The organism is Mesorhizobium sp. Root695 (assembly GCF_001428185.1).
Taxonomy (GTDB): domain Bacteria; phylum Pseudomonadota; class Alphaproteobacteria; order Rhizobiales; family Rhizobiaceae; genus Mesorhizobium.
Genome location: NZ_LMHO01000008.1, coordinates 111,911 through 165,736, shown reverse-complemented (window position 1 = coordinate 165,736; position 53,826 = coordinate 111,911). Strand labels below are relative to the sequence as shown.

The following is a 53,826-nucleotide window of genomic DNA, read 5'->3' as shown; positions in this document are numbered from 1 at the left end:
ATCGAGGTCAGGATGGTGTCGAAGGCACTGAGGCGGTCGGTTGCGATGATGATGCGCCTGCCATCCGCCAAATCATAGTTTTCGCGGACCTTGCCACTGTAGTGGCCCGGCAGTTCGGGAATGAAAGCATCCGACAGGACACGCATATGATTTTCCTGCCTTCCGCAGAGTGGCCAGAGCATGATTCCGAAAAGTTGCAGACTTTTCGGAAAAAATCATGCGCCAAATAATGCCATCGCATAAGCTGTCGAGCCGGTACATATCAAGCGCGATTGTTGGGAATCCCCGCAAACCCGACCAGTTCGACAGTCGCTTTTTTCACAACTGATGCCGGATGGCGCGGCGACGCGGTCAACCCGTGGCGTCTAGGCTGCGGCCAGATTTCCGCGCCGCCCAAACCAATCATGCAGACCATCCATCATGCAGACCTATGACTTCATCATCGTCGGCTCCGGCTCGGCCGGCTCGGTCCTGGCGGAAAAACTGTCGGCCTCGGGGCGCTTCTCGGTGTTGGTGCTGGAGGCCGGCGGCACCGACCGCCGCTTCTACGTGCAGATGCCGCTCGGCTACGGCAAGACCTTCTTCGATGCTGATGTCAACTGGAACTACAAGGCCGAGCCGGACCCTGGCCTCGCCGGCAATGCCGACCACTGGCCGCGCGGCAAGCTGCTCGGCGGTTCGAGTTCGATCAACGCCATGGTCTGGATCAGGGGCGCCCGCGAGGATTTCGATGCCTGGGCGGCCGCCGGCAATCCCGGCTGGGGCTATGACGACCTCTTGCCCGCCTTCAAGGCGCTCGAGGACAATCAGGCCGGTGCTGACACATGGCGCGGCACGGGCGGCCCGCTGCATGTCACCGACTGTTCGGACGCCGTCCATCCGCTGACCAGGCGCTATCTCGCCGCCGGCCAGCAGGCCGGCCTGCCGCTCAACCCGGATTTCAATGGTGCCGCCCAGGAAGGCGTCGGCATCTACCAGATCTCGACCCGCAATGGCCGCCGCATGTCGGCGGCGCGCGCCTTTCTGCGCCCGGCAATGAAGCGCGCCAATGTCCGCGTCGAGATGAAGGCGCTGGCGACCCGTGTCCTGTTCGAGGGCAAACGCGCCGTCGGCGTCGAATATCTGCAGAACGGCGAGACGAAGACGGTGCGCGCCGGCCGCGAAATCATCCTGTCGGGCGGTTCGGTCAACTCGCCGCAATTGCTGCAGCTGTCCGGCGTCGGGCCGACCGCTCTGCTCAAAGGCCTGGGCATTCCCGTCCTCCATGCCAACGAAAATGTCGGCGCGCATCTGCAGGACCATGTCGGCATCAACTACACCTTCAAGGGCCGGCTGCCGACACTCAACCAGACGCTGCGCCCCTGGTGGGGCAAGCTGCTGGTCGGCATGCAATACATCCTGACCCGCTCCGGCCCGCTGTCGCTGTCGATGAACAATGCCGGCGGCTTCTTCCGCACCGACCCGGCGGCGACGCGGCCCAACATGCAGCTTTATTTCCAGGCCTTCTCGACTGTCATTCCCAAGAGCGGCGAGCGCCCGATCCTGACGCCGGATCCATGGCCGGGCTTTTCCATCGGCCTGTCCAATTGCCGTCCGTCGAGCCGTGGCGAGATCATGATCCGCTCCAGCAACCCGCGCGACTACCCCAAAATTGTCGCCAACGCCTACTCCACCAATGCCGATGTCGAGGAGATGCTGGCGGCGGTGAAGTTCGTGCGCAAGATCGCCTCGATGCCCGCCATGGCCGAGATCATCGAGGAAGAGGTTTTGCCTGGTCCTTCAATCACTTCGGACGCCGATCTGATCCAGGATTTCCGGAAACGCTCCGGCACCGTCTATCACCCGGTCTCGACCTGCCGCATGGGCCCCGATCCTTCACACGCCGTCGTCGACCCACGTCTCAAGGTGCACGGCATCGACGGCTTGCGCGTCATCGACGCCTCGATCTTTCCCGACAACATCACCGGCAACACCAACGCCGCCTCGATCATGACCGGTTGGAAGGGCGCCGAACTGGTTCTGGAGGACCAAAAATGAAGATTACCGACGTCAAGACCTGGGTTGTCGGCAACCCGCCGCCCGGCATCGGCGGCAAGTATTTCATCTTCGTCAAACTGACCACCGATGGCGGCGTCGTCGGTTATGGCGAGGCCTACAACGCCACCTTCTCCGCCCATGTCACGGCGAAGATGGTCGAGGACATGGCCGAGCGCTATCTCGTCGGCCGCGATCCGCACGACATCGAGAACTTTTTCCGCCGCGCCTATTCGTCCGGCTTCACCCAGCGCCCGGATGTGTCCGGCATGGGCTGCTTCTCGGCGCTGGAAATGGCCTGCTGGGACATCATCGGCAAGGAGGCCAACAAGCCGGTCTACAAACTGCTCGGCGGCCAGGTGCACGAAACGCTGCGCTCCTACACCTATCTCTATCCGCACACCGGCAGCGTCCATTCCGAGGACGCGCCCGATGGCAAGAACGTCTACAACGACCCCGATCTCGCCGCCGCCTGTGCGCTCGAATATGTCGAACAGGGTTTCAATGCCGTCAAGCTCGACCCGGCCGGCCCCTATACCGCCTTCGACGGCCATCAGCCGCGCCTCGTCGACATCGATGTCTCCACCCGCATGATCAAGGCGATCCGCGAGGCGGTCGGCACCCGCGCCGACATCCTGTTTGGCACGCACGGCCAGTTCACCGCGTCCGGCGCGCTGCGCATGGCGCGCGCCATCGAGCCCTATGATCCCTTGTGGTTCGAGGAGCCGGTACCGCCTGACATGCCCGAAGTGATGGCGCAGGTCGCCCGCGGCACCTCGATCCCGATCGCCACCGGCGAGCGGCTGACGACCAAGTTCGAATTCGCCCGCGTCATCGAAAACCGCGCCGCGACCATCCTGCAGCCGGACCTCGGTCGCTCCGGCGGCATCCTCGAGACCAAGAAGATCGCCGCCATGGCCGAGGCCTACCACATCCAGATCGCCCCGCATTGCTATTGCGGGCCGATCGTCGGCGCCGCCAACATCCAGCTGGCGGTGACCCTGCCCAACTTCCTCATCCTGGAATCGCTGAAGCAGTGGGACGGTTTTCACGCCACGCTGCTGAAGAAGAAGATCGAGTGGCAGGACGGCAACGTCATCCCGTCGAAGGAGCCCGGCCTCGGCGTCGAACTCAACGAAGCGGTCTGCGACGCGCACCCCTATACCGGCAAGGACCTGCATCTGCAGATGATGCAGACGCCGTTGATGCCGTGAGCGAGAGCTACGCCTTCATCGGCCTTGGTCATCTCGGCGGCAACCTTGCCGCCAGCCTGATCCGCAACGGCTTTGCCGTCACCGTCTTCGACCGTGACCCCACGGCCGTCGAGCGCCTCGTGGCGCTCGGCGCCACCGCAGCAAGCAGCCCCGCCGACGCGGCGGCACGGGCCGGCAACGCCATCTCTTGCCTGCCGTCGCCGAAGGTCAGCGAAGCCGTGCTGGCCGGCCCCGGTGGCTTGCTCGAAGGCCTCCCCAAGGGCGGCACCTGGATCGAGATGTCGACCAATGGCCGCGACGAGATTCTTCGCCTCGCCGCGCTCGCCTCGGCCAAGGGCGTCGAGACATTGGAATGCCCGGTCACCGGTGGCGTGCATCTGGCGGCGGCCGGAAAGATCACCGCGCTGGTCGGCGGCGATCCAGCGCTCTACGCGCGCCATCGTCCGGCGATCGAAGCGATGTGCGCAAAGTCGTTCCTGATGGGACCGGTCGGCTCGGCGGCGGTGATCAAGGTGATCACCAACATGCTCGCCTTCATCCATCTCGTCGCCGCCGGCGAAGCGCTGATGCTGGCCAGGCGAGGCGGGCTTGACCTGGCCCAAGCCTATCACGCCATCGTTGCCTCCTCTGGCAACAGCTTCGTCCACGAGACCGAAAGCCAGCTCATTCTCAACGGCTCCTACGACATCGGCTTCACCATGGACCTGGCGCTGAAGGACCTCTGCTTCGCGCTTGCCATGGGCAAGGATTTCGGCGTGCCACTCAGCCTGGCATCTCATGTCAAAGCGATTTTCGAGGTGGGCAAGCAGGAATATGGCGGCAGCGCCTGGTCGACCCAGATCGTCAAATTGCTGGAAGATACCGTCGGTACCGACCTGCGCGCGCCCGGTTTTCCGGCCAAGCTCGAACTCTGATGCTGGCTGGATATCAAGCGATTTCAAGATGTTGGATGGATTGGCGGACCCATCTGAATCAATCTGTCAACGGCTTGAATCAATATCTGAGCGTCAGTGCGCCAGGCAGGATATCGAAGGTAGCCGGTATGCGCCCCGGCGACTCGCCATCTATGTCGACCTGCGCGCCGTTCTTCTCGATATCGCCGAGCGGTTCGACCACAACTTTCCTGCCGCGCAGGATAGTGATCGCCGGATGGTTGCGGTGCCGGCCGCCATAGAGCAGGCGGATGTCCCAGATCAGCTTCAGCTTGCCGGCCGCGCGCAGGATGACGATGTCGAACTGCCCGTCGGTGAGTTCGGCATCCGGCGCGATCATCATACCGCCGCCGAAGAATTTTCCATTGGCCACCGCCACCAGCGCCATGCGCGCTTCGACCGGAGTGCCGTCATCGACGGTGATCCTGACGTCCTGGAAGCGGTAGCGGATGAACTCGACCACGGTGCGCAACAGGAACAGCGCCTTGGCCGACATCCTGCCCTTGCGCTTGTCGGCATTGACGGCGCGGTCGGTGGCGCCGGAAAGCCCCAGGCTGGCGATGTTGATGAAGTGCCGGCTGGCCAGCGCGCCGTGATCGTCGATGTAGCAGATGCGCCCGGCATCGACCTTGCGCCCCTTGGCCTTAGCGATCCGCTTCAGCACCGCGTCCACCTCCTTCGGCAGGCCAAGCCCGCGCGCGAAATCGATGCCGGTGCCGCACGGCAACAGGCCGAGTTCGGTGGTCCGGCCGCTCTCCTGGAATGCTTGCAGCAGCCCATCGGCCACTTCGCTGGCGGTGCCGTCACCGCCGGCCGCGATCACCAAATCGAAGCCGCTCACCGCGAGATCGATTGCCAGCCTTTCGGCGTCGCCTTCGGCCTGCGTCTCGCGCAGTTCGAATTCGCCGAAATGCTTCTTCAGCGACGCGGCGACCTCAGGCCAATGCCGTTTGAGCCGGCCGCCACCGGCAATCGGATTGAGAACCACCCCGACTTTCAAGCACACCCTCCCGCAAGGACATCGAAACGCTCAGCACCTCGAATCCTTTGCCGGCATTGAAGCCCGCACCGGCCGACAGGGCAAGGGCCGAATGTCCGCCGATGCCGCCCCTCATGACGGATACGAAAATCCCGCTATTCCCAATTGATCCCCGATAATCCCGTTATCCACAGGCCCATGGCCATTCCCTGCGACCCTTACCCGGCGTACGTTAAACCCATCTCAGGCGGCTACCGATCGCCCAGCCGAAAGGCGAAGTGAAAGGCGGATTTCCTGAGGCCCGTACGGCCCGGATCGAGAGCAGGCTTGCCTGGTTGAGGGACGGATGCCGAGACCTACGGGGCCGCGGAAAGCGTGCCAACGCCGACGGCGGACCGATGCTGCCATGAAGGACGGCAAAAACCTTCGATGGTGCGCAGGGCAAAGCTCGCAAGGCTGGAGACCGGCGTGGTCCCGAACGGACGCTGCTTTCGGGTGGCGGACTGGCAGGACCGTCAAAATCAAGGCCGGCAAGGCGCGACGACTTTACGGAAGTTGCTGCCGCGACCGTGTCCTGATCTGACAGGGAGGCGCTGGGAGAAATCCCGGCGCCGACTGTCTTTTCCCCCTCGATGCCCTTTGCGGCGATCTTGCGAGCGCCGCTTCACCGCGCGCTAAAATCGGTTAGTATCGCCTGGTCAGAGCCCGTTTGAAAACGCGCTCTGCCGAGTCGGATGGCGTGGTTTTCGAGAACCGAAGCGCAGCGGACCTTTGGGTCCGTGAGCTCAGTTCTACTGCGACGCAGTAGAACGGGAAGCGCGGAAAACCGCGTCAGGCGCCCGGCGGAGTAGCGTTTGCAAATGGGCTCGTAGAAGGGGGATACTTCATGACGCTCATCCAGAAGCTTGCCGTTGCCTATGCCTTCCTGTTCTTCGGTGTCGTCGCCATCGGCTACATACCGGCGTTCAACGATGCCGACGGCAATCTGTTCGGCCTGTTCTCGCTGCAATGGTATGACGACCTGCTTCACGCCTTCTCCGGCGTCTGGGCGCTGGCCGCCGCCTTCATCTCGCACCGCCAGGCAGTGTTCTATTTCAAGCTGTTCGGTTCGGTCTACCTGTTCGACGGCGTGCTCGGGCTGATCACCGGGTCCGGCTGCCTCGATGCCGGCATCTTCATCAACGGCTTCCGCTCCCTCAACGATATCGAATTCCCGGCCCGCTTCTTCGCCAACCTGCCGCACATCGTCATTGGCGGCTTCGCCGTCTATGTCGGCTTCTGGCTGGCCAAGCGCGTACACGACCACTTCGCCACGGCCTGATCGGCCATGTTCCTGTTCCGCTGGCTGAAGCGCATCATCAAGACGATCCTGTGGCTGATCGTCATCGTCATCCTCATCCCGATCGTCGGGCTGAGTTACGGCTTCCTGACGACGTCGTCGCTCGACAAGACCCCGTTGCCCGGCATTGCCGACGGCGCCCCGCCCAAGGCGCTGGCCGACAAGGTCCGCGCCGAGATCCCCGGCTACCAGCGGCCGGAGGAATCGACCTTCCTCACCTATCCGGAATGGGCAATCGTCTACGCCGCGCGCGAATATGCCGGCTTCGTCGACAAGGACCAGCCGAGCGGGTTTCCCTACTGGTCCTATGTCGGCCGCTTCTGGCAGGACTACGCCATGGTGATCCGCGCCAGCTCTCCCTACAAGTTCAACTACGCCAACCACCAGATGCTGGTCATCATCGGCACCAGCCACTCGATCGAGCATATCCTGCAATGGGCCTATGAGAACACGGTCGGCCGCATCACCGAGGCGACATCGGCCAAGCGCACCGCCGCCGACAACTATCAGGCCAAGGTGGCGGCCGACTATGCCGCGTTCCTCAACCAGGTGCCCTGGTACCAGTTCCCCTATGCCGAAAAGCGCGCCGGCCTGTTTGCCGTGCAACCGGCGCCGGGTGACAGTTCCGTCCGCACCAGCGAACGCAAGCTCGCCTTCGGCCTCGCCGACACCATCAAGCAGGGCTATGCCGACCTGATCAAAAAGGCACTCGCCGCCACGGCGGACCCGGCCTTCCTCGACATCCATGTCTGGGCCAAGGGGCCGGTCGGCGAAGCCACGCGCAACGAGCCCGACACCTTGCTCGAACGCGACCTGGGAACCGACGGCACCATCTTCGTCACCAAGCGCTATCAGGTGTTCACCGAAATGATCCCGCGCCTGATCGACAAGGGCGTCTCCTTCGTCGAGATCGGCGGCAATGACGAGATCATGGTCACCGTGCTCTCGACCGACACGATCGCCGTCCCCGAAGGCATGCGCATCCTGTTCAGCTATCCGCTCCCGGCTGAGCCTGCCACGCGCCGCACCGGACTGACTGTTGCCGTGCGCAAGCTGCATCTCGTGCTGCCGGCGTTGATCAAGGCAGGCGCCAGGCTCGAACACGTTTATGACTATTGAGGCCTTTCGGCCACGTCTTGCAAAGATCGGCCGTCTCGAGCGCTCCGCCACGCTCATTCCACAATCGCGGCCAAATCCCGCCTTGTTCGCGCGCGATGGAGTGTTGCCGTCACCCAAAAGCGGCAACCGGTTTGGGGCACCGACATGCCCCTGAATGGGCTGCCGGGGGCATTTCGAAGGGACGAGACCGTGATCAAAACCGCCCTTGTCGCCATGACCATCGTCGGGTGCGACTGCGACGCCAAGCTTTGCGAATATATCGGCGAGACACCGGCCAAGTGGTCGACCGTCGCCGAATGCGAAGCGGCGATGAAAGGCCAGATGCTGCACGAGCGCAATTTCAGCTATCCGCTCGTCTCCGGCATCTGCCGCACGAAGGGCTCGTCGTCCTCCTCGCGGCTGGCCACGACCGCGTCGCGCCCGGAATTAAAGCCCGCCAGCCGCGTTGTCAGGGCCGAAAGCCCTTTGCCTCCTGAATTGAGCCACCGGCCGAGCGTCTCGGTGGGTTCGCCAACGACGGCCATGGAAGCCGACGCCGCCCGGCCCGTCGCCTATGAACAAGTGGTCGATGGCGGAACCGGCGTGCTCTATCGCACGAAAAACGGCTACGCCGTGGTCAAGACCGATCTTGGCCGCGCCGCCTCGGCAACCGCCGACGCCGCGAAACGCTCCGTGAACTGGCTGGCCGGACTGGTGCAGAAGGGGCTGTAGTCCCGCCGGTGTCTCGGGTCACGACCGCAACATGTCAGCGCGGCATCCTCTCGTCGCACCGGGTGTCCGTGATTAGGCCGGAACATAGGTCAACCTGATCACGTCATCGCCAATCAGATCGCTTGCCACGAAGCGAAGCCGCGGACGGGGGCCGGCGAAGAATGGCTTGCCATGACCAAGCACGACCGGATGGAGGTAGAGTTGGTACGCATCGATAAGACCAAGGTCGGTCAGGCTTCGTGCCAGGTTTGGTCCAGAAACTGAAATCTCCCCAACGAGTTCAGCCTTCAGCCGACGTATCACCGCCTCGACGTCATCCTCGACAAGTGTGGCGTTGGGGCCGACTGACTTCAGCGAGCGCGACACAACCCACTTCGGCTGGCTCCGCCACGCCGCCGCGAACTCGTGCCCCTCCGCGCTCCACTCAGGACTGTCTTCGTCCCAATAACGCATGACCTCATACATACCGCGACCATACACGCTGCCGGCCAAGTCGCGCACTTGCTCTATCCAGTGACGAAAGATTGTCGGGCCTGACGGCATTTTCTGGTGGTCGACATAGCCGTCGAGGGACTGGTTCATTCTGAAAATGAGCTTCGCCATACTGCAGGATCTCCAACCCAGGGTCGTCAGAATAACTTGGGCCGCCGTTACGCAAAAGTGTGGACCCCCAGCCGAAATCCAAACTGAGACACGGCCCTGGTCTCCTACAGCTTGACCTTCAGGCTCTGCCAGAACTTGTCGATCAGCGGCTCTTCGGCCGCCTTGTCCTCGCCGGCAATGCGGGTGATGAACAGCAGCCCCTGATCGGCAAGGCCGAAGCCGACGATCTCGAAATAGGCGGTGTCGGTGCGTGTCTTCACTTGGGCGCGGATGCCGGTCAATTCCTTGCCGTCGGCAAGTTTGCGCGTCGTCGGCTCTTGCGTCAGCGTGGCGCCGGCCTGCACCGATTCCTTGGTCATCTCCTGCAGCATCAGCTGGTTGAGCGACACCGGATTCATCTTGCCATATTCCTGCACGACGACGATCGTGCCCAGCGCCGACGCCATCAGATACTGCGTGATGTTCTCGCCAAGATCGGTCTTGGTCACCGAAATATTGCTCGGATGGACGAAGGAGAAAACGCTACCGGAAAAGGTGGCGAAGTCGTTACGCTCGAGCGTCACCTTGCTGTGCTTGCCGCCGGGCAGCGTCACGTTTGTGCTTTCGCCGGGATCGATATCGACCGTCACGCCGTCGATGGTCAGCTTGAAGGCCTTGAGATCCTCGGCCCCGGCCGGTCCAGCGCACAGCGCGATAAGGGTGAGTGCCGCCGCTGATACCATCCGCATGGGTTGTTCTCCTGCTTTTTATGCCACCCCGCTCAGCACCTTGATGGCACGGTAGAAGGTCGAGGAAAACAGTTCCGTAGGGTCATATTGCCGCTTTGCCGCCAGGAAGGCTGGCAACTCGGGATAGGAGGCCAGCAACTCCTTGGCCGTATAATGCAGCTGATAGGGCAGGAAGAACCGGCCGCCATGCTTGATCGCCACGTCGATCAGCGCCCGGGTCAGCGCCCGCATCCTGGCATTGCCGTCGGCATCGGTCGGCTGGTTGATGTAGAGCACCAGCGAATAGGCCGGCTCCGGCGCGTAGGTCAGCGCCACATCCTCCTTGTGGACGATGCGCACCGAAGCGTTGAGCACCGGCAGGTCTTGATTGCGAAGGATCTCACGGGCTTCCACAATGAATGGATTATAGGCGGAGCGTGGAATAAAATATTCGTGCAGGATGTCGGTCTCTTCCATCTGATCGTTGAAGAGATAGGGCACCGAATCGTGCATCGGGTTGTTGCGGGTGACGAGGCAGGCCTCGCCCTCGGCCATGGCTGAGGTGCGCGCCACCGTGCAGCTTTCGAATTTCGGCTCCAGCGTCTTTTCGGTGAACCATTTCAGCTCCTGGAACAGACTGCCCCATTTCGCCAGGTTGATGATCACACGCTTCAGCCCCACCGAACCCGGTTCGCCAATTGCCGGCTGGTCGGCCGGCGGCTGATCGGCCACCTTGTCATAGCGGTAGACGATCATGTCCTCGAGGAAATTGCCCGGCGCCGTCGACAGATGGCCGTAGAACAGGCCGATCTCCTTGTTCGGCTCCAGCACCTCGGCGAAGAATTTCGGAAAATCGTCCGATTTGATGATTTCGCGCGAGGTGCGGTAGACGGCGTTGTCGACGATATCGAGCGTCGCCTCCAGCACCACGCCGAACAGGCCGTAGCCGCCGACGACGTGGCGGAACAGCTCGGTGTTCTCGGTGGGCGAGCAGGTCGTCACCGACCCATCGGCCAGCATCACCCGCATCGAGCGGATCGAGCCGGCAACCGAGCCCGCCTGATGGTCCATGCCATGCGCATTGACCGACAGCGAGCCGCCGACCGAGAAGATGTCGGTCGACTGCATCGCCTTCACCGCGAAGCGCGGATGAAGCATGTTCTGGATGTCGTGCCAGCGCGCGCCTGGCTGCAGCGTCATGGTCTTCGCCGCAGCGTCGACCGTCACCTTGTTGAACTTCCTGAGGTCGAGCACCAGCGCGTTGTCGTCGAAAGCGTGCCCGCCCATCGAATGGCGGATGGCGGCCAGCGAAACTTTCAGGCCGTTGCCGCGCGCGAAGGCCAGCGCCTTGGCGATGTGCTCTTCCTCGCCGATCTCGACGACGCCATAGACCGGCGTCTTCGACACGCCGCTGGCATCGTTGATGTCGCCGCCTTTTGCCGACCAGGGCAGCGAAGGATCGAAGGTAGGCGCATTCTCCAGTGGCTTCAGTGGTAGCGCGATGCCGTCGATATCGGCAATCCGGCCGGCGTTCTTTGGTCCCGAAGGTCCTCGCGCCAGCCGCGCCACCGTGGTGCCGCCCCACAGCACCGCGCCGCCGACGACAGCCGCACCCAGCAGCAATCGCCGCGACAGGCGAAACCCTTTTTGCTCGTCAGCCATGAATATCCCCCGTTGGCCAAGGGATAGCGCGGCGGTTTGGCAAAAACCATAGCGATGCTGCCGGGACAGGGTTCCACCAACCGTCCCACGGATGTCCAGCCGGGAGACCTCATCCAACTCGACCGGCATGGAGGGGCGAAGCATGAAAATGGCCGGTCCCCAAGGGACCGGCCAGGAGTGGAACAGGGTCTGAAAGTTCGGTCAGCAGGTCCGCTGACGCACGACGCTGATGCCCTACGAGGCCTTCTTGATCGACGTCACGATGCCGGTCTTGTCATCGACAGTCACCGCCACCTTGGCGCCCACCTTCAGTTTCCCGATCGTCGCTTCCGGCGACAGCTGGTAGATCTTGCCGTCGTCGAGGGTGATCGACTTGGTTGTCGGGTCGACGGCCTGGATGGTGCCCTGAACGGTCGCGGCATAAGCGGTGCCGACGAAGGCGAGCAGAGCGGCTGTGGTTGCGAGGGTCTTCTTCATGGGTAGCACTCCGTGCTGTTTCACTTTTCCGGACCGCCTTGGGAAACGACAGCACCGGACGGCCTGAAACTGGAACGGAAAGCGCCCGCTGAGCAAATCACGTTGGGTGTATTTTCGCAAACAATATCATAGGCTTAATTCCGACACATTGCTTGCTGCCGACATCATTTCCGGCCGCTTCGGCTCCCCCGATGAGCGCACTTCTGTCCGCGAAAGAGTCGTTTAGCCGGATTGTGGCGGGCGGGTTCGATCACGGCACAGCCGTGGCAATCCGTCTCGGGCGGCATCACGAAACAGACTGCCGACCGGTCACCGATACACACTTTGTTTCATGGATCAGCTCAACTCGCCACTCCGAAGTGGGTTGAAACTCGCGCTCCGGTTGCAAATCGGGAACGGATGCAGGATGGTGCGCCATTACGATGAAGGGGGGCCTTCCATGAATCTTGCAGTCCGGACCATGATGCCCCTGATGCTGGCGCTTGCTCCGGGATCGGCCAGCCCACAAGGCGCGGGTCCGGGCGACGACAAAACGGTTATCTTTACTCCCGACGATCCAGAGATGGCGGCGACGGCGCAGGCGCTCGCCAGCCTGGACGACTTCCTGGCCTTGTCCGAGGCTCCTCCCTCCGACACAGACAGGTTCAAATTGAAGGTCAAGGTGCGGGACGGGAACGTCATCGAACACTTCTGGGTCATACCGTTCCGCCGCACCGAGACCGGATTTGTCGGCATATTGGCGAACCAGCCGGAGGGAGTGCACAACGTCGTCCTCGGCCAAAACGTAGAATTCACCAGGGACGATATTTCCGACTGGGGATACACACGCGCCGGGCGTCAGGTCGGCAGCTTCACCGTCTGCGTCATGTTCGACAAAATGTCGAAAGAGGAGGCGGACTGTATGCGCGACAAATACGGCTTCGACTGCTGACGGCTCGGTCCGATTAACCCTCCTCGTCCTTCGCGCCGATCTTTCGCACCAGCGCTGCCGTCGCCAGCATAGCGCCCATGTCTGATATCATCGGCGCGACATGCGTGGTGTAGTCGAGCGGCACCGAAATATCCGGCAGCTCGAAGAAGTTCTTCGTCTGCGGCAGCAGCAGGAATCCGTCGCTGCCGTTGAGCGCGACGCGGGCCGGGTCGTCCGGCCAGGTTTCGCCAAGCCATTTCAGCGCCTGCGCCAGGCGGCCTGTCACCAGCGGTCGCGCCACCTCGGCGTTGTCGGTGCGGAATTCATAGGCGGCGTCGAGTTCGGGCACACCGGACGACAAGTCCTGCATCTTGCTGGCGAACATGCCCCGGAAGAAGCCGACGACCGCATTGGTCCGGCGCGTTGCCACCAATACTCCCGGGAACGGCTCGATCGCTTCGAACGCGACGATGACACCCTTGAAGGTTGTCGATGAATCCTTGCCCGACCCTACTCGCATTTCTGCTTCGTAGATCTCGAACGGAAACTCTTCGTAGCGGCCCGAAACGACATCGTCGAACGACTGCCGGTTGAAGGCGCCGACCGCCTCGCGCGGCAGCCGGTCGAAAGAGTTCGGCCTCCCTCCATGCTGGTAACGCATATCCGCGATGAAGCCGAAGATGATCGGCAGCAGCGTCTCGCGGAACGATTGCTGCAGCCGCGTCGCCGGTTTCCTGGCCTGGAAGTAGAGCACGCTCGAAGCCACCAAGCCGATGCCATAGAGAGACAGATGTGGCGTCGAGACCCATTGCTCGTTGGGGTCGGCGACCTTGTTGAACAGCCAGGCGACCAGCACCACGGCCACCAGCACCAGGCCGACGAACAGCGGCACCCGCCAGCGCACCTGCCGGACCGCCGAGGCCCTTGCCGCCTCATAGGCCTCGATGTCTTTCCGGATGCCGGCGATGTCAGCCTCTCCAGGCATGAAATCCGCTGTTTCCATCGCCACCCCCGCAAGCCCGCCCCTGCCGTGGCATGATAGTCGGTTTTGCAGGAGCCGCCAGACGATTAAGCGGTGACGCCCTCTTCGCTTGAAGAGGAAGGAAAGACCGCCCTCAGCCGAGCTTCGACCTTGCCGCGCATTTGCCCAACCAGCGCCGCCACCGGCAGCAGCCGCTCGTGGTCGCCGGCGCGCAGCCGCATGAAGGGATGCAGCCGGTAAGACGAAATGGCGCCCCGCGAGCCGGCACCGGTACTGACATCGACAACGAGGATGCCGCCAACGCGGCCCGGCCATGGCTGGCGAGCAAAGGCGGTGCCGAGGAAATCGCCAAGCCCATAAGCGACGATCGTCCTGCCGATCTTTTCCATCGGCTGCACGACATGGGCGTGATGGCCGGCGATCAGCCCGACGCCCTGCCCGGCCAGCCGCCTGGCCAGCACCCGCGTCTCGGCGCGCGGAAAATGCCGGAACTCCCAGTCCCAATGCGGCACGGCGCAAAGAAGATCGACACCATCGCGCGGCCAGTGCGCCGGATCGCTGTCCATCGATACACGCCCGGCGAACAGGCTTTCATCGGCGTTGCGCCACAGCGTGAAGGCGGCAAAGCCGATATCAAGCGGTCCGACCCGGACAGGCACCACCGGACCGTTGGCGGCCAGGCCGACCGTGCGGATGCCAAGCCGCTGCAGCGCCGCGACCGTCTCGTCAAAACCGGCGACGCCCTGGTCGAGCACATGGTTGTTGGCCAGCGAGAGCACGAGCTTTTCGCGCGCAATGCCGACCGCCGTCAGCGCCCCGGCCAGGAACCGTTCGCTCATCGCATGATGCGTGCCGAGCGTCGTCCCCAGCATCGCGCTTGGTCTGCCCACAACAGGACTTTCGCAATTGCCGATCACCAGATCGGCGGCGCCGAGCAGCGCCTTGATCGCCGGATCGCAGTCCGGCGCGCTGCGGTTGGCCACCGCCGAGATGTCGCCGACGAAGGCAAGCCGCACCGCTCGCTTCGGCGGCGGATCCATCAGCGTTCCCGCCATCGGCGCGAAGTCTCGTGCGCCGCCGGCGAGCGACGGCTTCGCAAAACGCGGCAGCCAGGACAGCTTGTAGGAAAACGGATAGTTCGACACGCGGCGCCCAATTGTTTGCCCTGTGTAGACCGTCCGCGGGGCCGGTTGAAGCGCGACGCCGCAAATGGTGTATATTTGCTCTGCGCGACAAATATTGGGGGGAAGAGATGACACGACTGGCAGGCCTGCTGACATCCGCTTTCATGCTGATTGTGCCGCTGTCTTCTGCGTCGGCGGCAATGCCCGAAGCGGCAACCGCACTGTTCGAGGCCAAGACCGTGGCTGCGCGCGACACCGCTCTCTCGACGCTGGAGGCCGCCGCGCCCAAGGACCCGGTATCAGCCTATGCCGCCGGCGCCGGCGAGTTCTTCACCGCATTGGAGATCCTGGCCAGCGGCCTGCATCGCCATGGCTTCGAAAGCCCGCAATCCTTCATGCTGCCATTGATGCGGCTGCCGGTACCCGACAATCCCAATCCCGAGCCGCTGACCTATGAGCAGTTCCGCGCCATCCTGGTCGCCTTCCGCGACCGGCTGGAAAAATCCGCCGCCACGTTTGCGTCGGTGCCGGCAAACGCCGATATCGGCATGGTCATCGACCTCACCCGTACCGGCATCGACCTCAACGAGGACGGCACCATCACGCCTGATGAAAGCATGGCGGCGATCATCGCCTCGTTGTCGCGCGGCGGCATCTCGTCGGACGGCGTCACCCCCGCACTGACATTCCGCTTCGACCGCGCCGACGGTTTCTGGCTGCAGGGCTATGCCGAATTCCTTATGGCGCAGGCCGATTTCTGGCTGGCGCATGATTTCAGGAGCACCTTCGACGGCTCGTTCCACATGCTGTTCCCGCGCGCCAAGCTGCCGTTGCAGGATATTCTCGTGCCGCCGGCCGGCGACATGGGCAGCAGCATCTTCTCGTCGGAGTGGCGCATCGCTGATTTCATCTCGATGGTGCATCTCGTCAACTGGCCGGTGGTCGAGCCGGAGCGCCGGCAAGCAGCGCGCCGCCATCTGCTGGAAATGATCCGGCTGTCACGCGAAGACTGGAAGGCGATCCGCGCCGAGACTGATAATGACCGCGAATGGCTGCCGGCACCGCAGCAGAAGGGCGAGAACCCGCTCACCGGCCTCGAAGTCGGCGAAGAGCAGGTCCAAGCCTGGCTCGCCGCCCTGAGCATGGCCGAGGATCTCCTGGAGGGCCGCAAGCTGCTGCCGCATTTCCGCATCACCGGCCTAGGCATCAACATGAAGCGTTTCTTCGACGACCCAAAAAACTTCGACCTGGTGCTGTCGATCACCGGCCCGGCCATCGCGCCCTATCTCGAAAGCGGCACGATCCTGACCAGCGACGATTTCGACCAAATCCAGCGTGAGTTCGGCGGTGGCGGGTTTCTGACTTTTGCGCTTTGGTTCAACTGAGCGGCCGCCCGGGCTAAGAAATTGCGGCAGGCAGCCGACAGTTTTGCCGGTGACAGGCGCCTTTTTAGGCAATTCCTGCTGGCAATCGCTTCGCCGCATCTATCGCGGGAAGGCGCTGCGTAAAAAAATCGCAGGGGCCGTTCGCTTGACTTGGCCGACAAAAACGGGCAGCAAAACAGGCTTGGAAGGGCAGCAACACCACTTCCTTGGTCGTGGAGAAGCCATTTTTGGCAAGCATCCACATCTCGTCGTTGGTTTTGAGAGGGATTGATTAACCAACTTTGTCCATATTTTGAAGCAATCGGCAACCAACGACAGGCGCGGCAAACGCGTCGGGGACCACCTGGGATCACTCGCAGAATGGTCGTCGCGGCTCACAAGGCCACGTACGGGGAAAACCGATTGGAGCGAGATTGGTTGCATGGCGTTGTCGAGTAAGCAAAAAATAATCCGGGAACAGCGTGAAGGCGGCGAGTTCGTCGATGAACCGCGTTCCTCTTCCTTCAATGCTGGCCGGGTCGTTAGCTGGATCGCATTGCCTTGCGCCAGCACCGCCATCGGCCTTTGGCTGATCGGCACCATGGCTGGCCTCAGTTCCGTCGGCGCCTCGCTTTCGGCGACATCGGGTGGCCTGCCGCAGACGCTGTCGATGTCGGGATCGCTCACCCTTGCCGACCCGCTGAAACAGCATTTCTTGAAAGCGCCCTTCGTGCTGGCCAATGCCCATGGCGGCGTGCAGGCGCTGCATGACCATGCGGTGCAATGCGGCGCGAGCTGCTTCAAACTGGCTGAGGTGACCCCTCTGGCGGAGAAATCCGCGCGCCTTGTGGCGCAGGCAAAGCCCGTACCCACCGCTGCAAAGTCGAAATCGCAGGAACGCTTCGAACGCATGGAAGCGTCGCTGTCGCCGATGAAGCTCGCTGCTGTCTTCGCAAGTGCCGGCAAGCCTGCCCTGGCAGCCAACACACCCGCACTTCCGGTCATTTCCAGCGTCGCACCGCAAGTTACCAAGGCGTCGCTGGTGCCATCCGTCCAGGTCATGGCCAGCCTGTCGGATGACATGCCGGCTCCGGCGGCGGAACGCTTCGCTCGGCTGGATACCGGCTCAGTGGTCGTGCAGACCGCGCCGGCCCCGTCGGGCTTTGCCCAGTCGGACGCAAGGACGCCAGACAATTCGCAGCTGGCACTGGCTCTCGTCCAGTCACTGCCGGTCGACGACGAGGCGTTCGCCTCGCCGTTGCCGATCGAGGAATCGCCGGCTGACGTCGCGGTTTCGCCTGTCGAAACCCAGCAAGACCAACCCGGCGATGCCGCCTCGCTGCCGGACGCGTTGACCGACGATGTGCCGTTGCCGACCCGCCGCCCGCAGTTCGACGCGCCGCAGCAGCCCAAAATCGTGCAGCAGCAGTCCAAGCCCATCCAGCAGCCGAAGCCGGCGCGCGAGACCGTTCAGCAGGCCCAGTCGGCAAAACCGGGGCGTCAGGGCCGGCCGGCCGATGGCGGCGACGTGCTGGCCTATGCCAAGCCGGACACGCCTTCGGGCGGCCTTGGCAAGGCATTCAGGAACCTGTTCAATTCGCCAGGGTCCAGGAGCGGCGCGAGCAATGGCGTCGCCGTCTACGACATCAGCAGCGCGACCGTCTACATGCCTGACGGCTCGAGGCTCGAGGCGCATTCGGGCATCGGCGCCATGGCTGACCAGCCGCGCTATGCCGACCAGAAGAACCGCGGACCGACGCCGCCCAACACTTACAATCTGTCGATGCGCGAGTCGCGCTTTCACGGAGTGGAGGCCTTGCGCCTGACACCGGTCGATGGTCGCAACAAATACAATCGCGACGGCCTGCTGGCCCATACCTACCTGCTTAGGGGCCGCTATGCCCAGTCGAGCGGCTGCGTCGCCTTCAAGGACTATGCGCGCTTCCTCGCCGCCTTCAAGAAGGGCAAAATCAAGCGCCTCGTCGTGGTGCCGCGCCTGAACGGGTCGCCGACGCAGGTCGCTTCAGCAGCCAGGGGCGTGTAGTCACAAGAGGCTTTCGGCCGCACCTTCCCGCCTGCTCCTGACAGCCTTCTGTCAGGAGCAGCATCCGGCGAGGCGCCTCACCTCATCCCACTCTTTCCATTTTGGCCAGGAAATCCCATATTCGGGACATGGCCAAATCTCCCGATAAGAAAACGCCGCCGACGGCGAATGACGACCGCGCCGCGCCGAAGCGGCGCAGCCCGCTGACCGATTTCCTCGACGCCTCGGAGCCGCTGCACAGAGGCGGCTTCGCCGAGATGCCGCAGCCGGAGCTCTCGGGCACGCCGCTGACCGGTTCGATCGCGGATTGGGCCGAGCAGATCGAGCAGGAAGCCGAAAAGGAAGGACGTCTTGTCGGCAAGGGCGACGGCGGCAAATCGCCGAAGCCGTCGAAGAAGATACCCGAGCGCTCAAGCTCGCCGGGGCGCAGTTCGCGCGGCACCTCGATGGGTGGCGCGGCAACGGCCAGGGAACGTACGGCAGCGGGCCTCAATCCGGTCGCCGGTCTCGACATCTCGCTGGAAGACGCCGAGACCATGGCCTCGGGCAGCGTCACCGCGACGGTGGCCGCCCTGTCGGCGCTGATCGAATCCGGCAACCCGCTGCACAAGGACGGCGTGCTGTGGACGCCGCACCGCCCTGCCCGCCCGGAAAAATCCGAAGGCGGCATTACCATCAAGATGGTGTCGGATTTCGAACCGGCCGGCGACCAGCCAACCGCGATCAAGGATCTGGTCGAAGGCGTCGACAACAACGACCGCACCCAGGTGCTGCTCGGCGTCACCGGCTCCGGAAAAACCTTCACCATGGCCAAGGTGATCGAGGAGACGCAGCGCCCCGCTTTGATCCTGGCGCCGAACAAGACGCTGGCGGCACAGCTCTATTCCGAGTTCAAGAAATTCTTCCCGGAAAACGCCGTCGAGTATTTCGTCTCCTATTACGACTATTACCAGCCGGAAGCCTACGTTCCGCGCACCGACACCTTCATCGAGAAGGAATCCTCGATCAACGAACAGATCGACCGCATGCGCCATTCGGCGACGCGTTCGCTGCTCGAGCGCGACGACGTCATCATCGTCGCCTCGGTGTCCTGCATCTACGGTATCGGCTCGGTCGAGACCTATACGGCGATGACCTTCCAGATGCAGATCGGCGACCGGCTCGACCAGCGCGCCCTGCTCGCCGATCTCGTCGCCCAGCAATACAAACGCCAGGACATCAACTTCGTCCGCGGCTCGTTTCGCGTGCGCGGCGACACGATCGAGATCTTCCCGGCCCACTTGGAAGATCGCGCGTGGCGCATTTCGATGTTCGGCGACGAGATCGAGCAGATCACCGAGTTCGATCCGCTGACCGGCCAGAAGACCGGCGAGCTGAAAAGCGTCAAGATCTACGCCAACTCGCACTATGTGACGCCGCGCCCGACCCTCAACCAGGCGATCAAGTCGATCAAGGAAGAGCTCAAGCACCGGCTGGTGGAGCTGGAACGGGCCGGCCGCCTGCTCGAAGCACAACGGCTGGAGCAGCGCACCCGTTTCGACCTGGAGATGCTGGAAGCCACCGGATCCTGCGCCGGCATCGAGAACTATTCGCGCTATCTCACCGGCCGCCAGCCGGGCGATCCGCCGCCGACGCTGTTCGAGTACATTCCCGACAATGCGCTGGTCTTCATCGACGAAAGCCACGTCACCGTGCCGCAGATCGGCGGCATGTATCGCGGCGACTTTCGCCGCAAGGCGACGCTGGCCGAATACGGCTTCCGTCTGCCGTCCTGCATGGACAACCGGCCGCTGCGCTTCGAGGAATGGGACGCCATGCGTCCGCTTTCCGTTGCGGTCTCGGCGACACCAGGCGGCTGGGAAATGGAACAGGCCGGCGGCGTCTTCGCCGAGCAGGTCATCCGCCCGACCGGGCTGATCGATCCGCCGGTCGAGGTGCGCCCGGCCAAGAACCAGGTCGACGATGTCGTCGGCGAGATCCGCGACACCACCAAGGCCGGCTACCGCACGCTCGTCACCGTTCTGACCAAGCGCATGGCCGAGGACCTGACCGAATATCTGCACGAGCAAGGCATCCGCGTCCGCTACATGCACTCCGACATCGACACGCTGGAGCGCATCGAAATCCTGCGCGATTTGCGGCTTGGCGCCTTCGATGTACTGGTCGGCATCAACCTGCTGCGTGAAGGCCTCGACATTCCCGAATGCGGCTTCGTCGCCATTCTCGATGCCGACAAGGAAGGCTTTCTGCGCTCGGAAACCTCGCTGATCCAGACCATCGGCCGCGCCGCCCGCAACGTCGATGGCAAGGTCATCCTCTATGCCGACCAGGTCACCGGCTCGATGGAGCGGGCGATGGCCGAAACCAACCGACGCCGCGAAAAGCAGGTGGAGTGGAACGAGGCCAACGGCATCACCCCGGAATCGGTCAAGTCGCGCATCTCCGACATTCTGGATTCGGTCTACGAGAAGGACCATGTCCGCGCCGACATCTCGCAGTTCACCGACAGCGCCGGCGCCATGATGGGCAACAATCTGAAGGCCCATCTCGACGCCATGGACAAGCAGATGCGCGACGCCGCCGCCAATCTCGATTTCGAGAAGGCCGCCCGCATTCGCGACGAGATCAAGCGGCTGCGCGAGATGGAACTGTCCATCTCCGAAGACCCGCTGGCCAAATATGCCGACATGGAAAGCCCTGTCTCGGGCCGCGAAAAGGGCAAGCACAACAAGGGCGTGGCCAAACATCGCACATCAGAGGAACAGGAGCGTTTCCGCAAGCTCGACGAGGCACGTGCCGCCGAAGCGACAGCCCGGCCCAACCTCTTCCGCAAGCCTGATCTCGACCAGATGGGCGCCGATGGCGCCGTGCCGGTGAAGAAGCCGCTGTTTTCCAAGCCGTCGCTCGACGCCATGGGCCCGGGCACCGACATGCCGACGCCGGCCGGCGCGGTGTCACGCTCGCTGTTCAAGAAGCAGTCGGCCGAAGAGGCGCACGGCTCCGATTTCGGCATTCCGGGCGAGCCGGTCAAGCCACTGTTCAAGAAGAACTCGCTGGATGAAATGACCGTGAGGCGCACGGAAAAGCCGGTCGAGGGAAAAGTGCCAACAAAGCCCCAGCCGATCTCCCCCCCAGTGGGGGAGATGCCCGGCAGGGCAGAGGGCGGCGCGAAGGAACGCGACGATTCCGCCAAGCCGATCGTCCGCCAGCGCGCCGGCATCGGCTCCTACGAGGATCCAGGCGACGCCCGCCGCGAAAAGCGCCGGCCCGGCAAGACGGGACGGCCGGGGAAGTAGGTTCAAATTATTAGAAACGCTGGCGGGACAGCGCCCCCCTCTATCCCGCCGGGCATCTCCCCCACGACGAGGGGGGAGATCAACAGCTTCAGCGCTCCGCTCACTTTGGCGCCGTCCCCTTGCCATCAGCCCGGCCTTTGGTGTAACCAGACACCACACTCGAACGTCTCGAAAGGAGGGCTCACGTGTTTGCGTTTCATCGTCACCATCGTCAGCGTGGCCCGATTTCTGCCCTGCGAGCTTGCTTGCAGGGCTGATCAGGGACGGTCCGGGTTTTTCCCGCTTCGATTTTTTGGTCTGCCCTTCGTGGTGCGCAACGCCGAGCCTGATGGCCAGCATGCGCACCGTCAAAGTGCATTGAACCGGAGTTAGCTCCGGCAAGACCAGAGAAATCAAAATGGCCCTGATCAGCCTCAAATCCCTCGGCGTCACCATGAGTGCGCCGCTGTTCTCCAATCTCGACCTCACCATCGGCACCGGCGACCGGCTCGGCATCGTCGCCGCCAATGGCCGCGGCAAATCGACCTTGCTGAAATGCCTGACCGGCGAGATGGAGCCGACCTCCGGCGACATCACCCGCACGCGGGGCTTGCGCGTCGGTCATGTCGAACAATCCGTTGCCCCGCTCCTTCTTAACCGTACGTTCCACCAGGTGGTGGCGGATGCCTTGCCGACCGAGCAGGCCGACAGCGAGCTGTGGCGTGTCGACGTGGTTCTCGATACGCTCGATGTGCCCGAGCCGATGCGCGAGCGGCCAATGCAGGCGCTGAGCGGCGGCTGGCAGAGGCTGGCGCTGATCGCCCGCGTCTGGGTCACCGATCCGGACGTGCTGCTGCTCGACGAGCCGACCAACCATCTCGACCTTGCCCGCATCAGCCAGCTCGAAAGCTGGCTGAACGCGCTGCCGCGCGAGGTGCCGGTGGTCATCGCCAGCCACGACCGCGCTTTCCTCGACGCCACCACCAACCGGACGCTGTTCCTGCGCCCGGAGCAGTCGCAGGTGTTTGCCCTGCCCTACGCACGCGCCAGGCAGGCGCTCAACGACGCCGACGCCTCGACAGAGCGCCAGTTCCAGCGCGACATGAAGGTGGCGCAGCAATTGCGTCGGCAGGCGGCCAAGCTCAACAACATCGGCATCAATTCGGGCAGCGATCTGCTGACGGTCAAGACCAAGCAGCTCAACCAGCGCGCGGAAAGACTGGAAGAAGCGGCCGCACCGGCGCACCGCGAAAAGTCGGCGGGTGCCATAAAACTGGCCAATCGCGGCACCCACGCCAAGGTGCTGATCACGCTCGACGACGCGGCTGTCGACACACCCGACGGCATGCTGCTGTTCAGGACCGGCAAGCGCCACATCTGCCAGGGCGACCGCATAGTGCTGCTCGGCCGCAACGGCGTCGGCAAGTCCCGCTTCGTTACCATGATCCGCAATGCCATCGTCGAACCCGACACGGTGCAGAATGTGAAGGTGACGCCATCGACGGTGCTCGGCTACAGCGACCAGGCGCTGTCGGGCATCAGCGGCGACGACACGCCGCTGGCGATGGTCTCGCGCCGCTACGATGTCGGCGAACAGCGCGCCCGCTCGCTGCTCGCCGGCGCCGGCGTGGTCATCGAAATGCAGGAGAAAAAGATCGGCGTGTTGTCCGGCGGCCAGAAGGCACGGCTGATGATGCTGGCGCTCAGGCTCGCCAATCCCAATTTCTATCTGCTCGACGAACCGACCAACCATCTCGACATCGACGGCCAGGAAGCGCTGGAAGCGGAACTGCTGGCGCATCAGGCAAGTTGCGTGCTCGCCTCGCACGACCGCTCCTTCATCCGCGCCATCGGCAACCGCTTCTGGCTGATCGAGAAGCGGAAACTAACCGAGGTCGAGAACCCCGAAGACTTTTTCCGCGAGGTGGCCGAAGCGACAGGATGAGCCTAACGGATCATGAGGGTCGACTGGCGTGTAAATTATTTGCTTACAGAATCTTGTTTTTTGTAAGCAATCTGTTTACATGTATCCATGATCAAGTCCTTCAGGAACAAGGCGCTGCTGAACCTCTTTCAAACTGGAAAGACCGGCAAGATCGACGCCAAGATGCACAAGCGCATTCTTGTCCGGCTTGACCGCTTGGAAGCTTCGGAGAAGCCTGAGGAAATGAACCTGCCCGGCTTCGATTTCCACCCGCTGAAAGGCTTCGATCCCATCCGTTACACGGTCCATGTCAACGGCCCGTGGTGCATCACATTCGAGTTCGACGGCAAGGACGCCGCCCGCGTCGATTTCGAGCAATATCACTGAGGCGGTCAGATTGGAGAAGTTCGACTTATGACCGTGCACGAGCCGACGCGTCCTATTGAGCGTTGTCCCTCCCACCCGGGAGCGCTGCTTGAGGACATTATCCCGGCAACTGGAAAGACCAAGGTGGAAATTGCAAATCTGCTCGGGATCTCCCGGCAGCAGCTCTATGACATCATCCGCGAAAAGAAGCCGGTTTCGCCGGCTGTGGCCGCCCGCCTTGGGAAGCTGTTCGGCGACGGCGCCGCGATCTGGCTTCGAATGCAGGCGGCTTTCGATGCCTGGCACGCAGAGCGTGAAGTTGATGTTTCAGCTATCCCGACGCTCAAGGTTGCGTAGGCGCCGCTCGGCGGCGCCTGAATAGAATATCAAACGCTGCCCGCAAAAATTTTCGACGGTCTGTCGAATGGCCGCCACGTACCGCGTCCTTGGGATGCCGACACAATGATGCCGGCTCAACCGAGGACAAAGCATCATGTTCACCCTGTCATCCATAGGTCGCATCACCACCCGTTACATGCGAGCTCGCGCCCGCCGTCGCAGCGAGCGCGCCCTGCTTTCCCTGCCGATCGAATTGCGCAAGGACATCGGCTGGCCGGAAATCGTGACCGACGCGCAAAATGGCCCCCGGATCTGCAGGGCTCCCTGACCTATGCAGAAGGGAAGCTACGACTTCGATGCCGCCTGGCGACCGCCAGTCAGTCATGCGTATCGCCCGAAAGCGGCGTCGCCTGCATCGATACGCGCTTTTCGAAAACCTCGAACCAGCGCGTCAGCCGCGCCCGTGAGCGATAAGGCGGAAGGTGACGGAACGCCATCCAGGACAGCGTGGTGGCCAAGGCTATGTGGCCGACATGGAGTGGCGCCTCGTCGTCCAGCGTGCTTTCGATCCAGTCGTAGCTCGCCTCGATCTTTTCCCGGTATCCGTCGGCGAGAGCAGGATAGCGCAGCTGTTCGGGCCTCCTTTCCGTCTCCCAGCGCAACGCTATGCCAGTCTGCGCCAGGCCCTGGGCGACCGCCTGCAGCCGCAACGCCTGCCAGCGCGCCTCGCCGCCCTGCGGCAGCAGCTTGCGGCCGTCATGCAGCGTGTCGAGATAGGCGCAGATGACATCGGAATCGAAGATCGGCGACGCGTCGGGCCGCAACAGCACCGGCACTTTGCCGAGCGGATTTTCGGCGTAGACGCGAGCATTACGCAAGGTCGGACTGGTCTCGTGATGAATGACCTCGAGCCGATCGGCAATGCCGACCTCATGAGCGAAGACGAGCGCCTTGCGCGCGAAGGGTGAGTGGGTCTGATAATAGAGGATCACTATCATCTCGGGGTTGAGGAGGCGTGGCCTGATCCATCTGTTCTAGCCTGCGAGCTGCGAGAATTGCGCTCTGATTGGGGGCCGCCGACGCAAGTTCGTTTCACGTCTCTCGTTCAAACCCGCCGGCTGCCTGGCCTGTCCAAGGCCGGCCCGCCAAGAAAATTTCGCGGCCATGTAGGATCGCCGTCACCTCACGCGTCCTGTGATTGGCAAGGCCAAACGCAAAGAGGAGCAAGACATGACTGATCAGACCCCCGTTCAGCCCGCGGCCAAAGTGCTGGGCGGATTGACCCCTTATCTGCAACTGGATGGCGCCTTCAAGGCTGCTGAATTCTACAAGACGGCCTTCGGCGCCGAGCAGGTCTTTGCTTATCCGGCGGACGAAAAAGGCCGCACCATGCACATCCATCTCCACATCAACGGCTCGACGCTGATGCTCTCCGATTTCTATCCCGAAAACGGGATGCCCGCCGTCAAGCCGCAGGGCTACACAATGCAACTTCACCTCGGCAGCGACGACATCGATGCCTGGTGGAAGCGCGCCGTCGATGCCGGCTGCGAAGTCGCCGTGCCGCTCCAGGTCATGTTCTGGGGTGACCAGTGGGGCAATATGCGCGACCCGTTCGGCGTCGAGTGGGCGATGAACGCGCCGGCGAAGAAAGCCTGATCTATCGCCAATGGCCAAGTCCCTCACCGGCTGGCGTCGGTGAGGCGCTTTGAACTTCCCGGAGGAGACCCACAATGTCCTATGTCGATGGTTTTGTACTCGCCGTGCCCAAGGCGAAGCTCGATGACTACAAGAGGCTGGCCAACCTCACAGGCCCTATATGGATGGAACACGGCGCGCTCGCCTATGTCGAATGTATCGGCGACGACGTGCCTTATGGCGAGGTCACTTCGTTCCCGCGCGCCGTGCAGGCCAAGGACGACGAGATCGTCGTCTTTTCTTGGGCCGTCTATGAATCGCGCGAGAGCCGCGATGCCGTCATGGCCAAGGTGATGGCAGACCCGCGCTTGACACCCGATTGGGGGCCCATGCCCTTCGATATGAAGCGCATGATCTTCGGCGGCTTCCAGCCCTTCATGGAGCTTTGAGCAAGTTAGCGCAACGCTATCTGACTAATCGTAAGCCTTGGAGATTGACCTAAGCGCCCATCGCTTCGTCATCCTATGGCGGAGTAAGGAGCGAAGCGACGCGGCGCAGACCATAGGATCCATGCCGCGACGTCAAAGCGTTGAAAACGGTGAAGAATTCTGCCCCGTTGCATCCTTCGGTCGAGGTCACGGAGTGGACCCTCGGGTCTTCGTGACGGAGCTTCGCTCCTGCTTCGCCCGTGGATGACGATGTTGGAGGGCTTCGGCTAATCTGTAACCAGGACGCTAATCTAGCTTGTCCAGCAGCGGCTTGAGCCGGTCGCCATAGCGCTTCCACAGATCGACCGAGCCCTGATACATCGGCTGGCGCACCTGCGCGGCGGAAGCCGTGCGCACCGGCCGGTCGGTCTCGTGGAAGGACAGCGCCGCATCATCCCAGGGCAGACCGAGATGGGCGATCAGCGCCCGCGTCTGGCCTTCCTGGTCGGCGACGAAATCCTCATAGCGCACATCATGTACGACGCCTGGCAGCACCGTGTGCCAATGCGCCATCATGTCGGTGTAGAGATTGTGGAAGTCGGCGAGTTCGCCGAGATCGTAGCCATAGCGGTGGCTGTCGCCGCGGAAATGCACCTTGTAGATCGACAGGCAGGTCGCCGCCGCATCGCGTGCGCAATGGACGATCTTGGCCTTGGGCAGCATCTGATGCAGGAAGCCGATCAGCAGGAAGTTGCCCGGCATCTTGTCGGTGACATGCTTGAAGCCGGGGTAACGGCCATGCAGCATGTCGAGATAGGCTTCGCCGGCCTCGGCAAAAGTCTTGTCGGGCATGTCGGCGATCCCTGCGGGAAAACCGCCCTTCATGGTCAAGGGAAACTGCTTGCCGACCGCCGTCTTCAGGATGCTGAGCTCGCCGGCGCCGTAGACTTGGGGATGGCTGGCGATGATCTGCTCGACCAGCGTCGTGCCCGAGCGCGGCATGCCGACGACGAAGATCGGCGTGTCGTCGCTGATTGAGCTGGGCCGATGCTTCTCGAAGAAGCCGGCATCGAAGGTTGCCTTCATCGCCTCGAACTCGGCCCGCGTCTTGGCCTGGTCGTAATCGATGCCCTTGCGACGGATCGCATTGCCTTCGGCGAAATAATCGAAGGCCCGGCCATAATCCCTGAGATCGTCATTGGCCTTGCCGAGACCGAAAGACAACTGCATGCGCGACAGGCTGTCCTGCGGCGCCTTGGCATGCTGAGCCTCCATGCTGCTCAGTTCGCTGTCGCGCTCCTTCTGGCGCTTGACCTGCGTCAGCATCAGCCAGGCTCTCGCCATGCCGGGGTCGACGGCCAGCGCCTGCCGGAACAGATCGGCTGCTTCATCGAGCTTGCCCTTTTCCATCAGCCCGACACCGAGCCCGTGCAGCAGGTCGGCATCCCTGGGCCGGATCGTCAGCGCCTCGCGGAAGACGGCGAGCGCCTCATCCAGCCGCCCGGCTTCCTGCAACGTTTCAGCAAGTCCTATGCGGGCGCGGACATGGAAGGGATTGCGCCCGACCGTGCCGCGATAGATCTCTTCCGCACCCTCGAACTGGCCGAGCTGCTTCAGCGATGAACCAAGATTGTCGCGCGCCGCCAGTTGGTCGGGCCGCAGCGTCACCGCCTTGCGGAAGCAGTCGACGGCGGCAGCGACCCGACCGAGGTCGCGCAGCACCGTGCCGAGATTGTTCTGAAAATCCGGGTTGCCGCTCTGCAGGCGCACCGACTGTTCGATCAGGTCCAGTCCCTCGGCGCTGCGACCGGTCTGGTGCAGCAGCAGCCCCAGGAAATGCGCCGCGGCAGCGTGATTGGCCTTTTGCGCCAGCACCTGCCGGTAGATCGCCTCGGCTTCTTGCCGACGTCCGGCCTGGTGCAACTGCAGCGCCTGCTGCACGCGCTGGTCGAGCCCCAGCGGTGGCTGTCCCCCAGCGCCAGATCTGGCTCCCGCACCCGCTGCTCGTCTCTGATCTCTGTTGATGGGAAACCTGCCGTGTTTTGTCCGCCTGTGGCGATCTAGGCCATCGGCGCGGCAGGTTCAAGGCTTCGCTTGGTATCTCGCCCTTCCCATCGGGTTGCGAAGGATCAGATCAGGCGGTTGGTCTCGGCGACCTGTCTGGCCCGCCTCATGGTGCCATCGGTGTCGGCGATCGTTCGCCTTGCCGCCTCATCGCTTCTGATGGTCAGCCGTGCCGACTTGACGATCATCGGCTTGCCGGCCGCGCCGGCGGCAATGGTGTGCATGGTGGTTGGCTTGATGATCGGGTTGATCGCTACGGTCATGCCTCTCGGGGTTCTGACGGAAACCATGGCTTTTGTCCTTCTGTGAATAATAAAATGCAAGTGCCGGGAAAATCGTCCCAGCGTAAATCTAAGCAATTTTTGAAAGCCACCGACCCATATCAGAGTTTTCCAGATAATTACAGGGATCTATTTTTCTGCCTTCGTCAGAGGTTTTCAGAAATCTTCTTGAACAATGAGCCTCATCGGCCTATATAAGCAAGATCGCTTTGGGCCAGAATTGGCATCTGGCGGCGTCAGAGGTTCTCGACCCGCCAATCTCATTCCAAATCATCGATACCGGGCGCGCGGCATATTCGCTCCGCGGCCATGTCTCATTCTTCGAAAGATCCACATGAACACCGGAACCGTGAAGTTCTACAATGGCCAGAAGGGCTTCGGCTTCATTCAGCCGACCGATGGCGGCAAGGACGTTTTCGTCCATGTCAGCGCGCTGGAGCGCGCCGGCTTCCCCGGCCTCGCCGAAGGCCAGAAGCTGCAGTTCGAGTTGGAGCGTGACACCAAGGGCCGCGAGTCGGCCGCCAATTTGCAATTGATCTGATCCGGCCGAATTCGATGAACGCTGACCACGGATGTACTGGCAGCTCTCGAAAGCGGCTTATTTCCAGCGACTGCCGGAAATAGGAAAGCGGGGCTCGTCCCCGCTTTTTTGCTTTCAGGACCGCTGCTTTGCACAGGTAGGACAATGCCGGACCGCACCACCCACTCCATCGCGCATTTCGCTGCACCTTTCGTGCTCGGCGGACTGGAAGGGCAGCTGCCGGCCGGCGACTACGACATCGATCACGACGAAGAGCTGATCGAGGGCATGTCGCGGGCTGCCTGGCGCCGCGTCGCCACCTTCATCCATCTGCCGGCAAGGGCAGTGAAAAACCCGCCCACCAGCCAGCTTGTCGCCATCGATTACGCCGAACTCGAAACAGCGCTGAAGCGCGACAGGGAGAACGCAGCATGATCCGTTTCCAGCAGAATGCGCGCCCGCGCACCGACACGCCCGCGCACCAGTTTGCGATTGGTCAGACCGTGCGCATGAAGAGCCGCACCGGCCTCGTCCAGAAGACCGCCGAACTGTTCCAGATCAAGAGCAGGCTGCCGGTCAAGGACGGCTCGCCGCAATACCGCATCCGCAGCGAGCAGGAGACCCATGAGCGGGTCACCACCGAAGACAATCTCGAACCGGCCGACACCCCGGTTGTTGCCAACGACCCGGTTGTTGCTGACAGCCCGGTCGTCTGAGACCCCACCGCAAAGCCAAGCCAACACGCAGCAGGAGCACGACATGTCCAAGGGTCAACAGCGAAGCAACCGCGAAACGCGCAAGCCGAAGAAGGACAAGGTCGTGGCCAAGCCCGCCTCCCCGTTCGGCTCGTCGGTCAAACAGGCGGAGAGCAGCCTGAAGCCGAAATCGAAGGGCTGACAAACTGGAGGGCGCGCCTCAAGCGCCCTCTCCGTCGTCCTCCGTGAGGCGGCGAACTGACTGAACAGACCCGCGCAATGCTCTGCCACGGAGGCGCGCTTGAACTTCGTCATCGAGTTCTACCGGTCGCGCGACGCCGACGAAGCCACACTCGACAAGGTGTCGCTGGAAGCGCCGAACCTGCGCGCCGCGCTGCAGGGCGCCACCGCGCTGTTCCACACGCTGGCCATGCCGCAAATCCCCGATCGCCTGCGCATTTGCGACGACAATGGCAGCGAGCTTTACGCCGGCCCGGCCGACGGAGCGTATCCGGCACCGTGACCAGCAGCGCGAGCTTCAATCTTCACGCGCTGCCTTTACCGATCTGATCATGTCCTGCGGACATCGCCCTGCCCCTCAGCACGGCCCGTCGCCAACGACACGATAGTCAGCGGCGCGGGCTTCGCAGGAATTGGGGAAGGTACGCATCTCGCCGTGCCGACGAGCGCACACCGGCGCATATTCGCGGGTGCAGAACGTCTGCTCTTCGCCGTTACCACCGCCGTCGCGGCACGGACCGTCGCGCACGATGCGATAGCCGGCCCGGTCGGCAAGGCAGGCATTGGCGAAGGTCTGGCGGTCGCCGCCGCGCCGGGCACAGACCGGCTCGTACTGCTTGCTGCAATATTGCGGTTCGGGCCGTGGCGGACGCGGGCGCGGCCCTGGTCCCTCATCGACCACGACCGTGCAGGCGGCAAGAACTGCCGACAGCAACAGGATGGCAAAACCCTGTCGCGAAAAGATTGCCGCCAGAAATTTCATGATAATCTCCCACGATCGCGTCCCCGGTTGCCGATCGTCGCCATTCCCTTGCTAATTGCAACCCCCGTTTGCAGCCCTTTCAGCCGGAAACGGTGCCTGCGGCCGTGGTCGGCGTCTGCTTCCTGGGCCACCTCGACATCTGGCCTATTCGTGGCCCGGCTCTGGCCGATGACCCGGCCGGCAAGCAAGCCTATGCCGTGCCGATCGATGCTCAGGTTAGTCGATCCATGCGTCGGGATGCGCCAGTGCGGCGGCCCGCGGCGCTATCTTGCAACCATCACGTTTCCGTGCGATAAATTCCGTGTTCGGGCATTTGCGACCCGGAGAGCGGAACGTTTTGGACGACCTTTCCCCGATACTGTGAATCTCTGACGGCCCCGTTTTCGGCGGGGGGTTTGACCATGCGCCAATGCATGACTGCCGAAGCAACCACCGGGAACTGCCCTTTGCGCCAGGCGGCGGGCAGGACCACCAAAGACTGAACGGGTGAAGGAGTTTCCCCAATGGCCCAGACCGGCACCGTTAAATTCTTCAACGCGACCAAAGGCTTCGGTTTCATCACGCCCGATGGGGGCGCCAAGGACGTGTTCGTCCATATTTCCGCGATCGAGGCTTCGGGCCTGCGCACGCTCGTCGACGGTCAGAAGGTCACCTTCGACGTCGAGCCGGACCGCATGGGCAAGGGCCCCAAGGCCGTCAACCTCCGCGCTGCCTGAGCCATCGGCACGCCGCACGTCTTTCGGACGCGCGACGGAGGCTCCAATGCCTGAACCTGGCTTGGAGAGGGATTTGAATTTTGGAAAGGCGCGGCGATCTTCGTCGCGCCTTTTTCGTACCGAAAAAGCAGACCAATGCATATCGCCCGAAAGTGGTCCCGGGTTTGGGGGAACGTTACGCATGAAAACAAAGAACTAAAGCGAGTCGCGAGGCGCTTCAGGTGCCCGCAAAACTTTCTCTTGCCGATGACGCTAAAATAAAGGACAAATTTCCGCTCGGGCATTTGCCGGCCCGAGACTGGAGTTTATGGGACAAAGGAGCTTCCCATGCCGCAGACCGGCACCGTCAAATTCTTCAACCATGCCAAGGGCTTCGGCTTCATCACGCCCGATGATGGCGCGAAGGATGTTTTCGTCCATATTTCAGCCGTGCAGGCGTCCGGTCTTCCCGGTCTCGAGGATGGCCAGAAAGTGTCATTCGACACCGAGCCGGACAAGCGCGGCAAGGGTCCGAAAGCCGTCAACCTGTCGGTCGGCTGAGCCAGCTTCAGACCGGCTGCGGCGGGCAGTTTCGCCTCTCGAGAGCGTGTGATCTTTGACGTCTGTTTTGAATAAACACGTCGAAATCCGTTCAGCCCCCGTTCAGCCACGGTCGCATATTAGCCTTTGGTAAAGCCGGACCGGATCCCCCGAAACTGCACGGTCCGGCACGAAGGAGACCGACATGAACCGAATTTTCAAGACCGCCGTCCTGGCCGCTGCCGTGGCCGCCACCACGCTCGCAACCTTGCCCGCCGCAAACGCGCGTGACTGGCGCCATCACGGCCATCACGGCAATGGCGATGCGATCGCCGCCGGCGTCCTCGGCCTCGCGGCCGGCGCGCTGATCGGTGGCGCGTTGGCCAATGACCGGCCGCCGCCCTACGCTGACCGCTACTATGATGACGGTTACTCCGATCGTGACGTAGTGGTGCGCCCGGCCCCGGTCCGCCGCTACTATGCGGAGCCAAGGGTTGTCTACGCCGATCGTTATGCCGAGCCGTGGACGCGTGACTGGTACGAATACTGCTCGGACCGTTACCGCAGCTTCAATTCCCGTACCGGCACGTTCACCGGTAATGACGGTGAACAGCATTTCTGCACGACGAACTAAGACCAAGGGCTTCCCTGCCCCAAACAAAAAGCGCTGACCGCGAGGCCGGCGCTTTTTGTTATTGAGCCCCCGATTTCGATCGGTCGTTAAGAGCGCCAAGACGTGTTGAGATTCAGGCCAGGCCGAGCCGAAAATGGTGGTTTCCGAGAACCGGAGCGGAGCGTACTTAAAGTACGTGAGCACCGGAAGCGCAGGAAGCCGCCGTTTGCAGGCCGGCCTCACCTGAATATCAGCACCGTCTACACCAGGAACGGATTGGTTCGCCGCTCCTCGCCGAAGCGGCCGCCGGGGCCGTGGCCGCAGATGAAGCCGATGTCGTCGCCGAGCGGCAGGAGCTTGTCCTTGATCGAAGCGATCAGCGCCGCATGGTCGCCGCCCGGCAGGTCGGTGCGGCCGACCGAGCCGCGAAACAGCACGTCCCCGACATGGGCGAACTTCGCCGCGCGGTTGTAATAGACGACGTGGCCGGGCGCGTGGCCAGGGCAGTGCAACACCTCGAACAGATGGCCGCCGAACGACACGGTCTCGCCTTCGGTCAGGAACCGGTCGGGCACGCAGTTGCGCGCACCGGCGATGCCGTAGCGCCTGCCCTGGGCTTCCAGATTGTCGAGCAGCGACTTGTCGGCCTCATGCGGACCGATGATCTCGACGCCGAGCGCCTCCTTCAGTTCCATGGCGCCGCCGGCATGGTCGATATGGCCATGCGTTATCCAGATCGCCCCGGCTGATATCGCATTGTCCTTCAGCGCCGCCAGCACCTTGTCGATGTCGCCGCCCGGATCGACGACGACACCGTGCTTGTCGTCCATGTCGAACAGGATGGTGCAATTCTGCTGAAACGGTGTGACCGGCACGATGCCGGCATTAAGCTGACCCATGATCGTCCTTTCGCTACGCCAGCGGTGATGTAGAGGCGCGGGCGAAGGGCGTCCACCCCCGAAAGACGAACAGTCAGTAGCCCAAAACGGAAATGGGCGGCCGAAGCCGCCCATTTGAAAAGACCGAATGGCCGCTTACTTCTTCATGGCGCCCATGACCGCGCCGAGAATGCCGGTCAGGATCGCGCCGCCACCGGCGCCGCCGACGATGTTGTTGAGGTTCAGCGCGCTGCCGAGACCGCTCGTTGCTGCTGCCGCAGCCGCCGGATCGACCGCGCCGCCGCCCAGCAGGCTTCCGAGGATCGCCGCGCCGCCCACGCCGCCAATAGCTCCGCCCAGGATTTTGGGGAGCTGACCCATCGCCGCCGTCTTGAGCGCCGCACCGATCGCCTGACCACCGATGACGCCAGCAATCACCTGTATGATGATCGGAAGAAGCGTGTTCATGTCCATATGATTAGTCCCTCCATAGCTGCCAGCCTCCCGGGCCGACAGGATCATGAGACGCCGAATTGGACGAAAGTCAAATGCAGAAACGCTGAAATAAAAGGGGCGGCCCGAAAACCGCCCCTGCTTGCTCGAAAAGCTGTGACTATCGTTATTCTGCGGCGATCGCGTGCTTGGGCTGAACGGCGGCAGAATAGTCATTCATTAGGTTTTTGGCGATTTCACCGACCTCGAATCGGTAAGGTCCGATCTCCGAAACCGGCGTTACTTCCGCTGCAGTTCCGGTCAGGAAGCATTGCTCGAAGCCCTCGAGTTCTTCCGGCAGGATGGCGCGCTCGATCACCTCCAGACCGCGATCCTTGGCCAAGCCAATGACCGTGCGGCGGGTGATACCGTCGAGGAAGCAGTCGGGCTTGGGCGTGTGGATCTTGCCCTCCTTGACGAAGAAGATGTTGGCGCCGGTCGCTTCCGCGACCTGGCCACGCCAGTCGAGCATCATGGCGTCGGCATAGCCCTTGGCCTCGGCGGCATGCTTGGACATGGTGCAGATCATGTAGAGGCCGGCGGCCTTCGACTTGGAAGGCGCGGTGCGCGGGTCGGGCCGGCGCCATTCCGCCACATCGAGGCGGATGCCTTTCAGCTTCTGCGCGGGATCGAAATAGCTCGGCCATTGCCAGATGGCGATGGCGCAGTTGATGCGGTTGTTCTGCGCCGAAACGCCCATCTGTTCGCTGCCGCGCCAGGCGATCGGCCGGACATAGGCGTCCTGGAAACCCTGCCTCTTCAGAAGCGTGGAGGAGGCGTCGTTGAGCTCCGCCACCGAATAGGGAATCTTGAAGCCGAGCAGGCGCGCCGAGTCATGCAGGCGCTCGGTGTGTTCGTTGAGCTTGAAGATCTCGCCGCCATAGGCGCGCTCGCCCTCGAAGACGGCGCTGGCGTAATGCAGGCCATGGGTCAGCACATGGATCTTGGCGTCACCCCATTGGACGAATTCGCCGTTCATCCAGATGAAACCATCCAGTTGGTCGAAGGGAACGGATGCCATGGTAACCTCCCGCGGGCGGCAGCCCGCATAGTGTTGTATCGTTGGTGTTTCGTGTCGGCCGCCCAAAGCGACTTTTATGCTGGAGCGTAGGCGGATAATTGCGCTCTGGCAAACTCAGGAAGTTCCGGAAAAACCGCCTTCCCTTGCCTTTTCGTTCGCAATCCGCCCAAAAGCTTGCCAAAAATTACCATTGCAGGGAAATTACGTCAATAGTACTGACATAATCTCTCTTTCCCACGGAGAAATGATGACGGATCGAAGCCACGCAGCCGGGAAACCGATCAGGACCGCGATGTCAGACGAGGACGGCATCGACTTCGCCATCATCGAGCTACTCTTCTTCGCCTATCGTGACTTCACCTCCGATCCGGATCAGATCCTGGCTGATTACGGTTTCGGCCGTGCCCACCACCGGGTGCTGCATTTCGTCAACCGCAGGCCGGGCCTGACGGTCGCCGAACTGCTCGACGTGCTGAAGATCACCAAGCAGAGCCTGGCCCGCGTGCTCAAGCAATTGATCGACACCGACCATGTCGTGCAGTTGCAAGGTCCGCGCGACCGCCGCCAGCGCGAGCTCTATCCGACGGCCAAGGGCCGCGCGCTGGCGCTGGCGCTGGCGCGGCCACAGTCGCGCCGCATCCATGCTGCATTGGGGGATTCCGGAATAACCGAACGGACCTTGGTGGAACGGTTCCTCGAAGCGATGGTCAATCCGGAACTGAGGGCGCAGATCGACGTTGGATCCGCAGAAATGTCAGGGAAAAGCCATGGAGAGCACTGAACGGGTCGATCACACGGCCGCGCCGGACGACGACGCGCCGCATCTGCTCGTCGTCGACGACGACACACGCATTCGCAATCTTCTCAAGCAGTATCTGACCGAAAACGGCTTTCGCGTCACCGTCGCCGGCAATGCCGGCGAAGCCAGGCGCAAGCTTGCTGGCCTCGACTTCGACCTTCTGGTGCTCGACGTCATGATGCCCGGCGAGACGGGCGTAGACTTGACCAAGTCGCTGCGCGCCGAAAAGAACGTACCGATCCTGATGCTGACGGCGCTGTCGGAGACTGACAGCCGCATCAGCGGGCTGGAGGCTGGCGCCGACGACTATCTGCCAAAACCCTTCGATCCGCGCGAGCTGATCCTGCGCATCAACAACATCCTGCGCCGTGGTGGCCCGGCGACCACGCCCAAGGTCGAGCAGTTGGTCTTCGGCCCCTACACCTTCCAGATCGCCAGGCGCGAATTGAAGCGTGGTGGCGAGGCGCTGAAGCTGACCGACCGCGAGCAGGAGATCCTTGCGATCTTCGCCGCGCGGGCAGGCGAGACGATACCCCGCCACGAGCTTGTCGGCGACGATTCGGAAGTCGGCGAGCGCACCATCGACGTCCAGATCAACAGGCTGCGCCGCAAGATCGAGCGCGATCCGTCCAATCCGGTCTGGCTGCAGACCGTACGTGGTATTGGGTATCGGCTCAGCGTGGAATAGAATGCCGCCTGCGGCCGGCTGAACGGCTGCGGGCAAGCGATAAGAGCGAATGGCAACCACGGAACTGGAACAGCCGGGCAATGGCGGCTTGAGCGCACGCGCCACGCGGACGCTAAAGGCGGTGCCGCGCGCCTGGAACCGTTTCTGGCGCTTGGTCTCGCTCTACATGCCCAAGCGGCTCTATGCCCGCTCGCTGATCATCGTCATCGCGCCGATGATCCTGCTGCAATCGGTCGTCGCCTTCGTCTTCATGGAACGCCATTGGGCAACCGTGACGCAGCGCCTGTCGCAGGCCACCGTGCGCGACATCGCCGCCATCATCGACCTGATCGAGACCTATCCGCACGACGCCGACTACACCAGCATCATCCGCATCGCCCAGGACCGCATGCAGTTGAAGGTTGACCTGCTGCCGCCCGACCCCTTGCCGCCGCCAGGACCCAAACCCTTCTTCTCGATTCTCGACGACGTTCTTTCGTCCGAGATCACGCGCCAGATCAACCGCCCGTTCTGGATCGACACGGTCGGCAATTCCAACATCGTCGAGGTGCGCGTCCAGCTTGAGAACAAGGTGCTGCGCGTGTTCGTGCGCCGCAGCCAGGCCTATGCCTCCAACACCCACATCTTCCTGATCTGGATGGTCGGCACCTCGCTGGTGCTCCTGATGATCGCCATTCCCTTCCTGCGCAACCAGATCCGGCCGATCCTGATGCTTGCCGAAGCCGCCGAAAGCTTCGGCAAGGGCAGGCCGATGCCGCGCGATTTCCGGCCGCGCGGCGCCGAGGAGGTCCGCCGCGCCGGCTTTGCCTTCATGCAGATGCGCGAGCGCATCGAACGCCAGATCGAGCAGCGCACCGCCATGCTGACCGGTGTCAGCCATGACCTGCGAACCATCCTCACCCGCTTCAAGCTGCAGCTTGCGCTTTCTGGCGGCAAGGCCGAGACCAAGGCGGCGCTCGACCAGGACATCGACGACATGCAGTCGATGCTCGAAGGCTATCTCGCCTTTGCCCGTGGCGAGGCTTCGGAAGACGCCGGACGGTTCGATCTCGAGGCCTATTTCGAGAAACTCGACGAGGAAGCCAGGCTGCGCAAGCGCAAGCTGTCGACGACGCTTGCCGGCGACCCCGATGTGCATGTGCGGCCGAACGCCTTCGCCCGGCTGATGTCCAACGTCATCGGCAACGCCTTCCGCTATGCCTCGACGGTGGAGGTCAACGCCACCCATGGCCGCGGCTCGCTTCTGGTCACCATCGACGACGATGGTCCGGGCATTCCCCCCGACCGGCGCGAAGACGTGTTCAAGCCGTTCGTGCGGCTCGACGAGGCCCGCAACCTCGATGCCAGCGGCACCGGGCTCGGCCTGTCGATTGCCCGCGACATAGCCCGCAGCCATGGCGGCGACATCACCCTCGACGACAGCCCGCTCGGCGGGCTTCGCGCCGTCATCAAGGTTCCTGCATAGTCGGCGCAGGACGGGCTTCATCGGCCCGTCATGAAACCATGGTCAAGAGCGCGCATGAAGCGCGCGACCTCAATTGATTCGGCCTTGCCGCCTCACTTCGATCCCGTGCCCGCCCGGGTGCGCTGGAGCGAAGCGCGGGCAGCGGGCTGGTCGCCGTTCCGCCATCGTCTCAAGGCAACCGCCGACCTTTCCTGCAAAGGGCCGCCATGCGCATACTGATGGTCACCGACGCCTGGCGCCCGCAGGTCAACGGCGTCGTCCACACGCTGGAGCGGCTCACCGAAACGCTGAAATCCTTCGATGTCGCGGTGGATTTTTTGACGCCCAACATCTTTCGCACCCTGCCCCTGCCGACCTATCCCGACATAAGGCTGGCGCTGACCACGCCCGGCCATGTCGCTCGCCTGATAGAAGCCGGCAAGGCAGACCACATCCACATCGTCACCGAGGGTCCGCTCGGCATCATGGCGCGGCGCTATTGCCGCAATGCCGGCCGGCCGTTCACCACCAGCTATCACACGCGCTTTCCCGAATATCTCAGCGCCCGCCTGCCGGTGCCGGAAAGCTGGGCCTATCGCTGGCTGCGCGATTTTCACAATTCCGGCCAGGGCACGCTGGTCGCCACCCAGTCGCTCGCCGACGATCTTGCGGCGCGCGGCTTCACCAAGCTGCGGCCATGGACGCGCGGCGTCGACACCGATCATTTCCGCCCGGACAAGAAGAAGGATCTCGGCTTCCCCGGCCCGGTCTTCCTCTGCGTCGGCCGCGTCGCCATCGAAAAGAACCTCTCCGCCTTCCTCGACCTCGACCTGCCGGGCAGCAAGGTGATCGTGGGCGAAGGCCCCGAGCTTGCCAGGCTCAAGGCGAAATACCCGCAGGCGCATTTCCTCGGCCATCGCCCCAATGACGAACTGGCTGAGATCTACGCCTCGGCCGACGTCTTCGTCTTCCCGAGCCGCACCGACACCTTCGGCAATGTCATCATCGAGGCGCTGGCCAGCGGCACGCCGGTCGCCGCCTATCCGGTGACCGGGCCGATCGACATCGTCGGCGACGGTTTTGGCGGCGCAGTTTCCAACGATCTGCGCGAGGCCTCGCTCGCTGCGCTCAACGTCGACCGCGCGCAGGCACGCGAACGCGCCATGCGCTACAGCTGGAACGCCTGCGCGGAAATGTTCCTCGACACGGTCGAGGAAGCGCTGGGAACGACGCGGAAGCTGGCAGCCTAAAACAACCTGCCGCCGTCCGGCACCTTGCGCTCGATGGCACCGAGCACCACGGCGCCCTCCTCATCGGGAAAGCCGAGCGTCAGCACTTCCGACATGAACGGGCCGATCTGGCGCGGCGGGAAATTGACCACCGCGAACACCTGCCGGCCGATCAGCGTCTCCGGCGCATAGTATTTCGTGATCTGCGCCGACGATTTCTTGATGCCGATGCCGGCGCCGAAATCGATCTTCAGCTTGAACGCCGGCTTGCGCGCCTGCGGAAACGGCTCGGCCTCGACGATCGTGCCGGCGCGGATGTCGACACGATCGAAGTCGGCAAAACTGATCTCTGGCTTACGCTCGCTGCTCGAACTCATCTTGGTCTTGTCTGCCTTATGGGGACTCAGGCGTTGCCGTAGGTCTCGAACAGCACGCCGGCCAGCGCGTCCTTGGCCGAGGTTCCCGACCAGACGACGAACTGAAACGCCTGGAAATAGCATTCGCAGGCTTCCAGCGCCGACGACAGCAGGACTTCGACCTGCTGGCTCGACGGCTCGACCCCGCCGGCCAAGAGCAGCGACTGGCGGAACATGATCGCACCCTCCTGCTCCCAGAGGTCGAAATGGCCGAACAGCATCTGCTCGTTGATGAGCGACAAGAGCCGCATCACTTCCAGCGCGCGGGTCTCCGGCACCTTGATGTCGAAGGCGCAGGCCAGGTGCAGCGCCTCGAAATCCTCCATCCACGAGAAGGAGACGTGATAGTCGGTCCAGCTTCCGGCAACCGAGATCGAAATCTCGTCGTCGCCGGCCCGCTCAAAGGACCAGTCGTTGTTGTGGGCCACCTGCTCGATAACATCCACCGGATGGATTTCGCGGGAGAATTCGAGTTCGAGAAGTTCCATGGAATGCTTCCTGTCGTTCTGTACGAGCGCCGCCACACGCTCCGCGAGAGGGCACACACAACGAACAATCTTGTCTAGAACTCGGACGGCCAGGACTTTCTTCGCGCAAAAGACTGCTTCTCGACGCAAAGACCCCAGACCGGACCCCACCGCCCGGCCGCATGACCCTTCTCCGAATCATGCAACAAATTCAGTCTATTGATCGGGAGTCGCGTGAACAGCCCAATTTTTCGCACTGCGTCATTCGCATGTGGAAAGCCGCTATCACAAAGATTCATGCAATGCCGTTAAGCGATTCACGGCAAAGCGCTTTTCAGGATCGGGCTATGTGGAAAAGTTTAACGATTATTTTTTTGCGCGGGGCTTGGTCGGCGCCGCTGGTGCGGCGTCACCAGCCAGTTCGGCAAGCTTCGCCTCGAGCGCCTCGATACGCTCGGCAAGGCGGGTGTTTTCTTCCCGAGCCTTGGCGGCCATCTCGCGGGCGGCTTCGAACTCTTCGCGCTGCACCACGTCCATGGTGTTGAGAATGCGTTCGGCCTGCCCCTTGAAGGCCGTCTCCACCTCACGGCGCACGCCCTGCGCGGCGCCGGCGGCGTCGGTCATCAGCTTGGCGAATTCATCGAGAATGCGGTTCGGTCCGGTCGACATGGCAAATCCTCGCTTGATCGAAATGACGTAGTGGTGCCGCGCGTCGAATGCAAGAACGTTAAGGCTGCTGCGGCATCAAGTCGGCCCCGCCCTTGTCCAAAACACTGGCAAATCTGATCAATAACTATTATTGTCTGGGAGCAGTTTGCAGGAGCACCGTCATGGCCATTAGCGCAGACTTGGGTACCCGTCTTGAGGATATCGTCAATCAGCTTGTCAGCACCGGTCGCTATAATTCGAAGAGCGAAGTGCTACGCGAAGGCGTTCGCCTCGTCGAAGAGCGGGAAAAGCGCCTTGCGGCCCTCGACGCAGCCCTCGCAGAAGGCATTGCAGATGCCGACGCCGGCCGGGTGAAGCCCGGCGACGAGGTGCTGGACAGACTCGAAGCCAAATACAAGGCGATGGCAGAGAAGAACAAGTGAGGCGGCTGGTCTTCACCCGTCGGGCTGAAGCGGACCTTGCAGCCATTGGTGACTACATCGCGCTGCACAACCGCATTTCGTGCGGTGACGTTCATTCAGGAATTGCGCCGCGATTGCATGGAATTGCGCACCATGCCGGAGCGGCATCCGCTCTTTGAGCGGCATCGATCCTCAGGCATTCGTCGGCGCGTTCATGGCAATTGTCTGATTTTCTACCGCGTTAGCGCTGACACCCTGGAGATAATGCACATCCTGCACGGCGCGATGGATTTTGGAACGATCTTGTTCCCCGACAATTGAGTGCGTCCACCTTGCCTTGACCCTGCCAAAAGCCTGCCGCATGGTCCGCGCCCAAACGCGTTTCGCAACCGAGAGTCCCCCGTTGAACGAATATTTCCTGCTGCCGCTGGCCTCCTTGCCCTTCCCCAACATCAACCCGATCCTCATCCAGATCGGACCGCTGGCGGTGCACTGGTATGGCGTCGGCTACATCGTTGGCATCCTGTTCGCCTGGTGGTACGCCAAGCGGCTCGCCGCCAATGCAAGGCTGTGGCCGAACGGCGTCCTGCCGATGAAGCCGGAGGATCTCGACGATTTCATCGTCTGGGCGGCCATCGGCGTCGTGCTGGGAGGCCGCACCGGCTATGTGCTGTTCTACGATCTGCCGCGCTACATCGCGCACCCGCTCGACATCTTCGCGGTCTGGCAGGGCGGCATGTCATTCCATGGTGGCCTGCTCGGCGTCATCCTGGCCATGACGTTGTTTTCCATCAAGCGCGGCATCCGCCCCTGGTCGCTGTTCGATGTCGTGGCGGCCGGCGTGCCGGTCGGCCTTGGCCTGGTGCGCGTCGCCAATTTCATCAATTCCGAGCTGTGGGGGCGGCCAACCGACGTGCCGTGGGCGTTCGAATTCCCAAATGGCGGGCCGTTTGCCCGTCATCCGAGCCAGCTCTATGAGGCGCTGCTCGAGGGCGTGGTGCTGTTCCTCGTGCTGCGCATCCTCACCCATTCGCGCCTCAAGCTGAAGACGCCGCGCTTCGTCGGCGGCGCCTTCATCTGCGGCTATGGCCTGTCGCGCATCTTCGTCGAGTTCTTCCGCGAGCCCGATCAGCAGCTCGGCTATCTCCTCGGTACCAACTGGCTGACCATGGGCATGATCCTTTCTACCCCGATGGTGCTGGCCGGTATCTGGGCGATGCTGACCGCCAAGCCGGTGGCACAGCCGCAGCCGGCATGACACGGCTGAAAACCCGCATCGTCGACCTGATCGAGGCATTGGGACCGCTTCCCGTCAACGAATACATGGCGCTATGCCTGTTCGACCCGGCGGACGGTTATTACACGACACGCGAACCCTTTGGTGCGGCCGGCGACTTCATCACGGCGCCCGAGATCAGCCAGATGTTCGGCGAACTGGTCGCCGTCTGGCTCTACCAGGCCTGGCTGGCGAGCGGCCGGCCGCTGCCGGTTACCATCGCCGAGATCGGCCCCGGTCGCGGCACGCTGATGAAGGACATGCTGCGCACGCTGTCGCGGCTTGATCCTGATCTGGCCAACGGCGCTACCTTCGCCATGATCGAGACCAGCCCGCGCCTGACAGAGGTCCAGCAACAGACGCTTGGCGTCACACCTTTCGCGGTTCGTTGGCACGAAACCATCGAGGCCTTGCCGCGGCAGCCGCTGTTCATCGTCGGCAACGAACTCTTCGACGCCGTACCCGTCCGCCAGTTCGTCCGCGCCGGCGCCGGCTGGCGCGAACGCATGGTTGGCCTCGACGACGCCGATGACCTTTGCTTCTTCGCCGGTGCCGGTTCTGTCGACTCGACGCTGCTGCCCGCCGCTGCCACTGAGGCGCCGCAGGGTGCGATCGTCGAGGTCGCGCCAGCCCGCACCGCGCTGATGGCAGCCATCGCCGAGCGCATATCCAAGGATGGCGGCGCCGGCCTGTTTCTCGATTATGGCCATCTCCAGCCGGGTATCGGCGACACGCTGCAGGCCTTGCGCGGCCACAATCACGAAGATGTGCTGGCCAATCCCGGCGAGGCCGACCTCACCACCCATGTCGATTTCGCCGCCCTTGCCGCGATCGTGCGCGCGCATGGCCTCGACGCCCATCTGTCAACGCAGGGCGACTTTCTGCTCGGCATGGGCATTCTCGAACGCGCCGGCCGGCTCGGCGCGGATGCCGACCGGGCGGCACGCGACAAGATCGCTGACGATGTCGAGCGCCTCGCCGGGCCGCAAGCCATGGGCGATCTGTTCAAGGTGCTTGCCGTGCTGCCACGCGGCGTGGCCGCCCCACTCTTTGCAACGACGCCATTTGCCACGGCGGATTGACTTTTCACCGCCGCCCCTCCCAATCTCCCGTCCGGCAAAAGCACGGCGCCACCGGCCGCCTGCATTTTGCACCCGGACTTTTTCTTGACGAAACCGCCCACACGGACAACAACGCCTGCATGTCGAATCAGACCAAACCGGATCCCATTCGGTCGCCGCTGCTGGACAAGGCGCAGGCACAAGGTATCCGCCACGGCTATTTCACCCGCATCGGCGGTGTCTCCGGCGGCATCTATCAGGGCCTCAACATCGGCACCGGATCGGACGACGACCAGGCACTGGTGGCCGAGAACCGCGCCCGCGTAGCCGCCTGGATGGGCGTGCCGGCGAGCCATTTGTTGACCGCCTGGCAGATTCATTCGCCCGACGTCGTCATCGTCAGCGAACCCTTTGCCGGCGAGCGGCCCAAGGCCGACGCCATCGTCACCGACCGGCCGGGCGTCGCCATCGGCGCCTCGACCGCCGATTGCGGTCCGGTGCTGTTCGCGGACGCTGAGGCGCGCATCATCGGCGCCGCGCATGCCGGCTGGAAAGGCGCGTTCACCGGTGTGCTCGAAAACACCATCCTCGCCATGGAAAGTCTTGGTGCCCGGCGCGAAAACATCGTCGCCGTGCTCGGCCCCTCGATCGGCCCGGAAAACTATGAGGTCGGCCCGGAATTCGTCGCCCGCTTCGTCGAGGCCGACGCTGAAAACATCGGCTATTTCGCGCCATCCACCGATGCCGGCCATGCGATGTTCGACCTCAACCGCTACACGATCGACCGGCTGGCCAAGGCCGGCGTGACGGCCGAGGGCCTCGGCCGCTGCACCTATGCCGAGGAAGATCTGTTTTACTCCTACCGGCGCACCACGCACCGCAAGGAGCCCGACTACGGCCGGCAGATTTCGGCAATCGTTTTGGAGAGAGAATAATGGCGCTGCATTTTGAACGATCGGAATTTGACGCGCGGCGCGACCGGCTGATGATCGAGATGGCCGAGAAGAAGCTCGACGCCATCCTGCTGTTCGCGCAGGAAAGCATGTACTGGCTGACCGGCTACGACACGTTCGGCTTCTGCTTCTTCCAGTGCCTGGTGGTGAAGGCCGACGGTTCGATGGTGTTGCTTACCCGCTCGGCCGATCTGCGCCAGGCGCGCCAGACCTCGATCATCGACAACATCGTCCTGTGGACCGACCGCAACGGTGCCAATCCGGCGGTCGACCTGCGCAATCTGCTCAACGAGCTTGACCTGCTCGGCGCCCGCATCGGTGTCGAATACGACACCCACGGCCTGACCGCCTTCAATGGCCGCCGGCTTGACGAACAGTTGCAGACCTTCGGCCAGATCGCCGATGCGTCCGGCATTGTCGGCCGGCTGCGCCTGTTCAAGAGCCCTGCCGAAATCGTCAAGGCCGAGAAGGCCGCCAATCTCTCCGACGATGCGCTCGATGCGGCCCTGCCGCTGATCAAGCAGGGCGGCGACGAAGCGCTGATCCTGGCCGCCATGCAAGGTGCGGTCTTTGCCGGCGGCGGCGACTATCCGGCCAACGAGTTCATCATCGGCTCCGGCGTTGACGCGCTGCTATGCCGCTACAAGGCCGGCCGCCGCAAGCTCACCAAGAACGACCAGCTGACGCTCGAATGGGCAGGCGTCTTCAACCACTACCACGCACCGATGATGCGCACGGTGCTGACCGGCAAGGTGTCGAAGCGCCATCAGGAGCTGTTCGACGCGGCGCGCGCAGCACTTCTGGCCGTCGAAAAGGCAATGGCGCCGGGCAACAGCTTCGGCGACGTGTTCGATGCGCATGCCCGCACCATGGAGGCGCACGGCCTGACCAAGCACCGGCTGAACGCCTGCGGCTACTCGGTCGGCGCCCGCTTCACACCGTCCTGGATGGACATGCCGATGTTCTACCAGGGCAACCCCGAACCGATCGCGCCCAACATGACGCTGTTCGCCCACATGATCATCATGGATTCCGACACCGAGACGGCGATGACGCTTGGCCGCACCTACCTGACCACCGAATCCCAGCCCAAGCCGCTGTCCCGCCATGATCTCGACTTGATCGTACAGTGAATCCATAATGGGAGGCGTTCTTCGCCAAGGAGTTAGAAGGCAAATGAGACGATCGCATGTGACGACCGTGTCATTGCTTGTGGCATTGGCTCTTGCCGCCTGCACCAACGCAAAGGACGTTCTCGAACCTTCCGCCATCACCCCGCCGGCGACGTCGGCACCGACGCAGCCCGCCACGTCAGGCAACACGGCAGCCACGGTTCCGGCGCCGGCCGGCACCACTGCGGGCGCTCTTGCAACCGCCGCCACATCGCTCACATCTGCCCAAAGCGCTGCGATCCTGTCGAAGACCCGCCTGCAGATCGCGCCGATCGTCGGCGCTTCGGTGGAAGCCGCGACACCGCTGACAGCGGAGCTGCAGACGCGCGCCAGGCAGCGCGGCATCACGCTCGCCGGCAGCGCCGATCAGACCGCGACCCATGTGCTGAAGGGCTATTTCTCGACGATGTCGGAAGGCACGGACACCACCGTCATCTATGTCTGGGACGTCTACGACCCCGCCGGCAACCGCCTGCACCGCATCAACGGCCAGCAGAAGGCGCCATCGGTCAAATCCGGCGACAGCGGGGGCGGCGACAGCTGGAAGGGGGTCTCGCCGGCAACCATGCAGGCGATCGCCGACCAGACCATCGACCAATTCGCGGCCTGGCTTGGCGGCAAGGCGGGCTGAAATGTTGCCTGCCGGTGATGGCGCGGAGCTTTCTTGAGTTTAGCCGGCGGATTCCCGATCTCGGCGCTTGCAATACCGGCGCGGGCCGCTAAAAGCCCGGTTAAAGGGCGCAGGCGAGTCCGTCAGGTCTTTCCATCCTCCACCAGGAACCGTGCATGAAACTCTTCGCGGGCAATTCCAACAGGGTGCTGGCCGAAGCGGTCGCCCGGTACCTCAACGTCCCGCTGGGCAAGGCCAGTGTCAGGCGCTTCGCCGATCAGGAAATCTTCGTCGAAATCCAGGAAAACGTGCGCGGCGAGGATGTCTTCATCCTGCAGTCGACCTCGTTCCCGACCAACGATCACCTGATGGAACTGCTCATCATGATCGATGCCTTCATGCGCTCGTCGGCCAAGCGCATCACGGCGGTGATTCCCTATTTCGGCTACGCCAGGCAGGACCGCCGCGCCTCTGGCCGCACACCGATCTCGGCCAAGCTGGTCGCCAACATGATCACCCGCGCCGGCGTCGACCGCGTTCTGACGCTCGACCTGCATGCCGGCCAGATCCAGGGCTTTTTCGACATCCCGACCGACAATCTGTTCTCGGTGCCGGTCATGGCCCGCGACGTGAAGGCCAAATACAAACAGCTCGGCAATGTCGTGGTGGTGTCGCCCGACATCGGCGGCGTGGTCCGCGCCCGTGCGCTGGCCAAACGCTTCGACGCGCAACTCGCCATTGTCGACAAGCGCCGTGAGCGTCCCGGTGAATCGGAAGTCATGAACATCATCGGCGCGGTCGCCGGCAAGGATTGCCTGCTGATCGACGACATCGTCGATTCCGGCGGCACGCTATGCAATGCCGCCGATGCGCTGCTGGCCAACGGCGCCACCAGCGTCACCGCCTACATCACCCACGGCGTGCTATCGGGCGGTGCGGTTGCCCGCATCAGCGGCTCGAAGTTGCAGGAGCTGGTGATCACCGATTCCATCCAGCCGACCCAGGGCGTGCTCGACGCGCCGAACATCCGCGTCATCTCGATCGCCGACCTGATGGGCGAAGCCATCTCACGCACGGCGACCGAAGAATCGGTGTCCAGTCTCTTCGACTAATGCATGTCGCCCAAAAGTGACCTCGGTTTTGGGAGAACGACATGCATCAAAACAAAGACCTAAAGCGGGTCGTCCGAATCCATTCAGACGCGACACGCTTTAGACTGGCCTGCCGTTACGGCGCAGGGCTTTCCAACAGAATCGGACCGATCAGGCGACGGGCGACTTCGACGCTTTCGCGTGCGCCGCGCATATAGCCACGCGGCGACGCGCCCAGCATGCGCTTGAACATGGTGATGAAGGCCGGCACGCTGTCATAGCCGAGATCGAGCGCCACCCTGGTGATCGGCTCGCCGTCGGCGAGCCTGGGCAGCGCCGCGAACAGGCAGGCCTGCTGGCGCCATGTCGACAGCGACAGGCCGGTCTGGCGCTGGAAGGCGCGGGTGAAGGAGCGGCGGCTCATGCCGGCGGCATCGGCCCACTCGTCGATCGTCGCGTGCGGCGACGGTGCGGCGACAAAACGCCGGCACAGCGCCGACAGCCTGGGATCGGACGGAAACGGCAGCCCGAGCGGCCGTTCCGGCAGGGTCGGGATTTCATGCAGCAGCAGGTTCATGATCAGCCCGCCGCGCCCTTCCAGTTCGCCGCCTTGCGGCAGCTTCTCCGATTCCACGATCAGGCTGTGCATCAGGTCGGTGACGCCGACCACGCGCAAGCCTTCGGGCAGCCCGGGGATCGCCTGCGGCATGACATAGACCGAGCGCATCGACACATCGCCCAGCATTTCGACTGAATGCTCGGTGCCGGCTGGAATCCACATCGCATGGTCGGGCGGCACCATCCAGCGGCCGTAGCGCGTCGTCACCAGCACCACCCCGACCAGCGCATGCAGCAACTGGCTGCGGCTGTGGCGGTGTTGCGGCACACGGTAGCCATCTGGATATTCCGTCGGCAGCGCCACCGCCGGCCCGGCCACTTGCTCCAGCCACTGCCAGCGGCGCTCGTGCAACTGCTCGAAATCGGCATTGCCGGCGTGAAAGACTTCTCTGCCGTGCGGCATCTTGTATGGCCCACTTGCGAAACTATTGGACCAAACCACGAAAGAAGTCACCCCGCAAGCAGCTTATAAGGCAACCGTCCCTTAGGCGGCCTTCAGCAGCGCCCGCCAGTTAGTCCTGCGGGCCTGCCCGCCAAAAAGACCACGGAGCGTTACCTTGACCGATACGACAGCCGCCAGCGTCGCCCCACCGGCGAGCGCCAGTCACGCTTCAGCCCAGGCGACGGCCTTCACCGTCATCCTGGCGGTGAGCTTCTGCCACGGCATCAACGACATCATGCAGTCGCTGCTATCGGCCATCTATCCCTTGCTGAAAGAGAATTACGGCCTCGATTTCTGGCAGATCGGCCTTCTGACCTTCACCTTCCAGGTGACCGCATCGCTGCTGCAGCCGGTGATCGGCATGATCACCGACAAGCGGCCGATGCCTTACTCGCTGCCCTACGGCATGGCGTCGTCGCTGATAGGCCTGGTCGTGCTCGCCTATGCCGGGCATTATTCGCTGCTCTTGATCGGCGCCTCGCTGATCGGCATCGGCTCGGCGATCTTCCACCCGGAATCCTCGCGCATCGCCCGCTTCGCCTCTGGCGGCCGCTTCGGCCTGGCGCAATCGCTGTTCCAGGTCGGCGGCAATTTCGGCCAGTCCATGGGGCCGCTGCTGGCGGCCTTCATCGTCGTGCCTTTCGGCCAGACCAGCATCTCATGGTTCGCCGTCGGCTCGCTGATCGGCATCATCGTTTTGTGGCAGGTCGGCGGCTGGTACAGCCGGCTGCGCGCCGCACAGGGCAACCGCAAGACGGTAAGCTTCGTCTCGCCCTTCCCGCGCCGCAAGGTGATGTGGGCATTGGCGGTGCTGACGCTGCTGGTGTTGACCAAGAACGCCTATATCGCCAGCCTTGCCAGCTACTACACCTTCTACTCCATGCATAAGTTCGGGGTTTCGGTTCAGATGAGCCAAGTCATGCTGTTCCTGTTCCTCGGCGCCTCGGCGCTGGGCATCCTGCTCGGCGGCCCGTTCGGCGACCGCTATGGACAGAAGGCGATGATCTGGTTCTCCATCGTCGGCGTGCTTCCCTTCACGCTGGCCCTGCCCTACGCCAATATGGAATGGACGATGATCCTGACGGTGCTGATCGGCCTGATCCTGTCGTCGGCCTTCTCCAACATCGTCGTCTTCGCGCAGGAATTGGTGCCGGGACGCGTCGGCATGATCGCCGGGATCTTCTTCGGCTTCGCCTTCGGCGTGGGCGGCATCGCCGCCGCCGTGCTCGGCGTCGTCGCCGACATCAAGGGCATCGACTATGTCTTCCAGATCTGCTCGTATCTGCCGCTGCTCGGCCTGCTCACCGTGTTTCTGCCGAACATGAAGGAAGCCAGGAAGGCACAGGCCGCGACCGGTTAAAAATCAGCCGATCTTCGCGATTTGACATGAGGGCGTGGCGGCCGCCACGCCCTCAGTGATTCTTCACCACACGCCGGGTGAAAAGCTTGTTAGTGTTTGAAACACGCGCGAGAAATGGCTCAGACCGCAGAGCCGGATCAGCGAACGCCCTCAAGTTGAACACAAGCTACCGGGCTCAGTGCGACCGATTGATACGCAGAGTTCCGACTGAGAAAGGCAATCCGTCATGTCCAGACTTAAAGGTAAGGTCGCGTTGATCACCGGCGGCACCAGCGGCATCGGCTTGGTGACTGCGCGTCGTTTCATCGAGGAAGGCGCCCGCGTCGCCATCACCGGCACCAATGCGAGCCGTCTCGAGGAGGCGCGCACCATGCTCGGCAGCGACGTGCTCGTCATCGCCGCCGACGCCGGAGATGCAGCAGCCCAGAATGACATCGCGCGGCGGATCGAGGAAACCTTCGGCAAGCTCGACGCTCTCTTCCTCAACGCCGGCATCGCCGATCTGCGTCCGCTTGGCGACTGGACCGAGGCGGCGTTCGACAGGAGCATCGATGTCGACCTCAAGGGTCCGTACTTCCTGGTCAAGGCGCTCGTTCCACTGTTTTCGAACCCGTCGTCGATCATCCTCAGCGGCTCGGTCAACGCGCATATGGGAATGGCAGGAACGCACGTCTATTCGCTGGCCAAGGCCGGCATGATTTCCCTGGCGCGAACGCTCTCGGGCGAGCTTATAGGGCGCGGCATCCGCGCCAATGTGATCAGCCCAGGCCCGATCGACACGCCACTCAACGACAAACTTGGGCTGGATCCGGCAGCGGCGAAGGCCCGCGCGAAAGCGGTGGTCGGCCTGGTGCCTGCAGGCCGTTTCGGAACCGCCGAGGAAATTGCCAATGCGGTGGTGTTTCTGGCCTCGGACGAATGCCCTTTCATGGTCGGTGCGGAAATGCTGATCGACGGCGGCATGAGCATCGCCTGAAATCGGCACAGCCTGACACAAAAACACCCGCCAGATGGCGGACACCCGCCAGATGGCGGGTGCTTTGTGTATCTGACTGACAGCCTTACGCCTTGAAGAAGGCCAGCAGGTCGGCATTGATGACGTTGGCATGGGTCGTCGCCATGCCATGCGGGAAACCCTTGTAGACCTTGAGTTCGCCCTTCTTGAGCAGCTTGACCGATAGTAGCGCCGAGTCGGCGATCGGAACGATCTGGTCGTCGTCGCCATGCATGACCAGCACCGGCACGTCGATCGCCTTCAGATCCTCGGTGAAGTCGGTTTCCGAGAAGGCCTTGATACAGTCATAATGCGCCTTGGTGCCGCCCATCATGCCCTGGCGCCACCAATTGTCGATGACGCCTTCCGACACTGCAGCGCCGGGACGATTGAACCCGTAGAACGGGCCGGCAGGGACATCCCTGTAAAGCTGGGCACGGTTGGCCGCCACGCCAGAGCGGAAGCCATCGAAAACCTCGATCGGCAAGCCGCCGGGATTGGCCGCGGTCCTGAGCATGATCGGCGGCACCGCGCCGATCAGCACCGCCTTGGCAACACGGCCACCTGAGCCGTATTGGGCGACATAGCGCGCCACCTCACCGCCGCCGGTCGAATGACCGACATGGATGGCGTTCCTGAGGTCCAGATGGGCGGCGAGTTCCGCGACATCGGCGGCGTAGGTGTCCATCTCGTTGCCGATATCGGTCTGGGTCGAGCGGCCGTGTCCGCGCCGATCATGGGCAATGACGCGGTAGCCTTGTGACAGGAAAAACAGCATCTGCGCGTCCCAGTCGTCGCTGCTCAATGGCCAGCCATGATGGAAGACAACAGGCTGCCCGGTCCCCCAGTCCTTGTAGAAAATCTCGGTGCCGTCCTTGGTGGTGATCGTGCTGCTTCCGAGCTTGGTCATCTCAAATCTCCATTATTGTTCTCGCGACAATCAATATCGCGATAACAATAAACTTAGCGCAGTTCAAACCCTCTGTCTACAAAAAATATATATCGCGATATCATTTTTCGTGGTACATAATCCGCTATTAATCGGCAAAGGAATGCGTCGTGCCTCTCCCGTTGGACAATCAGCTCTGTTTCACGCTCTACGCCACCAGCATGGCGATCAACCGCACCTACAAGCCGATGCTGGACGAGATGGGGATTACCTATCCGCAGTATCTCGTGCTGAACGCGCTTGCAGAGGCCGACGGCATGTCAGTCGGCACCATCGCCCACAGGCTCGCGCTGGAATCGAGCACCGTCACGCCGCTGGTGAAGCGCATGGAGCAGGCTGGGCTGGTGACCCGCCGGCGCAGCCAGACCGACGAACGCCAGGTGCAGGTCGACCTGACCCCCGCCGGGCGCGCGTTGCTTGTCCAGTGCAACTGTCTGAACGAGACCCTGATCGAGCGCTCAGGCATGACGCTGGCTGAGCTTGATGCCTTGAACAGGCAGATCCAGGCGCTACGCGACGCGTTGACCGGCGACCGGTAGCCGCACAGCCCCTGCGTAGCCGCTCGGCCCTCTCATGGGTTGATTGCCATCAGCATGGCTTCTGACGGCGCTGAGCCAAAACGTCGAAAAGAGGCCGCTATCATGCCGACTTAAGCACGGCAAATGACCGTTTGCGCATGGTCCGCTTTGCCTGGAAACTAGCGGCGGGAGCGGGACGGCCGACATGAAAGCCCTGGACCTTGTCTATGCCGAATTCGCGCATGAGGGCCATCTGTTCGTCGGTTTCCACTCCTTCGACCAGGATTTTGTGGCCGCGATTTCGAACCAGCGTAATGATGTCCTGGAGCATTGCCTTGCCATTCGGGGCGCTGCAGTCGTGCAGGAACGATCGGTCGATCTTCACCGTATCGAAATCGATCAGACGAAGCCACGAAAGGCCAGCGAAGCCCGTCCCGAAGTCATCAAGCCATATCTTGATCCCCAGCAGCTTCAGGTCGCTGATGCAGCGAAGGATGTCCGAATGCATCTCCATCTCCAGCCCTTCGGTGATTTCGAAGGCCAGCCTGTTGCCGGCGACGCCGGTCTCGCCCAGAATGGTCGCGACGGACGTTGCAAAGCCAGGTGTCTTGAGCTGGATTGGAGAGACGTTGACACTGACGACACGGACGTGATCGTCCGCCAGAAGCTCGGCGCACACTGTTCTTATGGCCCAGCGCCCGAGTTCCAGGATAGCGCCGGTCCGTTCCGCGACGGGAATGAACAGGCTCGGCGGAACCGATGTGCCGTCCAGCATTTTGAGGCGCATCAGAGCCTCTACGGCTTCAACCCGGTCCGATGCGACATCCTGGATAGGTTGATAAACGAGTGAAACGAGATTCTGGCCGATCGCGATCTTCAGCAAAGCCGCGATGTTCTCGCTCTCATCGCTGCTTTGCGGATCGGTTGGATCGAACAGCCGGGCACAGTTTCGACCACCGGCTTTTGCCAGATAGAGCGCGCGATCGGCCTCGTGGATGATCTTCTCCAGCTTGGCGCCGGTTTGCGTCCTGGTGAATGCAGCGCCAACGCTCACCGTCACGATCGAGACCCCGTCGCGCCGCAGCTCATGGGTAAGCGCAAGGTTCTCCACCGCGCTGCAAATGGCTTCCGCGATCTCCAGGATCTGCTCTTTTTTCTCCATGCGGGCCAGGACAATGAACTCTTCACCGCCGTAGCGACCGATGGAGCCATTGTACTGCTTGATCATGTCGCTAAGGGCATTGGCGACATGAATCAGGCAACGGTCGCCTTCCTGATGGCCGTAGCAGTCGTTGAACTTTTTGAAGAAGTCCACGTCGATGAGGATCGCGCCGAAACTGGTGCCAACCTTTTGCCAGTCACTCCAGTAATCCCGCAGCTTCTCGTCGATCGCCCGCCGGTTCTCCAGACCGGTTAGCGGATCGGTCCGCGACAGTCTCAGCAGGGCCTTGCCCCGTTCGGTCGCCTCACTGTGCTGAATCCTGGCTTCCAAGGCGTTCAGGAAGACATTGTAGCGCTCCTCATTCAGTTTCCAGTTCACATATGAGGTGAATGTGAAACAAGAAACGTAGAAAGTTCCAAAAACCATTTTGTACGTTAGCGTAGAAGGTACAAAGTAGTTTACAATGTATAGTATAAACAAGATTATTGCGGAGGTTATGATAGAAACTTTAAAATTGAACGTGAAGAAGAGATT

61 protein-coding genes (2 of these 61 only partly in view) are annotated in these 53,826 nt (G+C 62.7%); 39 read left to right on the top strand and 22 right to left on the bottom strand.

Annotation, left to right across the window (positions count from 1 at the left end):
• A protein-coding gene (locus ASD99_RS10430; RefSeq protein WP_057143498.1) for a phosphoribosylaminoimidazolesuccinocarboxamide synthase crosses the window boundary here: on the bottom strand, window positions 1-146 show its 5' portion. The gene continues 796 nt to the left of window position 1, outside the view; 146 of the gene's 942 nt are visible here — the first part of the coding sequence; it begins with the start codon at window positions 144-146; its stop codon lies off the left edge, out of view.
• Between the two features lie 274 nt (window positions 147-420).
• Here ASD99_RS10430 and ASD99_RS10425 point away from each other — a divergent pair, with 274 nt between their 5' ends.
• Genes ASD99_RS10425 through ASD99_RS10415 form a run of 3 tightly spaced genes read left to right on the top strand, consistent with a single transcriptional unit; the run spans window position 421 to window position 4,162 of the window.
• Window positions 421-2,037, top strand: a complete 1,617-nt coding sequence (locus ASD99_RS10425; protein WP_057143497.1) for a GMC family oxidoreductase — start codon at window positions 421-423, stop codon at window positions 2,035-2,037.
• Entirely contained in the window at window positions 2,034-3,248 is a 1,215-nt protein-coding gene (locus tag ASD99_RS10420; protein ID WP_057143496.1) for a mandelate racemase/muconate lactonizing enzyme family protein, read from the top strand. The genes ASD99_RS10425 and ASD99_RS10420 overlap by 4 nt, the downstream gene beginning before the upstream one ends.
• Entirely contained in the window at window positions 3,245-4,162 is a 918-nt protein-coding gene (locus tag ASD99_RS10415; protein WP_057143495.1) for an NAD(P)-dependent oxidoreductase, read from the top strand. The genes ASD99_RS10420 and ASD99_RS10415 overlap by 4 nt, the downstream gene beginning before the upstream one ends.
• Before the next feature lie 79 nt (window positions 4,163-4,241).
• Here the strand turns inward: ASD99_RS10415 and ASD99_RS10410 are convergent, their stop codons facing one another.
• A complete protein-coding gene (locus ASD99_RS10410; RefSeq protein ID WP_057143494.1) occupies window positions 4,242-5,180 on the bottom strand; it encodes a diacylglycerol/lipid kinase family protein in 939 nt (312 codons plus the stop codon).
• Window positions 5,181-6,045: 865 nt separating this feature from the next.
• Here ASD99_RS10410 and ASD99_RS10405 point away from each other — a divergent pair.
• The 3 genes from ASD99_RS10405 (at window position 6,046) to ASD99_RS10395 (ending at window position 8,328) form a co-directional block, all read left to right on the top strand.
• Window positions 6,046-6,480: a DUF4383 domain-containing protein gene (locus ASD99_RS10405; RefSeq protein WP_057143493.1), complete on the top strand. Its 435-nt coding sequence runs from the start codon at window positions 6,046-6,048 to the stop codon at window positions 6,478-6,480.
• Between the two features lie 6 nt (window positions 6,481-6,486).
• Window positions 6,487-7,617, top strand: a complete 1,131-nt coding sequence (locus tag ASD99_RS10400; protein ID WP_056595527.1) for a hypothetical protein — start codon at window positions 6,487-6,489, stop codon at window positions 7,615-7,617.
• Window positions 7,618-7,806: 189 nt separating this feature from the next.
• Window positions 7,807-8,328, top strand: a complete 522-nt coding sequence (locus tag ASD99_RS10395; RefSeq protein ID WP_057143492.1) for a hypothetical protein — start codon at window positions 7,807-7,809, stop codon at window positions 8,326-8,328.
• Window positions 8,329-8,400: 72 nt separating this feature from the next.
• On the opposite strand, the gene ASD99_RS10390 is transcribed toward ASD99_RS10395, so the two are convergent.
• The 4 genes from ASD99_RS10390 to ASD99_RS10375 form a co-directional block, all read right to left on the bottom strand.
• A complete protein-coding gene (locus ASD99_RS10390) occupies window positions 8,401-8,931 on the bottom strand; it encodes a dihydrofolate reductase family protein (protein WP_057143491.1) in 531 nt (176 codons plus the stop codon).
• A gap of 104 nt (window positions 8,932-9,035) precedes the next feature.
• Window positions 9,036-9,659 (bottom strand): hypothetical protein, encoded by a 624-nt coding sequence (locus tag ASD99_RS10385; RefSeq protein WP_057143490.1) that lies wholly within the window; start codon window positions 9,657-9,659, stop codon window positions 9,036-9,038.
• Window positions 9,660-9,677: 18 nt separating this feature from the next.
• Window positions 9,678-11,300: an FAD-binding oxidoreductase gene (locus tag ASD99_RS10380; RefSeq protein ID WP_057143489.1), complete on the bottom strand. Its 1,623-nt coding sequence runs from the start codon at window positions 11,298-11,300 to the stop codon at window positions 9,678-9,680.
• Window positions 11,301-11,534: 234 nt separating this feature from the next.
• Complete coding sequence (locus ASD99_RS10375; protein ID WP_056595542.1) at window positions 11,535-11,777, bottom strand: DUF1344 domain-containing protein; 243 nt, start codon at window positions 11,775-11,777, stop codon at window positions 11,535-11,537.
• Window positions 11,778-12,216: 439 nt separating this feature from the next.
• On the opposite strand from ASD99_RS10375, the gene ASD99_RS10370 reads away from it, so the two are divergent.
• Window positions 12,217-12,708, top strand: a complete 492-nt coding sequence (locus ASD99_RS10370; protein ID WP_057143517.1) for a YegJ family protein — start codon at window positions 12,217-12,219, stop codon at window positions 12,706-12,708.
• A 13-nt stretch (window positions 12,709-12,721) separates the two neighbouring features.
• On the opposite strand, the gene ASD99_RS10365 is transcribed toward ASD99_RS10370, so the two are convergent.
• Window positions 12,722-13,690: a DUF3137 domain-containing protein gene (locus ASD99_RS10365; protein WP_056595548.1), complete on the bottom strand. Its 969-nt coding sequence runs from the start codon at window positions 13,688-13,690 to the stop codon at window positions 12,722-12,724.
• Between the two features lie 65 nt (window positions 13,691-13,755).
• Entirely contained in the window at window positions 13,756-14,814 is a 1,059-nt protein-coding gene (locus tag ASD99_RS10360; protein ID WP_057143488.1) for a CapA family protein, read from the bottom strand.
• A 107-nt stretch (window positions 14,815-14,921) separates the two neighbouring features.
• On the opposite strand from ASD99_RS10360, the gene ASD99_RS10355 reads away from it, so the two are divergent.
• Complete coding sequence (locus ASD99_RS10355) at window positions 14,922-16,178, top strand: hypothetical protein (RefSeq protein WP_057143487.1); 1,257 nt, start codon at window positions 14,922-14,924, stop codon at window positions 16,176-16,178.
• A 64-nt stretch (window positions 16,179-16,242) separates the two neighbouring features.
• On the opposite strand, the gene ASD99_RS33870 is transcribed toward ASD99_RS10355, so the two are convergent.
• Entirely contained in the window at window positions 16,243-16,416 is a 174-nt protein-coding gene (locus tag ASD99_RS33870; protein WP_156398683.1) for a hypothetical protein, read from the bottom strand.
• 183 nt (window positions 16,417-16,599) lie between these two features.
• Between ASD99_RS33870 and ASD99_RS10350 the strand changes: the two genes are divergently transcribed.
• From ASD99_RS10350 to ASD99_RS34060, 6 genes are all read left to right on the top strand, one after another.
• Window positions 16,600-18,201, top strand: coding sequence for a DUF2778 domain-containing protein (locus ASD99_RS10350; protein WP_057143486.1), 1,602 nt, complete (start codon window positions 16,600-16,602; stop codon window positions 18,199-18,201).
• A gap of 128 nt (window positions 18,202-18,329) precedes the next feature.
• Complete coding sequence (uvrB, locus tag ASD99_RS10345; RefSeq protein ID WP_057143485.1) at window positions 18,330-21,497, top strand: excinuclease ABC subunit UvrB; 3,168 nt, start codon at window positions 18,330-18,332, stop codon at window positions 21,495-21,497.
• 397 nt (window positions 21,498-21,894) lie between these two features.
• Window positions 21,895-23,421, top strand: coding sequence for an ABC-F family ATP-binding cassette domain-containing protein (locus ASD99_RS10340; protein WP_057143484.1), 1,527 nt, complete (start codon window positions 21,895-21,897; stop codon window positions 23,419-23,421).
• 87 nt (window positions 23,422-23,508) lie between these two features.
• Window positions 23,509-23,787, top strand: a complete 279-nt coding sequence (locus ASD99_RS10335; RefSeq protein ID WP_057143483.1) for a type II toxin-antitoxin system RelE/ParE family toxin — start codon at window positions 23,509-23,511, stop codon at window positions 23,785-23,787.
• Between the two features lie 27 nt (window positions 23,788-23,814).
• Complete coding sequence (locus ASD99_RS10330) at window positions 23,815-24,123, top strand: HigA family addiction module antitoxin (protein ID WP_057143482.1); 309 nt, start codon at window positions 23,815-23,817, stop codon at window positions 24,121-24,123.
• 136 nt (window positions 24,124-24,259) lie between these two features.
• Window positions 24,260-24,433, top strand: coding sequence for a hypothetical protein (locus tag ASD99_RS34060; RefSeq protein ID WP_082583218.1), 174 nt, complete (start codon window positions 24,260-24,262; stop codon window positions 24,431-24,433).
• 49 nt (window positions 24,434-24,482) lie between these two features.
• Here ASD99_RS34060 and ASD99_RS10325 read toward each other — a convergent pair whose 3' ends face one another.
• Complete coding sequence (locus ASD99_RS10325; protein ID WP_057143516.1) at window positions 24,483-25,097, bottom strand: glutathione S-transferase family protein; 615 nt, start codon at window positions 25,095-25,097, stop codon at window positions 24,483-24,485.
• 238 nt (window positions 25,098-25,335) lie between these two features.
• Here ASD99_RS10325 and ASD99_RS10320 point away from each other — a divergent pair, with 238 nt between their 5' ends.
• Window positions 25,336-25,764: a VOC family protein gene (locus ASD99_RS10320; RefSeq protein ID WP_057143515.1), complete on the top strand. Its 429-nt coding sequence runs from the start codon at window positions 25,336-25,338 to the stop codon at window positions 25,762-25,764.
• Between the two features lie 74 nt (window positions 25,765-25,838).
• Window positions 25,839-26,192 (top strand): DUF1428 domain-containing protein, encoded by a 354-nt coding sequence (locus tag ASD99_RS10315; RefSeq protein ID WP_057143481.1) that lies wholly within the window; start codon window positions 25,839-25,841, stop codon window positions 26,190-26,192.
• 285 nt (window positions 26,193-26,477) lie between these two features.
• Here ASD99_RS10315 and ASD99_RS10310 read toward each other — a convergent pair whose 3' ends face one another.
• Both ASD99_RS10310 and ASD99_RS10305 read right to left on the bottom strand, forming a co-directional pair.
• The gene (locus ASD99_RS10310) at window positions 26,478-28,112 is read right to left on the bottom strand and encodes a tetratricopeptide repeat-containing sulfotransferase family protein (RefSeq protein WP_057143480.1); all 1,635 of its coding nucleotides are present in this window, start codon (window positions 28,110-28,112) and stop codon (window positions 26,478-26,480) included.
• A gap of 188 nt (window positions 28,113-28,300) precedes the next feature.
• Window positions 28,301-28,525, bottom strand: coding sequence for a hypothetical protein (locus ASD99_RS10305; RefSeq protein WP_056595585.1), 225 nt, complete (start codon window positions 28,523-28,525; stop codon window positions 28,301-28,303).
• Between the two features lie 325 nt (window positions 28,526-28,850).
• Here ASD99_RS10305 and ASD99_RS10300 point away from each other — a divergent pair, with 325 nt between their 5' ends.
• The 5 genes from ASD99_RS10300 (at window position 28,851) to ASD99_RS10285 (ending at window position 30,254) form a co-directional block, all read left to right on the top strand.
• Window positions 28,851-29,057: a cold-shock protein gene (locus ASD99_RS10300; protein WP_023809797.1), complete on the top strand. Its 207-nt coding sequence runs from the start codon at window positions 28,851-28,853 to the stop codon at window positions 29,055-29,057.
• Window positions 29,058-29,201: 144 nt separating this feature from the next.
• The gene (locus ASD99_RS10295) at window positions 29,202-29,471 is read left to right on the top strand and encodes a hypothetical protein (RefSeq protein WP_056595588.1); all 270 of its coding nucleotides are present in this window, start codon (window positions 29,202-29,204) and stop codon (window positions 29,469-29,471) included.
• Complete coding sequence (locus ASD99_RS10290) at window positions 29,468-29,752, top strand: hypothetical protein (RefSeq protein WP_056595591.1); 285 nt, start codon at window positions 29,468-29,470, stop codon at window positions 29,750-29,752. Before ASD99_RS10295 ends, ASD99_RS10290 begins: the two co-directional genes overlap by 4 nt.
• A gap of 43 nt (window positions 29,753-29,795) precedes the next feature.
• The gene (locus ASD99_RS34055) at window positions 29,796-29,933 is read left to right on the top strand and encodes a hypothetical protein (protein ID WP_164482279.1); all 138 of its coding nucleotides are present in this window, start codon (window positions 29,796-29,798) and stop codon (window positions 29,931-29,933) included.
• A 99-nt stretch (window positions 29,934-30,032) separates the two neighbouring features.
• Window positions 30,033-30,254, top strand: coding sequence for a hypothetical protein (locus ASD99_RS10285; protein ID WP_057143479.1), 222 nt, complete (start codon window positions 30,033-30,035; stop codon window positions 30,252-30,254).
• A gap of 75 nt (window positions 30,255-30,329) precedes the next feature.
• Here the strand turns inward: ASD99_RS10285 and ASD99_RS10280 are convergent, their stop codons facing one another.
• Entirely contained in the window at window positions 30,330-30,734 is a 405-nt protein-coding gene (locus tag ASD99_RS10280; protein ID WP_057143478.1) for a Kazal-type serine protease inhibitor family protein, read from the bottom strand.
• Window positions 30,735-31,237: 503 nt separating this feature from the next.
• On the opposite strand from ASD99_RS10280, the gene ASD99_RS10275 reads away from it, so the two are divergent.
• The 3 genes from ASD99_RS10275 to ASD99_RS10265 all read left to right on the top strand — a co-directional run bounded on the left by ASD99_RS10275 (window position 31,238) and on the right by ASD99_RS10265 (window position 32,603).
• Window positions 31,238-31,450, top strand: coding sequence for a cold-shock protein (locus tag ASD99_RS10275; RefSeq protein ID WP_006202520.1), 213 nt, complete (start codon window positions 31,238-31,240; stop codon window positions 31,448-31,450).
• Window positions 31,451-31,777: 327 nt separating this feature from the next.
• Window positions 31,778-31,990, top strand: a complete 213-nt coding sequence (locus tag ASD99_RS10270; protein WP_013530020.1) for a cold-shock protein — start codon at window positions 31,778-31,780, stop codon at window positions 31,988-31,990.
• A gap of 184 nt (window positions 31,991-32,174) precedes the next feature.
• A complete protein-coding gene (locus tag ASD99_RS10265) occupies window positions 32,175-32,603 on the top strand; it encodes a BA14K family protein (RefSeq protein ID WP_056595603.1) in 429 nt (142 codons plus the stop codon).
• A gap of 239 nt (window positions 32,604-32,842) precedes the next feature.
• On the opposite strand, the gene ASD99_RS10260 is transcribed toward ASD99_RS10265, so the two are convergent.
• The 3 genes from ASD99_RS10260 to ASD99_RS10250 all read right to left on the bottom strand — a co-directional run bounded on the left by ASD99_RS10260 (window position 32,843) and on the right by ASD99_RS10250 (window position 34,973).
• Complete coding sequence (locus ASD99_RS10260; RefSeq protein ID WP_057143477.1) at window positions 32,843-33,481, bottom strand: MBL fold metallo-hydrolase; 639 nt, start codon at window positions 33,479-33,481, stop codon at window positions 32,843-32,845.
• A 135-nt stretch (window positions 33,482-33,616) separates the two neighbouring features.
• Window positions 33,617-33,934 carry a hypothetical protein gene (locus ASD99_RS10255; RefSeq protein WP_056595609.1) on the bottom strand — a complete coding sequence of 106 codons (318 nt, stop codon included), beginning with the start codon at window positions 33,932-33,934 and terminating at the stop codon, window positions 33,617-33,619.
• A 145-nt stretch (window positions 33,935-34,079) separates the two neighbouring features.
• Window positions 34,080-34,973 carry a branched-chain amino acid aminotransferase gene (locus ASD99_RS10250; RefSeq protein ID WP_056595612.1) on the bottom strand — a complete coding sequence of 298 codons (894 nt, stop codon included), beginning with the start codon at window positions 34,971-34,973 and terminating at the stop codon, window positions 34,080-34,082.
• 247 nt (window positions 34,974-35,220) lie between these two features.
• Between ASD99_RS10250 and ASD99_RS10245 the strand changes: the two genes are divergently transcribed.
• The 4 genes from ASD99_RS10245 (at window position 35,221) to ASD99_RS10230 (ending at window position 39,154) form a co-directional block, all read left to right on the top strand.
• Complete coding sequence (locus ASD99_RS10245) at window positions 35,221-35,754, top strand: MarR family winged helix-turn-helix transcriptional regulator (RefSeq protein WP_056595997.1); 534 nt, start codon at window positions 35,221-35,223, stop codon at window positions 35,752-35,754.
• Complete coding sequence (locus ASD99_RS10240; RefSeq protein WP_056595615.1) at window positions 35,741-36,460, top strand: response regulator; 720 nt, start codon at window positions 35,741-35,743, stop codon at window positions 36,458-36,460. The genes ASD99_RS10245 and ASD99_RS10240 overlap by 14 nt, the downstream gene beginning before the upstream one ends.
• Window positions 36,461-36,509: 49 nt before the next feature.
• Window positions 36,510-37,925: an ATP-binding protein gene (locus ASD99_RS10235; RefSeq protein WP_082583217.1), complete on the top strand. Its 1,416-nt coding sequence runs from the start codon at window positions 36,510-36,512 to the stop codon at window positions 37,923-37,925.
• A gap of 206 nt (window positions 37,926-38,131) precedes the next feature.
• A complete protein-coding gene (locus ASD99_RS10230; protein WP_056595619.1) occupies window positions 38,132-39,154 on the top strand; it encodes a glycosyltransferase family 4 protein in 1,023 nt (340 codons plus the stop codon).
• Here ASD99_RS10230 and ASD99_RS10225 read toward each other — a convergent pair.
• The 3 genes from ASD99_RS10225 to ASD99_RS10215 form a co-directional block, all read right to left on the bottom strand.
• Window positions 39,151-39,510, bottom strand: coding sequence for a tRNA-binding protein (locus tag ASD99_RS10225; protein WP_056595622.1), 360 nt, complete (start codon window positions 39,508-39,510; stop codon window positions 39,151-39,153). The genes ASD99_RS10230 and ASD99_RS10225 overlap by 4 nt on opposite strands.
• Window positions 39,511-39,536: 26 nt before the next feature.
• Complete coding sequence (locus ASD99_RS10220) at window positions 39,537-40,037, bottom strand: YbjN domain-containing protein (RefSeq protein ID WP_013893499.1); 501 nt, start codon at window positions 40,035-40,037, stop codon at window positions 39,537-39,539.
• Window positions 40,038-40,382: 345 nt separating this feature from the next.
• Window positions 40,383-40,685 (bottom strand): accessory factor UbiK family protein, encoded by a 303-nt coding sequence (locus tag ASD99_RS10215; RefSeq protein ID WP_056595625.1) that lies wholly within the window; start codon window positions 40,683-40,685, stop codon window positions 40,383-40,385.
• A gap of 161 nt (window positions 40,686-40,846) precedes the next feature.
• Here ASD99_RS10215 and ASD99_RS10210 point away from each other — a divergent pair, with 161 nt between their 5' ends.
• The 8 genes from ASD99_RS10210 (at window position 40,847) to ASD99_RS10175 (ending at window position 47,270) form a co-directional block, all read left to right on the top strand.
• Entirely contained in the window at window positions 40,847-41,107 is a 261-nt protein-coding gene (locus tag ASD99_RS10210; protein WP_056595628.1) for a type II toxin-antitoxin system ParD family antitoxin, read from the top strand.
• A 48-nt stretch (window positions 41,108-41,155) separates the two neighbouring features.
• Window positions 41,156-41,407: a type II toxin-antitoxin system RelE/ParE family toxin gene (locus ASD99_RS10205; RefSeq protein WP_320410762.1), complete on the top strand. Its 252-nt coding sequence runs from the start codon at window positions 41,156-41,158 to the stop codon at window positions 41,405-41,407.
• A gap of 82 nt (window positions 41,408-41,489) precedes the next feature.
• Window positions 41,490-42,344, top strand: a complete 855-nt coding sequence (gene lgt, locus ASD99_RS10200) for a prolipoprotein diacylglyceryl transferase (RefSeq protein ID WP_082525767.1) — start codon at window positions 41,490-41,492, stop codon at window positions 42,342-42,344.
• Window positions 42,341-43,444 carry a class I SAM-dependent methyltransferase gene (locus ASD99_RS10195; RefSeq protein WP_057143476.1) on the top strand — a complete coding sequence of 368 codons (1,104 nt, stop codon included), beginning with the start codon at window positions 42,341-42,343 and terminating at the stop codon, window positions 43,442-43,444. The genes lgt and ASD99_RS10195 overlap by 4 nt, the downstream gene beginning before the upstream one ends.
• Before the next feature lie 119 nt (window positions 43,445-43,563).
• Window positions 43,564-44,358, top strand: coding sequence for a peptidoglycan editing factor PgeF (gene pgeF, locus ASD99_RS10190; protein ID WP_057143513.1), 795 nt, complete (start codon window positions 43,564-43,566; stop codon window positions 44,356-44,358).
• A complete protein-coding gene (locus ASD99_RS10185) occupies window positions 44,358-45,509 on the top strand; it encodes a M24 family metallopeptidase (protein ID WP_056595637.1) in 1,152 nt (383 codons plus the stop codon). Before pgeF ends, ASD99_RS10185 begins: the two co-directional genes overlap by 1 nt.
• Window positions 45,510-45,552: 43 nt before the next feature.
• The gene (locus ASD99_RS10180; RefSeq protein WP_057143475.1) at window positions 45,553-46,179 is read left to right on the top strand and encodes a hypothetical protein; all 627 of its coding nucleotides are present in this window, start codon (window positions 45,553-45,555) and stop codon (window positions 46,177-46,179) included.
• 155 nt (window positions 46,180-46,334) lie between these two features.
• Complete coding sequence (locus ASD99_RS10175) at window positions 46,335-47,270, top strand: ribose-phosphate pyrophosphokinase (protein ID WP_015316090.1); 936 nt, start codon at window positions 46,335-46,337, stop codon at window positions 47,268-47,270.
• A gap of 115 nt (window positions 47,271-47,385) precedes the next feature.
• On the opposite strand, the gene ASD99_RS10170 is transcribed toward ASD99_RS10175, so the two are convergent.
• On the bottom strand, window positions 47,386-48,270 hold the full coding sequence (locus ASD99_RS10170) for an AraC family transcriptional regulator (protein ID WP_057143474.1): 885 nt from the start codon (window positions 48,268-48,270) through the stop codon (window positions 47,386-47,388).
• A 154-nt stretch (window positions 48,271-48,424) separates the two neighbouring features.
• Between ASD99_RS10170 and ASD99_RS10165 the strand changes: the two genes are divergently transcribed.
• A complete protein-coding gene (locus ASD99_RS10165) occupies window positions 48,425-49,669 on the top strand; it encodes an MFS transporter (RefSeq protein WP_057143473.1) in 1,245 nt (414 codons plus the stop codon).
• A gap of 226 nt (window positions 49,670-49,895) precedes the next feature.
• Complete coding sequence (locus ASD99_RS10160) at window positions 49,896-50,645, top strand: SDR family oxidoreductase (RefSeq protein WP_057143472.1); 750 nt, start codon at window positions 49,896-49,898, stop codon at window positions 50,643-50,645.
• Window positions 50,646-50,730: 85 nt separating this feature from the next.
• Here the strand turns inward: ASD99_RS10160 and ASD99_RS10155 are convergent, their stop codons facing one another.
• On the bottom strand, window positions 50,731-51,573 hold the full coding sequence (locus ASD99_RS10155) for an alpha/beta fold hydrolase (RefSeq protein ID WP_057143471.1): 843 nt from the start codon (window positions 51,571-51,573) through the stop codon (window positions 50,731-50,733).
• Between the two features lie 149 nt (window positions 51,574-51,722).
• Between ASD99_RS10155 and ASD99_RS10150 the strand changes: the two genes are divergently transcribed.
• Complete coding sequence (locus ASD99_RS10150) at window positions 51,723-52,151, top strand: MarR family winged helix-turn-helix transcriptional regulator (RefSeq protein WP_057143470.1); 429 nt, start codon at window positions 51,723-51,725, stop codon at window positions 52,149-52,151.
• Window positions 52,152-52,251: 100 nt separating this feature from the next.
• On the opposite strand, the gene ASD99_RS10145 is transcribed toward ASD99_RS10150, so the two are convergent.
• A protein-coding gene (locus tag ASD99_RS10145) for a putative bifunctional diguanylate cyclase/phosphodiesterase (RefSeq protein ID WP_056595661.1) crosses the window boundary here: on the bottom strand, window positions 52,252-53,826 show its 3' portion. 432 nt of this gene lie beyond the right edge of the window; only the last 1,575 of its 2,007 coding nucleotides appear in the window; its start codon lies off the right edge, out of view — the gene reads right to left on this strand; the stop codon is at window positions 52,252-52,254.

Coding starts and splice junctions, on each gene's coding strand:
- ASD99_RS10425 (WP_057143497.1), top strand. CDS start 421: ATGCAGACCTATGACTTCATCATCGTCGGCTCCGGCTCGGCCGGCTCG.
- ASD99_RS10420 (WP_057143496.1), top strand. CDS start 2,034: ATGAAGATTACCGACGTCAAGACCTGGGTTGTCGGCAACCCGCCGCCC.
- ASD99_RS10405 (WP_057143493.1), top strand. CDS start 6,046: ATGACGCTCATCCAGAAGCTTGCCGTTGCCTATGCCTTCCTGTTCTTC.
- ASD99_RS10400 (WP_056595527.1), top strand. CDS start 6,487: ATGTTCCTGTTCCGCTGGCTGAAGCGCATCATCAAGACGATCCTGTGG.
- ASD99_RS10390 (WP_057143491.1), bottom strand. CDS start 8,931: ATGGCGAAGCTCATTTTCAGAATGAACCAGTCCCTCGACGGCTATGTC.
- ASD99_RS10385 (WP_057143490.1), bottom strand. CDS start 9,659: ATGCGGATGGTATCAGCGGCGGCACTCACCCTTATCGCGCTGTGCGCT.
- ASD99_RS10380 (WP_057143489.1), bottom strand. CDS start 11,300: ATGGCTGACGAGCAAAAAGGGTTTCGCCTGTCGCGGCGATTGCTGCTG.
- ASD99_RS10375 (WP_056595542.1), bottom strand. CDS start 11,777: ATGAAGAAGACCCTCGCAACCACAGCCGCTCTGCTCGCCTTCGTCGGC.
- ASD99_RS10370 (WP_057143517.1), top strand. CDS start 12,217: ATGAATCTTGCAGTCCGGACCATGATGCCCCTGATGCTGGCGCTTGCT.
- ASD99_RS10365 (WP_056595548.1), bottom strand. CDS start 13,690: ATGGAAACAGCGGATTTCATGCCTGGAGAGGCTGACATCGCCGGCATC.
- ASD99_RS10355 (WP_057143487.1), top strand. CDS start 14,922: ATGACACGACTGGCAGGCCTGCTGACATCCGCTTTCATGCTGATTGTG.
- ASD99_RS33870 (WP_156398683.1), bottom strand. CDS start 16,416: ATGCTTGCCAAAAATGGCTTCTCCACGACCAAGGAAGTGGTGTTGCTG.
- ASD99_RS10350 (WP_057143486.1), top strand. CDS start 16,600: ATGGCGTTGTCGAGTAAGCAAAAAATAATCCGGGAACAGCGTGAAGGC.
- uvrB (WP_057143485.1), top strand. CDS start 18,330: ATGGCCAAATCTCCCGATAAGAAAACGCCGCCGACGGCGAATGACGAC.
- ASD99_RS10340 (WP_057143484.1), top strand. CDS start 21,895: ATGGCCCTGATCAGCCTCAAATCCCTCGGCGTCACCATGAGTGCGCCG.
- ASD99_RS10335 (WP_057143483.1), top strand. CDS start 23,509: ATGATCAAGTCCTTCAGGAACAAGGCGCTGCTGAACCTCTTTCAAACT.
- ASD99_RS10330 (WP_057143482.1), top strand. CDS start 23,815: ATGACCGTGCACGAGCCGACGCGTCCTATTGAGCGTTGTCCCTCCCAC.
- ASD99_RS34060 (WP_082583218.1), top strand. CDS start 24,260: ATGTTCACCCTGTCATCCATAGGTCGCATCACCACCCGTTACATGCGA.
- ASD99_RS10320 (WP_057143515.1), top strand. CDS start 25,336: ATGACTGATCAGACCCCCGTTCAGCCCGCGGCCAAAGTGCTGGGCGGA.
- ASD99_RS10315 (WP_057143481.1), top strand. CDS start 25,839: ATGTCCTATGTCGATGGTTTTGTACTCGCCGTGCCCAAGGCGAAGCTC.
- ASD99_RS10305 (WP_056595585.1), bottom strand. CDS start 28,525: ATGGTTTCCGTCAGAACCCCGAGAGGCATGACCGTAGCGATCAACCCG.
- ASD99_RS10300 (WP_023809797.1), top strand. CDS start 28,851: ATGAACACCGGAACCGTGAAGTTCTACAATGGCCAGAAGGGCTTCGGC.
- ASD99_RS10295 (WP_056595588.1), top strand. CDS start 29,202: ATGCCGGACCGCACCACCCACTCCATCGCGCATTTCGCTGCACCTTTC.
- ASD99_RS10290 (WP_056595591.1), top strand. CDS start 29,468: ATGATCCGTTTCCAGCAGAATGCGCGCCCGCGCACCGACACGCCCGCG.
- ASD99_RS34055 (WP_164482279.1), top strand. CDS start 29,796: ATGTCCAAGGGTCAACAGCGAAGCAACCGCGAAACGCGCAAGCCGAAG.
- ASD99_RS10280 (WP_057143478.1), bottom strand. CDS start 30,734: ATGAAATTTCTGGCGGCAATCTTTTCGCGACAGGGTTTTGCCATCCTG.
- ASD99_RS10275 (WP_006202520.1), top strand. CDS start 31,238: ATGGCCCAGACCGGCACCGTTAAATTCTTCAACGCGACCAAAGGCTTC.
- ASD99_RS10270 (WP_013530020.1), top strand. CDS start 31,778: ATGCCGCAGACCGGCACCGTCAAATTCTTCAACCATGCCAAGGGCTTC.
- ASD99_RS10265 (WP_056595603.1), top strand. CDS start 32,175: ATGAACCGAATTTTCAAGACCGCCGTCCTGGCCGCTGCCGTGGCCGCC.
- ASD99_RS10260 (WP_057143477.1), bottom strand. CDS start 33,481: ATGGGTCAGCTTAATGCCGGCATCGTGCCGGTCACACCGTTTCAGCAG.
- ASD99_RS10255 (WP_056595609.1), bottom strand. CDS start 33,934: ATGGACATGAACACGCTTCTTCCGATCATCATACAGGTGATTGCTGGC.
- ASD99_RS10250 (WP_056595612.1), bottom strand. CDS start 34,973: ATGGCATCCGTTCCCTTCGACCAACTGGATGGTTTCATCTGGATGAAC.
- ASD99_RS10245 (WP_056595997.1), top strand. CDS start 35,221: ATGACGGATCGAAGCCACGCAGCCGGGAAACCGATCAGGACCGCGATG.
- ASD99_RS10240 (WP_056595615.1), top strand. CDS start 35,741: ATGGAGAGCACTGAACGGGTCGATCACACGGCCGCGCCGGACGACGAC.
- ASD99_RS10235 (WP_082583217.1), top strand. CDS start 36,510: ATGGCAACCACGGAACTGGAACAGCCGGGCAATGGCGGCTTGAGCGCA.
- ASD99_RS10230 (WP_056595619.1), top strand. CDS start 38,132: ATGCGCATACTGATGGTCACCGACGCCTGGCGCCCGCAGGTCAACGGC.
- ASD99_RS10225 (WP_056595622.1), bottom strand. CDS start 39,510: ATGAGTTCGAGCAGCGAGCGTAAGCCAGAGATCAGTTTTGCCGACTTC.
- ASD99_RS10220 (WP_013893499.1), bottom strand. CDS start 40,037: ATGGAACTTCTCGAACTCGAATTCTCCCGCGAAATCCATCCGGTGGAT.
- ASD99_RS10215 (WP_056595625.1), bottom strand. CDS start 40,685: ATGTCGACCGGACCGAACCGCATTCTCGATGAATTCGCCAAGCTGATG.
- ASD99_RS10210 (WP_056595628.1), top strand. CDS start 40,847: ATGGCCATTAGCGCAGACTTGGGTACCCGTCTTGAGGATATCGTCAAT.
- ASD99_RS10195 (WP_057143476.1), top strand. CDS start 42,341: ATGACACGGCTGAAAACCCGCATCGTCGACCTGATCGAGGCATTGGGA.
- pgeF (WP_057143513.1), top strand. CDS start 43,564: ATGTCGAATCAGACCAAACCGGATCCCATTCGGTCGCCGCTGCTGGAC.
- ASD99_RS10185 (WP_056595637.1), top strand. CDS start 44,358: ATGGCGCTGCATTTTGAACGATCGGAATTTGACGCGCGGCGCGACCGG.
- ASD99_RS10180 (WP_057143475.1), top strand. CDS start 45,553: ATGAGACGATCGCATGTGACGACCGTGTCATTGCTTGTGGCATTGGCT.
- ASD99_RS10175 (WP_015316090.1), top strand. CDS start 46,335: ATGAAACTCTTCGCGGGCAATTCCAACAGGGTGCTGGCCGAAGCGGTC.
- ASD99_RS10170 (WP_057143474.1), bottom strand. CDS start 48,270: ATGCCGCACGGCAGAGAAGTCTTTCACGCCGGCAATGCCGATTTCGAG.
- ASD99_RS10160 (WP_057143472.1), top strand. CDS start 49,896: ATGTCCAGACTTAAAGGTAAGGTCGCGTTGATCACCGGCGGCACCAGC.
- ASD99_RS10155 (WP_057143471.1), bottom strand. CDS start 51,573: ATGACCAAGCTCGGAAGCAGCACGATCACCACCAAGGACGGCACCGAG.